We start from the raw sequence: 56134 nt of genomic DNA on the forward strand, positions 1-56134 counted from the left end.
TTCCCTCTTCCGCCGCAACGGCTGGCTGTAGTTCCCCAAGTGGCGCCTGGTGAAAGCGCCTTCGGACCGGTACGCGCGGGAACGCACGAGAGACGGACCCAGCTCGCTTTGCCTTCAGCGGGTTCGTTCGCCCATGCGACCAGCGGGGTAGGAAGGCCCGCACGAAGCCGTCACCACGGCGGTGAAGGCGGCGCCGATGACGATGTAGACCGCCAGGTCGACCACGTTGCCGCGCAGGATGAAGCTGCGAAAGCCGTTCACCCGTTGTTCCTCCTTTTGTGTCGCTGCGAGATCGGCGGCGGACGCATGGGCACCGTGTCCCTCGCTGGTGCATCGCGCGACGCCTTACCGTTCACCGCCGACCCGTCGTCGCGAGCGGTGGGCGGAGGCGGTTGGAGGTCCGCTTTCATCTCCTCCAGGATGCGGACGGCCTCGGTGAGGGCGGTGCCGTAGACGGGCCATTGCCCCGGCGCGTCGAGATGACCGCGCTGGGCCGTAGCGGCCAGGTCCTGGTAGCGATGCCCCCGGGCCGGTCCCGTCCAGGACCGCCCCGGGGGCCTTCGTCGTCCCGCCCACCCCTCGAACTCGGGCGTCCGGATCAGGTGTTGCGCCGCTTACCCCCTGCCCCGCCACAGTCCGGCTCGCCAGCCGGGGGAGCGGTGACCGGTCCCCACCCCGGCCCGGCCCCCACAGCCGGGCTCCCGGCACCCCCCGATCCCCGCCAAGCAGCGGAGCCACCGATACCGCCCGGTCCCTTGTGCCGGGCCACGGCGCGGCCCTCGGGGCCGCCCACGTGCGAACGGAGAGAAGGACCCGTGAACCACACCCGCCAAATGATCACCACCCGCGTCTGCATCGACCACACGCTCGGCCCGTTCGACTGCAAGCTGGACCCAGCCAACCGGTGGAACGGCTGGCTGAGCCCCCATTTCACCCTCGACTCGGCGCACGAGCTGTCCGCTCAGACGCTTCGCCTCGCCGCCGTCACGCTGACCGCCACCGTCACCCGCCATCAAATCGATGACGCTCCTGGTAACGGTCGTGGCGATGTACAGCAGCGGCACCCGGTGACGCAGCCGCCGGCGCCGGTCCCTGAAGCGAGACCTGCCCGGCGAGGGCTGCCGTGAATCAACTGCTGGGCCGCGCATACGGTATGCGGGGTCCGGTCGTGTTTATGTCCCCGACTACACGAAGGACTTCGGGGACGGAACGGCGTACTCGCCTCCGATGGACCAGGACTTGGAAGGCATCAGGGACCGGTTCGTACACCTCACGTCCCTCGATGAGGTTGTGAAGATGTTCACGGTGCCGGCCGAGGTGAACGAGGAGCAGGTGCGCGGGATCCTCTCGGGATCGGAAAGCCTCAAGGCGATCAGCGCCGAGGCGGTCCGCTACATGCCACCGGACATTTGGAGTCGCCGCAGGTTCGATGGGTCGATGGCCTTCTTGGCAGAGGACCTCGGAACCGGCGAATTCGAGACGGTCACCACCGAGCCGGTGAAGGTGGTGGGCTGGGCCGAAGCGCCCACGGTCGCCTTCAACGACATCGGGGAAGCGAGCGCCTACCGCATCGGGGATCACGTCTGGTGTTCGGCGACGGTGCGGTGGATTCTCAGCGGTCCCGCCGTCCTGGACGACACGCACCGGGTGGAGGTAGTCGGGTGCGCGTGGGAGACACGCGTCCTCGCGAGCACTACGAACACGGACTCCCGGCTCACCATCCTGCGCAGCCAGGCCACCCGGGCTCTCAGCACCTCGGAGTTCGTCGCGTCCGCCCCGCCTGCTACTTCGCTGGCGAGACGAACCGAGAAGGCCAGGCAGAGGGGGCTGCCTTTGGATCTCAAGGGCCTCCTGCCCGAGACAGCCGGACAAGAGACTCTCACGAGGCTGGAGCGGACTCTGCACGCTGGCCTACAGAGCCCCTGGTTCGCCGCGCCGCCGGTGGGTCACGGCAGCTGGATTCAGTTCGCAGAGCCACAGGAGGACGACGACAACGGCCCTTGGTTCGCAGAGCCGAAGGAGGGCGAAGACCAGGAGTAGCGGGCGGCGCCCGTCGGGCCTGCCGAGCCTCCGCCCGTACGCCGACCCTGCGCTGCCCGTTGCCCGTCCGGCGGAGGGCTTGCGAGAGCGGTGTCGGCGGCGACCTCGTGTTCGCGTCGGTTCCTTGTCAACCAGAAGATCCAGGCCAAGGCCATCGCTCTGGAACTCGAGCATCGTAACGATCCCATCCGCCTCGACCCTCGAGGACTGACCCTCATTGCGGACACGCAGCGTGGGCCCGTCAAGATGTCGGAAATGGGCAGCGGGCACAACTACTTGGGCTATCACATCGCGACCATGCTGAGCCTGCACGAGTGGTTCCATGAGATCGGCAGCCCTGTCCCTCGGTTCCTCATTCTTGATCAGCCCTCGCAAGCAGGATTTCCCGATGAGACCCGCGGCGGCGGATTCGGATCCGCCCGAGCCACGCTCCTCGACATCTACAAGACGATCGCCTCGAGCATCGAGTCTCTCGATGGTTCCTTCCAGGTCATCGTCCTTGAGCACGCTGACCTGGACGCCGAGCCTTTCCGTAGTGCGGTGCGCGCCCGATGGAGGCGAAGCAACGGAGAAGCCCTCGTCCCTGAGCACTGGATTGCCGACGAGGCCGACGACGGCGCGGAGGAGTGAACATGGCAGCCGCGGCTTCGACGCGTCCCGCTCGCCCACCTGACTGCGACCCCTGCCGGGAAGGCGGCGATTCCCGCCGGTCCAGCTCGATCTCCGCGGCCTCCAACACCTCAGCCAACCTCGCGGCTTCCTCCCGCAGGCCCTCCACCCGCACCCGGGCAGCCGCCTCCCGCTCCTCCAGCATTCCCAGCACCGACGCCACCGCGCACGCCTCGACCATGAAGCGGACACAGACGCCGCATGCCTCCCTCACTGCGAGCAAAACCATGCCTGACCAGCAGAAATCAACGGATCACGTTCGATTGAGATACGGCTTCTCAGTGTCCAGTGGAGCTGGACGAAAGCCGCGGTCTCGTCAGGGAATTCAGCGTGGACGCCATAGCCGACCGAAGGGGCGCTTTCACGAGTCGAGTAGCGCTCCACGGTGGTGGCGCCGGCCACACGGGCGGCGTGGGCGAGGAGGAGTTCGAGGTCGCCGACCTGGACAGTTCCGGAGTCCGGCAGGGTGCCGCATGACCACAGCGCGACCGTGCCGTCCTGGTACGCCGACGCGGGATTCTTCTTCGGCCCGTCCGGGAGCCGATTTGGTCGCGTCGGGGTCAGAAGACTTGCGGCGCGATCCTCATCGCGGCGAACGAGTGGCTCGGGACATGGCTGCGGTTACACCCGATCGGCCTCCGAGGGCAGGCGCATGCCCCGGAGCACGTCCGGGTCGAACCGCAGCATCGCGTCGAGGCCGGCGAGCTTGTAGCCATAGGTGTAGGTCGGAGTGCTGTAGGCCATCCGAAGTACGTCCTCGATGGTGGCCGTACCGTGGATCATCGCCTGACCGGTACCGACCAGTTCGGAGGCGATCTGGCTGATCACATGCACGCCCAGCAAGGCCCCGTCTTCTCTCCGGAACACCAGCTTCAGCAGGCCCTCCTCCCCAGCGATGAGACCGCGCGGGGTGGAGCCGAGCTCGCAACGGCCGATCTCGTAGGCAATGGCCGCCGACTTGCAGTCCTGCTCGCTCATACCCGCCCGGGCGACCTCGGGCATCCCGTAGACGGCACTGGCCGGAAGTCGGTCGACGTGGACGGAAAAATTCAGGTCGAAGGCTCCACAGACCGCCTGCCGCCCCTGATCGGTAGCGATCGACGCCAGCGCCGGGCCGGTGACATCTCCCGCGGCGAAGACCGAGGGGCAGCTCGTCTGCCCACGCTCACCGATCACCACCCGACCCCGCTCGTCGATCTCGATACCGGCAGTGTCCAGACTCAACGCCGTGACATCGACGCTGCGCCCCGCGGCGAAGAGCAAGGCGTCCGGCCGCAGCTCCCGGCCGTCGGTCAAGATGGTGCGCAGTTGGTCGCCGTCTCGCTGCGTCGACGCCATCCCGGTGCCGGTGATGACCTCGGTACCGCGTCGTCGGAACACCTGTTCCAACCGTGCAGAGATCTCCTCGTCCATCATCGCCACCAATTGGGGAGCGGTGTCCACGATGGTTACCGGCACCCCGAGTGCCTGGAAGATCGTGGCGTATTCGACCCCGACTGGACCGCCACCCACGATCAGGATGTGCCGGGGCCGTCCACCGATCTCCATGATCTCTTCGGTGTCGAAGACCCATGGGTCGTCGAATGGCACACTGGCCGGACGCAGTGGTCGTGATCCGGTTGCGAGGATGATGCGCTCGCCGTGTAGCCGCGTCTCCTCGCCGGTTGTGGAGCGCACCAGCACCGTGTGGCCGTCCTCCAGCCGGGCCGAGCCGGCCACCAGGTGCACACCGAAGGTCTGCAGCCGGTCCAGTGTGGCCTGCTGCATGGCCGCGCTCACCTCGTGGGCCCGGGTGGTGAGCGGCCTAAACAGCACCTCGGGTGGGGCGGCCAGCGAGATCCCGTAGATGGCCTCCTTTTCGAACCCGTTCAGATACAGGGCGGCCTCCCGGAAGGTCTTCGTCGGTGCGCCGCCGCTCGTCACGACCGCCCCTCCGACGGTGTCGCGCTCGACCAACGCCACCGAATACCTCAGGTTCGCCGCCATCTGTGCTGCGGATTCCCCGGCTGGCCCGGCCCCGACCACGACAAGATCATAATGACTGGTCACGATTCTCACCCGCCTGACGACCTGATTCGGGGTCTATCGGTCCCTGCGCCTACCGAGCAGCAGCACATCCAGGTCACCCCGAATGAAGAATGTCCTCCAGTGCGCTCGAAACCGCAGGAAAGTACCTGTTCGCCAACCCCGTGCATCTGCATGTCGACCTCTCCGGTGGTGCCGGTGTACTGCCGCGCCACGCCGCCGAGCGAATCCCCTTCCTGATGAACCCGGTGTCGTCGACGACGAACACCCCCCGAGGATCCGGCCCCTACTGTCCGGCCGACGGCGCGCGCAAGCCGAACTGGGCCCCGAACGGGTCGACGACCACGCCGATCCGCCCGAACGGCGTGTCCTCGGGGGGCCTGAGTACCGCGCCGCCGCCGTCGCTGACCGCCTCCACCGCGGCGTCGATGTCCGCGACAGTGAAGTAGGCCCGCCAGTGCGACGGCGTGCCGGGGGGAACGTCCATCATCCCGCCGATGCCACCGGCCGGGCGGCCACCGACGTGGAACGTCTCGTAGTCGCCGGGGACCTCACCCGCCGCCGGGCCGATCGCCGCGTACTGGAAGCCGAACACGTCCGCGTAGAAGCGCTTGCCGGCGGCCGGATCCGTCAGGAGCATGTCGTCCCAGGCGAACGACCCCGGCTCGTCCTGGACCTCGAAGCCGATCATGCCGGTCTGCTGCCACACGCCGAACACACCGCCGGTGGGGTCCGTGGCGACGAGGACGCGGCCGCTCCCGGCGAAGTCCATCGGTCCGGCGAACACCGAGCCGCCGTGCTCGCCGATCAGCTTCGCGGCGGCGTCCGCGTCGTCACTCGCCAGGTACACCGTCCAGGCCGACGGCCGGCCCTCCTGCATGGCGGGGTCGACGCCCGCGGCGGCGTGGCCGTCGACCTGGGCGATGAGGTAGCCGCCGTACTCCGCGCCGGTGTCGACGAACGTCCAGCCGACGACGCTCGTGTAGAAGGCGACGGCGCCTTCGACGTCAGGGACGTTGAGGTCGACCCAGCAGGGCGTGCCGGCGGGCCAGGGATCCGTACGGGCGGACATCGGAGCTCCTCCGTGGGGTTGGGGGACGATCACGCGCAGCCAGCGCCTCATACCGCCCGCGGAGCTGCTTTCGCTCGCGGAGCTGCTTTTACGATGAGCCCATAGATGTTGACGATGAGAACCCAGATCGGGAATGCCAGTTCGAGCAGCGGTATCATGCCAGCTGCGATCAACAAGAGAAGACCGACCGCGGAGCCGATCAGCGCCAGCCATCGGGGGTATAGGCCGGTACGTAGGGCGAGCATCGACGTGGTGAGTACGAACACGCCAGCCATGCGCGTCGCGTATATGCTCATAAGGTTGTAGGCGGTCGCGCGTCCGAATATCCACACGTCCAGCAGCGGGCGGCCTTGATTTTCGGCGGCCAAGATGAGTAGTGCGCCAGTGAGCGCGGCCATCACGAACAGCATGCCGACGAACAGAAGGCCGCTGCCGAGGAAGAGCGTGGCGAAGAACTTGTCCTCCCTGACGCCCAGCTGATCACGAAGCGCGCCTATTGACCATAGGAAGAAGATTCCCGCGAATGGGACCAGGTTCAGCGCCAACACCACGGAGTCCCGCTGGGTTGAGCTGGTCAGCCACGTCCCCGCATCCGTCGGACTAAAGGGCACCGCCTGCAGGATCAATACGATGACGGCGCCGTACAGCACGGCGAACACGATGCCAGCGATGGCGGCAGCCCGCGGACTGCGAACTGCGCTAGGTGTGAGCTCGGCCTCTGCCATCACTGCCGCCTCCCAAGCTGGTAGTCGAGCCGATTCGGTCTGATGGCGATGCAGACCTGACCTGTTTGTGACCGTCAGCCGGGCCCCGGCGGCTTTGGCGTTGGGCTGCTGGTGCAGGTCCTGGATCGACGACCACCGATCGGGCCCAGGTATTCAGGTCAGGTGTCCGGGTCGCCGAGCCAACGCAGAGCCCGGATCCCGGGCTGGAAGCAGTACTCGCCGCCGCGGTTGACGACGAAAGTCGGCAGGCCCCGCAGGCGGCGGCGGATGGGCTTGCGTGGCAGTGTGAACTGGTCGTGCTCATCGTGGGCGGCGATGAGCGGGTCGTGCTCGTCGGGCGCACCGATGAATTTGCCGTCGTTGGCCCATTGGGCCTGCACGAATTCGTACTGGCGCGCGAGGTTGGCGTTGACCGCGGCGAACAGGAGGCCGCGGTCGGCACCGTCGTCGTCGAGGACGCCTTCGGGAAGCGGCGGTCCGTAGGTGGCGCCGCGGCGGAGCAGCCGGTGCAGTCGCACCTCGCCGGTGACCGCGGCGTCGCGGGGGTTCATCCGCCGCGCGTGGGAGCTGACCGGACACATCAGACCCTGAGGATCGTCGCCGTAGAGGAAGGCGTTGTTGCGGTCGGGGTCGGCACCCAGCTCGGGCTTGTCGTGGTCTGGAGCGAGGATCAGAGGGGCGCCGCTGGGCCAGCGTCCGAAAAGCTTGGCGGCGAGCAGCTCCTCCTCGGCCGGGCTCGTGGCCTGTTCGTGGAGATACCGCCGGAACGCGGCCACGTCGGTGTAGAGCTTGCGGAAGACGAGGTAGCTCCCGTTGCGGCCGAGCACTTCCGGCTGCGGCGTCGGTGACACATCCCCGGTCTCGTTCAGGTAGCCCAGGACGAACTCGCCCGGCTTGAGCAGAGCCTCATGCGGGTTACGGCCGGGAAGTCCGCTGCTCTCGATGCCAGGCTGGGAGATGCCGTCGTGGAAACCGAAAGAGTTCCGCCCGTCGAACGGGGAATAGACGTCCTGCCGCCAGACCCGCCCGATGCCGGGAAGTTTGTCCAGGGCGGTTCGGGCGGTCGCGCGAGTTGCCTCGAACCGTGCGACGTCTGGGGCGAGCAGCGTGAGCACCACGTGCACGTCGGAGGAGCCGAGTGGGTGTTCCCAGTGCGCGGGGGCATTCCGGTCGACGTCACCGAGTTTGTCCGCACGTGCTGCCATGCCCTGCTGGAACTCCGGTGCGAACGTGTCAAGGCTGTCCTGGGGCACGCCGAGGGCCCGAAGGCCGGCGAAGCTGAACGCGGCGCTGAGCGAGGCCTGGGCGAGAGGATCGAGGACGTCGGCGGCCGAACTCACCACCTCGGCCAGTCGGCGCACCAGTTCCTGGCCGTCGCGCCGGTCGTCGATGCGAAGTACCAGGTAGGCGCCGGCATACGGGTCGGGGCGAGGCCGGAGCGTGCCTGCCTGTATGTCGTCCAGTTCGAGTGCAGTCAGGTCGGCGCTGGTTGGCGCGGTCGTACTGGTCATGGTCGTGTCCCGTCCGTCACTGCCCCGCCGGGGGCTGGTTGGCCGGCGCCAGGTATGGGAAGTCGGTGCCTGCGGGGGTGGTCGCGGCGCGGACGCCGTCGCTGATCGGGGGACCCTGCCCCGCCGTGATGAGCAGCGTGTAGATCTTGTCCATCACGTCGTCGTTGAGTGAACGACCGCCGCAGGTGGCATGCGGGTGCCCGGCCAACATCGACTGCTCGATCTCGAAGAAACTGTTGTCCATATAGGGCTTCGAGATGTCGATGACGAGGTAGTCGCCGAGGATCAGCTCGGTCAACGGGTGGACGCCGTCTTCGGTGGTGGGCCAATCTACTTTGCCGTCGAGACTGTCGAAGACCGGAAGGTTCGCGTTGAGCCGTGTTCGGTAGGCGGCGCGGTAGTCCTTCCCCATGTGGAACGGATCCTCCAGATTGTACAAATCGCGCAGCTCTATGTCGCTGTTGACCGAGTCGTAGGTCTTCGGTGACAACATGACGTTCTTGACCTCAGGCCGGCCGGTACGTTCGAGCCTGATGGGCAGCGGACCCGAGACGACCGTCTCGGCGGCCACCGCGAACACCGGCCCATGCCCGCCGGTGAGCAGGGGTGCGTAGTCAGCCTCGACCACGATGCCCAGCACATCTGTTCCCATCAGGGAGTTCGTGCCGGGGTAGGAGAAGGCGAGTTGCCCGCTCATCATGGACCTCTGGAGGGCGGGTAGATCAATGAAGAAGGGGTCGGAACGCAGGCCGGCGTAGACGCTGAGGGCGTCGGTGTGCGCACCCGACGGGTCGTTAACCGTGACCGCGACGGGCTCACCGGAGATCGCGACACAGCGCCCGATCTGCCCCATCGCCGAGCCGTCACCGGGGGCCGGAGGGGCGAAGGAGAGGTCGAAGGCGATCTCCTCGGCTTCCGTGCCGACGGCGAGGTGCGTCACCTCGTCGGGGATCGTGACCGGGCGCATCCGGAAGCGAAAGGTGATGGCGTCGGAGAACGCCGTGTCCGGCTTCGCGTTCGGGTGCACGGTCATCACCAGGACGATCCACCCCGGCCGCGAAGGGCTGGGGAACACGTAGAAGTCGCAGATGTCACCGGCGGGACCGGCAATGGCCCGGGGCCCGGAGAAATGGTCTGACACGGTATCGACCCTTCCGAGTCGGAACGGCGGCTGGAGCCGTATTAGGCAGGCGGCGCAAGGGGCGCCGCCTGCCTAAACTGCGCACCGAGCTCGGCGTCAGTCGGCAGCCTCATCGAGCAGCGGCTTGAGGGCCGGTTGCGCGAGCGCCTCCTGGGCGGCGGGGTCATCGAGGACCTGCTGGAACGCCTTGTTCACCCGCAGCGCCTTGGTGACTTGCGGCTGCGTCACGTCGCCGAAGAAGTCGAAAAAACCCGCGGCTTGAATCTGGCCCGACTGGAGGAACGCCTTGATGTCGGCATTGGTGACCGCGTCCACATCCTCGATCGTAAACTCATTGGTGTGCTGCAGCCAATCGGCCCACACCGGCAGGCCGATGATGGCGAGGGCGTCATCGACGTAGGGGTCCCACTCGCTCTCGAACGAGGTCAACCACATCAGCCGACGGTCGTCGTCGAACAGGACGAACCGGAGGCTACGCAGGCCGATCCTCTCGAGGGACGACTGAGTGCGGGGGTCGCGCAGCCGGTCCTCAAACACCTGGATCGTTGCCTTCATGGGCTCCTTGTGGCCTTCCTTCACGCTCATGAGCGCGCTCAATTCCGAGACCACGCCGTGAACCCTGCCCTTTCCCGACTTCTTGCTGGTAGGTGTCGTCATGACTGCTCCTCCTAGATCCGGATCGTTCGCCTGTGTTGAGTTATTCGGCAGGCGGTCACCATGTCCTGGGATTCCCTATGTCCTCGGCCGGCTAGTAGTGCGGTGGCGACGCACCTCCCCGCGACGATCTCCTCGAGCGATTTGGGGCGACCACGCCCCGAAGTCGGTGTCCTCGACCTTGCACGATCGCCGTCAGTCGAGCGTTCTGCCGGCACGTCCGGGATCCGCTTGGCACCTCGGTCTGCTTCGCCGCATGGCCTGAGCGCCCGGCGAGCGGCAGTCACGCCGAAACGGCGGCCTGGTATCTGGCGGTCAGTCCCTGCCGGACGGCGAACATGGCGCCGGCAGCAACGGCCAGCGGGGCGGCGACGAGTCTCACGATCTTCATGGTAGCCTCTTCAGAAGGACTGAGCCTTCCCGCGAGCTGTAGTGTGCGCTGTATCCCGCGCCGACACCTCACCTGCAGCAGGTGACTCAACTCTCCGTTACCAGCCAGCTCGATCGGGTGACGGCTCGGCCGGTGACCGTTCACCCCGGCTCCTAGCGTCGCGACGTACTTGGCTGCCGAGGTGGCCTGGGGCGAACACCCCCGGCAGGCCCGCGTCGCGCTGGTCGTCCTTGGCTGTGCCGGGGCGCGGCGGGTTCGTGTGGACGCCGGCGGTGACCCCGCCACGGTTCGTCCGCGCAGCCTTGTGTAGATCATCCCAGCTAGACCGAAGGCCGCTGTGTGATCGGGTCGACTGACCGAGTGCGCCGGCGCCGGGGTCTCGGGCAGCGCGCTTACCTCGGTCGGAGGACTCGTCGGCAGGCCCAGTACCGCCCAACGGCATCTTCCACCTCGGGGCGTCGCGCCGGATAACCGCCGAGCGCCGCCACGAGCGGTGCGAGCCTGGCGTCGGCGACGTAACCGCCAACCCGAGCTCGCGACAGACCGACGCCATCTCGGAACCAGTGAACCCGACGCCATTGACCAGCACCTGGCCCGCCGGGCGGCCAGCAGCTGCTGCAGCCGGTCAGCGTCGTCGCGGGTGCGCAGCACGCACATCCTTCAGCGCCGCCTCTGCCGGCTTCGGCCATGGCCGGGCGCGTATTCCGGTCGTGATCAGTGGGCGGTCGAACCCGACTCTCTCGCCACCGGCCAAGTGCAGATGCTGGCCCGCCAGGTCCAGTTCCGTGGCGGGCACGCCGAGCCGCCACTCCGCTTCGACGTCATCGCGTCGCGGCGGCCCGGTGTGGCCCGCCGCTACCCACCCCTCGATCACCTGCTTGGACAGCGGCGGCCGGTCGTACGGCTCGTGGGTTCCTCCCCGATCAGAGTCAGCGAGCCGGCGGCGGCGGCTCCGAACAGGGTGGCGACGAAGACCAGTCCGCTGCCAAGGAACACGGTGGTAACGAATCTGTCCCCGGCTCCGCCGACCTGTGCGCGCAGGGCTCCCATGAACCAAAGGAAGAAGATTCCCGCGAACGGGACGATCTCCAGTGCCACGCGCACTGCCCAGAGCTGGTCCGGATCGACGGCCGCGTCGGCGGCGTTCCCGGAGGGGATGGCGATCCGCATCAGCACCATTGCCGCCGCCAGCAGCACCGCGAACACGGCCCCTGCCATCCGGCGGCCCGAGGCGTCCGCAGCCGCTCGCTCTTCGCCTCCATGCAAGCTCGCCTTCTTTCTCGGTTCCCCTTTCGGTCCAGCAAGCAGTCACTGGTGCGCCCGCGCCACCGGGGACACCCGTGTGGGGGATACGGAGACACCCGTGTGCGGGGACACTCGCGTGCATGCCTCGCGTGCGGTCTCACGGCGGGTGCGCGTCCGGAGAAGCACGGTGCCTGCGATCAGCAGCACAGCTCCCGCCGCAGAGGGCCACAGCTGGGCGCCAGTAGCGTCAAGCCCGCCCGATCCGGCCTGTTGCTCGCCGCTGCCGTCAGCCAGTTGGCGCCCTCACCGAGTCACACGTCCGTACCGTAAGCACCCGACGGGTGGGCCAGGCGGACCACGGCCCGCCCGTCCGTGCTCCGGTCGAGGTCGCTGAAGGGGGTGTCCAGCTGGCGTGCTCCGACAGCCTGCGGCGCACGCAAGTCGTACGCCGTCCCGGCGACCGGCTCGTCTGCCGTTGGCAGGCCGCGCTCGCAGCCGCGTCCGTGCAGGGGCAGTCAGCATCTGGCCGCGGTCCCCGGTGATCTGGTCCTGTGCGGCGAATCCGTCGACCACGGCGCGTTCACCGACCGTGTACGATCGGAGCGCCGCACCCAGCTCAACCTCGACGGCACTGTTCGCGCCCTGGCGAAGGATCAGTTGCCGTCCGGTACAGGTCTCTTCCACACGTGGCCTCCTTGGTCCACGGGCCCGGCGCTCTCAGACTCGAGCGACGGCCTGCAGTAGCGGCCTCGGTCGGGAGCATGTAGCCCCCCAACAGTCCGGTCAAGCGCAATACGATCCTGCGGGCGGAGTCGCTCGGCGCTATAGCCCGCTGGAACCACGGCTGGCGGGCGACAGGCTCAGCCCCGCTCCGCCGGGAGTTCCCGATCGCCGTAGCGATGCCGGACACGACCGGTATCCCTGCGCGGATACGACGTGCCCAGGCCGACCCCAGCCAGTAACGTCCGCCGCGGCCCGGTCGGCATCGAAGAGGGTGCACGGCTCCGGCGCCTACCGTCGCCTCGGCGTTCCTGATACCGCCCGAACTGCGGCGGGGTCTGCGGCCGGGGCCATTACGCCGTAAAGGTGCTGCCGGCGCGGGGTGGCCGTTGCCTGCGGCCGTGGGCGAGCGGTCGTCGACTGCTGCGACGTGGCAAGGACGACCGAGGAGAGGGATGGTGGATGGCGGGGCATTCTCCGAGACTCCGGAGCAACCATGGACCGCTACCCACCCATCGCAGAGCACGGCCTGGTGGGCGACCTGCAGACCGCCGCGCTCGTGTCGTCGCAGGGCGTCGTGGACTGGTTTGCCGCTCCAAGGTTCGACTCTCCCAGCATCTTCGCCGCCCTGCTCGACCACGACCGTGGCGGGTACTTTCGCCTGGCCCCCGAGGACCCCGACGCGGCCTGCAAACAGCTCTACTACCCCGACACGGCCATCCTGGTGACCCGGTTCATGTCGCCGGACGGCGTGGGCGAGGTGGTCGACTTCATGCCCCCGGACCAAACCCGCACCGCCACGGACCGGCACACCCTGATCCGCGTGCTACGCGCCGTGCGGGGGACCGTCGACTTCTCGCTCGAGTGCCGGCCGCGCTTCGACTACGGCCGGGCCGAGCATCAGCTCGAACTCGACGGCAACGGCGCCCTCTTCCGCGCTCCGGGAAACGATGCGCACCTGCAGACCACCTTCCCGCTGGAGCGGGACGGTCAGGACGTGCGCGGCAACGTGACACTGAGCGCCGGTGAGGCCCACGGTGCGGTCTTCACCGTCTGCGCGTCCGGCGGCAAGGCGCCAGTTTCCCCCACCGCCGACGGGCTGACCGAACAGTTCCAGGAAGTCGTCCGCTTCTGGCAGCAGTGGCTGAGCCAGTCCCGCTACCGGGGCCGCTGGCCCGAGCTGGTGCACCGCTCGGTCATCACCCTCAAGCTCCTCACCTATGCGCCCACCGGCGCGTTGATCGCGGCGGCCACGATGGGCTTGCCCGAGCAGGTCGGCGGAGAGCGCAACTGGGACTACCGGTTCACCTGGGTACGTGACAGCGCTCTGTCCGTGCGCGCCATGCTGGACCTCGGCTTCGCCGAGGAGGCCACCGCATTCGTCCACTGGCTGGTGGACAGGCTGCGCGAGCGCGAGGGCAGGGACGGAGAGCCGCTGCAGACCATGTACCGGGTCGACGGTGACCCCGACCTGCCGGAGGAGACACTCGATCACTTCGAGGGCTACCGCGGTTCCTCCCCCGTACGTATCGGCAACGGTGCTGCCGACCAGCTTCAGCTCGATATCTACGGCGAGGCGGTATACGCGCTGGCGCAAGGGGGCGAGAGCGAGCGGCAGGCCAGCTTCCGGGGGTGGAAGGCACTGGCCAGAACGCTGGACTGGTTCGCCGACAACTGGGACAGGCCGGACGAGGGCATCTGGGAGACCCGCGGGGGCCGAAAGAACTTCACCTACAGCCGGGTGATGTCCTGGGTCGCCTTCGACCACGGGCTGCGCCTGGCCGAGGCCTTCCGCAAACCCGCCGACCAGGAAAAATGGCGCAAGGCCAGAGACGCCGTCCTCGAACAGGTCATGCAACGCGGCTGGAGTGAGAAGGAGCGCGCCTTCATCCAGCACTACGACAGCGAGGTCCTGGACGCCTCCCTCCTGCTCATGCCCAGAGTCGAATTCATCGCCCCCAGGGACCCCGCCTGGCTGTCCACGCTCGACGCGATGGACCGCAAACTCGTCTCCGACAGCCTTGTCTACCGCTACGACCCGGCAGAATCCCCGGACGGGCTGCGCGGCTCGGAAGGCACCTTCAGCCTGTGCACTTTCCTCTACGTGGACGCGCTCGCCCGGGCGGGCCGGCTGCCCCAGGCCCGCTACACCTTCGAAAAGATGCAGACCTACGCCAACCACGTCGGACTCTTCGCCGAGGAGGTCGGTCCAAGCGGTGAGCAACTCGGAAACTTCCCACAGGCATTCACCCACCTGTCACTGATCATGGCCGCCACCACCCTCGACAAGGCACTCGACCAGGAACAGAGACGCTGATTATGGTCACGCCGGCCACTCCGGCGGGACCACCGCAGCTGAGCGCCGCCGAATTCGCCGAACTCTACGCCCGCGGCCACCGCACGGCCGATGCCGTCCCCGGCGCCCACCACCGCGGAGCCCTCGACGACCTCATCGCGGTCGCGACGCCCAGCACGTCCGGGTGACCGGGGCGTCCGAGCGTCCGCCAAACGACGGGTCGCCGGACCCACGGGCCATTTCATGCCCGCCCGACTGGGGTGGAATCCCAGTACGCCGCCCTCGAACCGCTGCGGCCCAACGAGCCCGGTCCGACCGTGGACTTGGCGGCCGACCCGCAGAGATCGTCAACGAGGCGTTGTTGCCGTACGGACGAGCCTCAACTGCACGATCCGAACGGTGCCGTGCCGTTGCGGGAGCCGGGCAGACGGCGGACGTTTTCCAGCGGCTTCGGCTTGCTCGCGCAGACGCGTGATCTCGTCGTGCTGGGCGGCCAGCCGGGAGACCGCCAGCGTCTTGAACGCGGCGAGTTCGGCCAGCTCTGCATCACGGCGTGCGACCCGTTCCTTCAGCTCGGCGACCTGTTGCTTGAGCCGTTCGATCTGGGCGGTCCGCGGGTCGACGACCTCACCGGCCTCCTGGAGAGCTCGGAGCCGTCGCTCGAACTCCTCGGCGAGGTGCTGGTAGGGGCCGGGCGGATCCGTCGCGGTCCCTCTTCGGATAGAACGCGGTCCGGCTCACCCGGCCTCGGCGGCCAGGGTCTTGAGGTCGGCCTTGCCGCCCGGCGGTAGGTCGCCCGCCAGCAGCCGGTCCATGGCCGCCCGGATCGCCGCCTCGTTGCGGCTTTTGGTGTGTTCGCTGATGCGTGGCATCGTCGCGTCGGCATGGCCGCCAACCGGCCGCGCAAGGGACTCAACGACTCCTTCGGCGAGTTGCAGCGCCGCCACAAGGCCGCAGCCGCCGAGCGCCGTGCCCGGGCACAGACCAAGGCCCGCGCCCGCGACTGACCCGCCCGCCCTCCGGGCCCGCCTGTGCCGTCTCCGCGGCGGGCGGGCCCGCCCGCGTTCCCCCTGACCGTCGTGCGGCCTACTCCCTCGCGGGCCCTGCGCGTTTGGCCCTTCGGTTGCCCGCTTGCGGGGCTTACCCCATGCCTGGCCATGGTGGGGTTCCCCGGGCCGCGCGGTGCGTGCTGTTGCTGTCAATCAGCGAGTTCTGAGCCGGCCCGGCCGCCCCGGCGCGCGGCCCGGCCCGCGCATGCCACACCCTGTTTGCTCAAGGAGACTTGTCATGCTCGCAACAATCATGCTCCCTGTGCCCGTCCCTGCCGTCTACGACGGGCCGCGGGCAGCGGCTGCGGACTTCTTCACACAGGCTCGCACCGCTCACGCGTTGACCATGCTGCCCCGGTTCACGGTGACTGCGTCAGCTGCCCGGATGGTTTCCTGTGGCTGCGATGCCACGGCACGTGGGTGGTGCCCGGCCATGCCGACGGCGTGTGTCTGACCGACGGCATGGTGAGGGTTTGGTGGCACCGGCGTTCCCCGGGCAGCCGCTTCGCTCTGGTTCACCGGCTCGGCCCGAGCGAGATTCACCGCATCGGGGCCTCCGGCTACACCAGCCACTTCCACGGCCTGAGCACCATTCAGGGGGAGTTCACCTACCAGGAGCAGGTAGCCGGCGGCCAGCTGCGCGACTGGGCAGCCCAGGCCGTGCGGCGCCGCACGATCAGTGTCCATCTGGAGCTGCCCAGCGGCATCGTGACCCTCCACTCCCGCATCGTGGGCGATGTCTTCTACCGGCCTGCCGACTGGCCCACCGCCATCGCCCACAACTGAGCGCCGCACCACCCCAGCAACCTTCTCTGGGCCCGCCCCTGGCCGGGAGTCCTCACCGGCCAGGGGCGGCCCGTGCCTTATCCCCTCTCAGCAGCGTGCGGCTGGCGAGTAGTTGCGCGGCTGCATCGGCCGTCCGCACGCCGCAGCACGCCTGACCCGCCTCCCGCCCCTGCATGGGGCCGCTCCTGCCGTCACCGGTCCGGTGAGGGGTGGGCCTGGTGCGGTTGGTGCCGTTCGGGATACTGCCCGGCATGGACACCCGAGCGGTCACCCGCGCCCATGTGCTGATCACTGCGCAACTGGCGATGGGCGCCGCCGCGCTCGGGGCATGCGGCGGCTACCTCGTGGCCGGGCCTGCGGCCGCGGTCCTCTCCGGTGTCGTGACCGGCGTCGGGGCATGCGGCGGATCGCTTCTGGTACGCCGTCGCGTCTTCGCCCAACTCGGGCAGGCGGAACGGGACGCGAACGTCCAGGGTTACGCAGAAGGACTGTCCCAAGGCGTGCTGTTGGGCATCGCTACGTACGAGGCCGCCGTCTTCCCGCTCACCGGCCCGGTCGGCGTCTCCGGCGAGGAGCGGCTCGCGCGCCGCACCATTGCGTACCGGATTTCCGCCGACGACGGGCTACCGCACAGCGTGCGCACCGCGGCAGCCGCCGCTCTCGAGGCGATCGACCACGGCCAAGACCGGCAAGGTGCCCAGGAGGCCATGCAGGCCCTCCACCAGGCGGTCTACGAACAGCGCCGCTCCTGACGTCACCCCTGCCTTTGGTGGCGCCGCGACGTCAGCAACACCGCTGACTACGCCACCGACGCGGCCGCCCCATCGACTGGTTCACCTGGCTAGCCGACCGGCACGGCACCTCCGTCAGCCCGGAGGACGGAGAAGCGGTCACTCAAGGACAACGGCATCGACGTCTGACCACCACACCTCGCCCCCGTCTCCCAGTACGGCCCGCGCCCTTCAAGAGCGCGGGCCGTGCGGTTGCGCGGCTAGGCCGTTTCGTTTGGATCTAGACTTTGCAGCTCGCTGCCGTCTCCGGCTCTGACGGCGGTGGAGTCCTGGATCGCTGGAGGGGGAGGTGGCGGTGCACACCGTGCCCTGGGTGCACGTCGTTCCGGAGCAAGGCGCCCTGCCTGTCGATCTGTTGCTTCCCATGACCGGGCAGGACTTACGTAGCGCGTCTCGACGGCCGGGAGATGCGCGACACGGACGCCGTCTTCCAGCAGTTCTACGACGGACTGAGGCTGCCTGATTACTTCGGGTGGAACTGGGATGCCCTCTCCGACTGTCTGCGCGATCTGGAGTGGCTGCCCGCGGACCACTACGTACTGATCGTCGAGGCCGCGGATAAGGCACTGTCGGGCGATGCCGCCGGACAGCGGCTGCTCTTCAGGACCCTTCTGCGGGCAGGACAGCAATGGTCCTACACAGCGTTCCTGACCGCCGTACGGCGCGCGATCCCGTACGCGGCCCTGTACGAGACCCGGCGCGCCCTGGTGGAGGCCGCCCGCACCTACGGGATCTCCGTGATCGGGATGCGTCAGCCCATGCCGCCCGGCGGCCGGTGGGAGTGGGCCCGCCGCATCGGGGACGCGACCTACCTCTTCGAGATCGAGCCCCCGTTGATGGGCGGTGACCCGTACGGGGCCGTCGCCGTCCGGCGCACCGCCGCAGACGGCACGGCAGCCCCGGTGCGCTACTTCCCCCTCGGAGCCGACCAGGAGCGCGGCCGCGCCGTCTCCGAAGCCCGCTACCGCATCTGACCCGCATCCACCCCCAGGCCGTGCCCCACCGCGCGCACTGACCCGGGCTCAGCTCACCAGCCCCCGACCCGCACACGTGCGGGCCGGGGGCCGACCCGCACCCCGGCCGCCGCTTGCCGCGCTAACCCGCTCGGCCCCGACCGTGACACCCCGGCGCCCCAGCCGGGCCCGCCCCACGAAAAGGGACCGCCCCATGACCACCCTCAGCACTCACATGCGCGCCTGGGAAGCCCAGCGCAACGCCTTCCGCGTCACCACTGCATGCCTGCTGATGACGTACCTCCCCAGCCTGCGCCCCGCCTTCAGCATGAACACGATCGACTACCAACGTCTCAGCGCGGAGCTCCCCGACGGTGGAAGCATCGCCATCCGGACCGAGGGAGAGACGGCCCACGTCAAGCTGGCCGACATCCCCGCGCCGACCGCTCTCAGCTTCTGCAGCGCGACGCAAATCTGGCTCAGCACGCAACTCGGTAGCCGCAACGGGCAGATCACGCCGGGGCGGTACAGCGGCCGCTTCCACCGGCAAAAGCAGAAGATCAACGTCAGCGACCAGCACACGGTGCGCGCCGACTTCACGCTCCCCATAATCCACCTCCGATACGGCCTCACATCCCTGCACCGCCCCTCCGACGCCAACTGACACCGCTGCGCCGGCCGGACCGGCGGCGGATCCTCCCGCGCCCGGCACCCGGGTCCGGCTCCGACTCGACCAGGAGGCACCCATTTCAGGTCGCGCTGCGAAGCGGATCCCGGCGAGTGCCGACCGGAGATTCGCGTCCGGCATCATCTGCGGATCTTTGTGGGAGGCGGGATCACTGGGCCGCGAGGATCTCTTTCGCGATCTGGAACTCTGAGACCGCTCCCGGCGGTGTGGCCACGCGGAAGGGCTTACCGAAGTCGCTGAACGACTCATGGAGGTCCTTGGCCGGGTGCGTGATCCGCAGGAGGAACGGAGTGCCCTCAGCGGCGATGTGGAACTCCAGAGTTCCCCCCTCACGCTTATACGTGATCTTGGTGGTGGGTTGCCCCTGCACCACCCCAGGCCGCTGCGTTGGGGTTGCCTCGGCGAGTTCGTCCAGGGGAGGCATACGTTTCTCCAGCCAGGTCCGCCGGGTTTTCGACTCACACATGTCACGCATGATCTTGAAGACGGTGGCATTGCGCTTCACCCACCGGTCAGCCATCACCTCCACGCGTACCGGGTCCGTCTTGGCTTCGGGCGACATCCTGAGCGCTTCCTTGCTGCCTCGCGAGTAGAACGCGGATGCGGTGACGACGAAGTCAAGGGACGACGTGCCCCTTCGGGCGTGTGTCTCGCATTCCGCTCTGCCACCGCGCACGGCACTGTGCAGGACAGCGGTCCCCTCGGTCTTCATCCGCCGGGTCGAGCTCAGGTAATTTTGATCGAACGTCACGTCGAGGGCTTGGTTGATGAGTCTGGCGGCCCGGGCGCCGCGCGACCCGCCGCTGTCTGATGACGTGCTGGCTGCTGGCCGCTTCGGACTGCCTGCCCTGCCGCTCTCCTCCGCGTCGTCGGCGCCAAAGCCGCATCCGGCCAGTGCGATGAGTGCGACGGTAGCGGCCGCGGTGACCGTCGTCGATCTTCGGGCACGCCGGTCCGGCGTGCCGGTGATGCTTGGCATCAAGTTCCCCCGTGGGAGCACAACAGAGGGTGGATCCATGATCCACCCTCGGCACCTACACCAACGTGCACGTGGCCACCGCCGACACCCCGAGCAGGCCGACCGGCGCTGTGCCGACTTTACCCGCGCCCAGGACGAGCTGAACGCACAGGTCGCCGCGGGCAGCCTCCCGGCGGGCAGCCGGGCCATCTCCGACACCACCACCGCATAGACCGCGTACAACCTCTGGGCCCGCTCCGCCGCTCCGGCCGGGGCCGGCCCGCCGCCTTCTGCACGGGCAGACGGTGCGGGTGGTCGCCGTTCACCCCGGGGGCCCGCGCTTGTGGCACTAGGCCGTTTCGTTCGGATCATCTGATCGTTGGTCTGGGTGTGCCATTGACTGATGCGCAGTGGGCGCGGATTGAGCCGTTGCTTCCGGACCGGACGCCGAAGCGGGGTGGCAGGTGGCGGGACCACCGTGAGGTGATCGATGCGATCGCGTGGAAGTTCCAGACCGGATCGCAGTGGGTCCATTTACCCGAGAAGTACGGCAACTGGCGGGGCGTTTACAACCGGCTTCGCATGTGGGCCGTCGACGGGACCTGGGAGCGGGTGTTCACCGCGCTGATGGCGCAGGCTGACGCCGAGAAGGACCTGAACTGGGCCGTCTCGGTGGACTCCACGATCGTGCGCGCTCACCAACACGCGGCCGGGGCCCGCAAAAAGGGGCCCCGGCCGGCGAGCCGGACGACCATGCCATCGGCCGGTCCCGCGGCGGACTGACCACGAAGATCCATCTCGCAGCCGACGCCCACTGCCAGCCCCTCGCCTTCGTTCTCACCGCCGGACAGGCCGGTGACGCGCCCGCCTTCGCGCACGTGATGGCCCGTTTGCGCGTTCCCCGCCGACGTGGACGGCCCCGAACCCGGCCAGACGTAGTCCTGGCCGACAAGGCGTACTCCTCACGCGCCATCCGCGAGCACCTGCGCAAGCGCGGTATCCGGGCGGTGATCCCCGTTCCGGCGGATCAGCGGGGCCACCGACTGCGTCGAGGCAGCCGTGGCGGCAGGCCACCCGCCTTCGACCGCGAGGCCTACAAACAGCGCAACACCGTCGAGCGGTGCATCAACCGCTTGAAACAGTGGCGCGGCATCGCCACCCGCTACGAGAAGACCGCGACCATCTACCTGGCCGGACTGCACGTCGCGGGCATCTTCCTCTGGTCGGCAAGGTGATCCAAACGAAACCTCCTAGCCCTTGGGGTCGCCATGGTCAGCCGGTCAGCGCTACCGGTCCGCCACCCCGGCGGGCCCCGCCTCACACTCTTAGGGAGCCCCATGCCCAACCCGGACCTTGCCGCCTGGATTCTGCAGACGATCACCGAGCACCCCGAGCACCACGACCAGCGCGCCTGGATGAAAGGCTCTGACCATCTGCTTCCGGAACAGCCCTTGGCCTGCGGCACCACGCTATGCGTCGCAGGACATGCCGCCCACCTGAGCGGATACGCCCTGCACCGCACGGGCCCCGGCACCGGGCCCGTGGTGGCCATCGCAGAAGACGGCGCTCACCTCTCCATCAAGAAGGTGGCCGAGCGGGAACTTGGTCTGTCGGGCTGGGACGCCCTGCGCCTGTTCGGCACCGCGCTCCGTGCGGAGCACGCCCGCGCCGCACTCGCGCAACTCGCTGCGGGCGCCGGGCACGGCGGGGGTCACGCGGCGGCCCCCATCCGGGTGCTGGCCAAGATCTGCGGCGAGCTCGTCCACCGCCGCCCGGCGGTCGCACTGCGCGGCCGGCTGCCCTGTCCGGGCCGGCCGGGTGGACGGTCGTACGGCAGCGGCCCGCGCCTCGCGCAGTGCGCGGGGGGCGGGCCGCTGCTGCCGACGGGTTCGGCCCCCACAGGGCTACTGGTTGCTGACCATCTCCCAGTCGATCTGTCGTCGCCGGGCCGGCGCTCGCCATCGCGATGGCGAGTTGGTGGTCCCCGTCCGCAGCCCTTGCTCTGGCGGCCGCCGCCACCCTGGCCGGGTCCCTCGCCTTCGCCACCGCCCGGCCCGCGCGCACCTGGCGGGCCGGGCGGTGGCGCCGCGACCGGCTCGGCGCGCTGCGCCCGCCGGCCATGCGACCCCTGCTGGCCGCCCTGATCTTCTTCGGGGCCACCGTCGGTGCCCTCGACGTCGCCGGGAACGCCGCGGCCGACCGCCACGATGCATCCTGGCTGGCGGGTGCCCTGCCCGCGACGTTCGCCGCCGCCGGACTCCTCGGCGGCATACTGTTCGTCCGCTTCCAGCCCTCAACCGCGCCCCGGCCGCGTCACCTCCTGCTGCTGGCCGCGCTGTACGCAGCATGCTGGCTCCCACTGCTCGCCCCGGCACCGGCTCCGGTGATCCTTGCCCTGGCTGTACTGCCCGGTGCCCTGTTCGTTCCCGTGCTGAGTGTGGCAAGCCTGACCCTCACCTCACTGGCTCCACCGGGAACCACCACCGAGGCCATCGGCTGGCTGTCCAGCGCCATGCGCCTGGGCCTGGCCGCAAGCACCGCACTGGCCGGACCGCTCGGCGGGCACTTCGCACTCCCGCTGCTGGCCGCCGCCGGGTGCGCGCTGCTCTTCGGGACCCGCACCACACCCACACCTACACCTACACCTACACCCTCGCCCGCAACCGCGTGAGGCGCACGGGCGCACCTCACCGAAGACCGGACACGCCGTTGAGAAAGCACTGTTCATCGGCGTGAGCGTCAGCACTACCCGCTCGGGTATGCGGGTCGTGGGCTTGAACGCCTGTTGGGCAATGCTGTTGCCCAGCCACCGTCAGCGCTCGGCCCCTCCCGGTGAGCGCCCGCCGCAGCACGAGGGTGCGCACCGGGCCTAGGCTTCCGCCGGAACCTTCGCGGCCTTGTTGTCCGCCGGAGCCGGGGCAGCATCTGTCTCAGCGGCCGCGGACGTGGGCTTGGTGTACATCACCGGACCCTGCTGGCGTCCCTTCTCGATGATGCCCTTGTTGGCGAGGTTCTCCAGGGTGTTGCGTACGACCTGCGCGGACGTCGTGCGCCCGGGGTACTTCTCCTCGAGCTCGGTGCGGACCTCGCTGACCATGCGGGGCTCGCCGACGTGGTTGCTCAAGATGCGCTCCACGAGCTCGCGCAGCGAAGGGTCGGCGGCCGGCTTCTCAGAGAACGGGCCGAGCAGCTGCGCGAACGGCTGCGGGAGCAGGCCGAAGCCCGCTCCGCGCCGCAACGGCAGCAGCGGGATCCGCACGCTCACGCACAAGAGCAGTCCGCCGCCCACCATCGGCCAGACCAGCAGGGGATGAGCCGCAACTAGCGTTCCGGCAACGGTCGGCCGCGCGCGACTGGAAGCCGTGCTGGGCTGACTGCTGCACCCGGGAAACGGGCATGCCCCACCAGACAGTGCGCCGACTACGGTGATCAAATGAGCATGGGGGAGTGGCTGGGCGACAACGGGCCCCGCATCGTCGTGACGGTCGTGATGGCCGGCGAGACGATCTCCACGGCGCTGAACGGCCCCCAGGCCGCCGTAGCCCTCTACGGAGCGCTGCTCGCCGCAGGAGTCTGGGCCTGGCACGGCCGCTACACGTTCGACCGTGCGGTCTCCGGCGGCCATTTGGCGAAGTTGGCGACCTGGGACCTCTACATCCACCACCGAACGCCGCCCGAAGACGACGACGGCCTCTACACGGCCATGGCGCAGCGCATGCGGCAGACCGACCAGCACGTCCGCGCCTTCGCCGCCCAGCACAGCCTGGAACTGATCTCCATTGCCCTTCCCACCAAACGCGAAGCCTTCGGCGACGCCCGCTCCACACGCCACGGCAACCGCGGCCACCTGTGGCTCGGGACGCGCTGGTTCCACCCGCGACACGCCCACCACCTGCCCGCGGTCCGCGAACACGAATTGGCGCACCTGCGCCGCCGCGACACCCGAAAACGCCTGGTCGCGGAGACCACCGCCGTGGCGGCCGCCGCTCTCGCCGCTGGCCTGCTGACCCTGCCTGCCCTCGCCCTGACCGCCCTGACTGCGTGGTTGGGGATCGGCGCCGTCCACTGGTGGAGCGAACTCGCCTGCGACGCCGCAGCCGTTCGCGCCTGCGGACGTTCTCCCGTAGCCGCCATGTGGAGCGCCGACCTCGCCGAGGAACGCACCATGCCCTGGCCCTCCCGGACTCGGCACACGCTGCGCGCCCTGCACCGGCACCCGCCGCTGCGCCTGCGCCGCTGGTTCGCCCGCCGCGCACCGCTGCCGCTACCCGACGCCAGTCACCCGCTGACCATCACACCCGGAACCATGCGCGCTCAGGCCACCCCGGAGCAGTAGGTCCACCGGCTGCACGCCGCCTCATCGGAGCGGACGAGCTGCGCCCGGGTGCCGCGCCTCGTCACTCTCCTGCGCCACTGGGCGTGCGCGCTCCAGCGCAGCATCCGTACGGTCCCATTGCCCGGCTCGACAGGATGGCGGGGCTTGGCGCTCCCGCGCTCCGGTCGCACGCCGCGCGGGACCGCTCCCTGTAGACGAAAGCCGGACTGCGCCCGGGCGGATGGTCGGCTTCAGCTCCCACGGGGCGATCTGGTTTCACACGCCGATGCTAGGCGGTCCCCGCGCGCCCCATATCCTTACGCGGCGCTCCGCAGATCACTCAAGGTGGCATCGCCCAAAACGACGGGGCGAGCGTGCCACGCTGGCGGACGAAGGGGTGGTGGACATGGGGAGCTCGCTGGACGGAGTACAGCTCGGACTGCGGTTCGAGGGCAGGCGCGCAGCACGGTGGAGGCCTCTGGCCGATGTCGTTCTCCAGGAAGTGGCCCAGGCCGAACCCTGGCGTCGGCACGTCACCCACCAAGGAGAGCAACCGCGCTTCGGCCAGTTCGCCGCAATCAGCAGGGCGTGGTGACCACGGACGGAATGTGGGACCGGCTGGAGCCGGCCGACTCGACCCGACCGTGCGGTCCATGATCGGCCAGCCGTTCAAGATCCGCGCCGAGGAGGGACCCGGCAAAGCCGGCTACATTCCCGACCTTATGTTGCTCAAAGCCGATGGTGCGGTCACCATAGCCAACGGCTCGCCCACGGCCGGCGAACTGTGCCCGTCAGAACACGTACTGGACTGGGCAGAGGGCATCATCCACGCTCTGGGCTGGTCCTACGAATGGTGGTCGGGCCCGGACGACGAGCAGTTCTTCACCAACGTCAACGCCCTGGGCGGCTTCAACTGGCCCATGCACCAGTCCCAGCAGGCCCTGATCGAACCGGTCCTTGCCCTGTGCGCCGACTCTGAACTGCCCATCGACCAGGTCGAGGAGCACTTCTCACAACAGACCTCCCGGCCGCTGGTGCGCGGAATCATCCAGCGCCTGCTGTGGTGGGGAGACCTGACAACCGACCTATGCCGCCCGATCGGCACCGGCACCCGCGTGCGCACGGACGCCGCCGCACGCCGACCGGCCCCGGCCCAGTGGGACGTCGTAGCGGTCATCGCCAACCGCTTCCGCGCCGGAACCAGACCCTGGTCCAGGATCACGCTCCACTGCTCCGTACCCGCCAGCTGGTGCGCCTCGTCCTCGGTGATCAGATCCCAGGCCGGCAGCGCCGGGACGGACCTCAGCCTCAGCGCGTGGGCCTCGGCCGCCAATCGGGTCTTGCCGGCACCACAAGCCCACCGGATCTGCGCCCGCAGACATCCCTCCCCAAGGTCCGAACCGGGCGGCACCTCCCACTCCGTCAGAAGCGCGGCGATGCCCGTCCGCTGATGTCGCATCAGGTCCTGCACGGGAGGTCTTGTCCGGGAGAACTTTCATCGGCATGCTCGCCCCGCCTGGGCCCGGTATGAGTCAGCCGCTGCGACTTACGAGCAGCGAAGCGACGACCTGTCCTCGGACTGGTACTTCTGCCCTTCGTGCGCGCGTATCAGGCACGTGTAGAGCTGTTGCGCCTCGACTTCGGACAAAGCGCGGCCTGACTGAAGGGCCCTGTGCACTGCCGTTTGCATGGTCTGGGTGTACGAGGCGTAGTAAGGGGTGGTCGGCCGCTGCATGGCATGCTTCACTGCCTCGCGGACCTCGGCCCGGAACTCGTTCAGCTGCTTGCCGTCCGGAATCGGTTGCCCCTCCCTCTGGATGAACGCCTCCTCGGCGATCCCGTCCGGGCAGCGTGGCGGATCACCCTGGTACGCGGACTCCCGGGTGGCAGCGAAGCCCACTGCCATCAGGCAGCGCTCGCTCTCCTTGCTCGTCAGGTAATTGATCAAGTTGCGGGCCAGGTCGGGGTTCTTCGAGCTCCTGGCCACGGCAAGGTTCTGGCCACCGAGGATGGTGCGTGGCGCCCCCTCGTCCTCGGCGCTGTAGCCAGGCAACTGGGTCACGCCCAAGTCATTCTGCCAGTTCGGCATGTGACGGGTGAGCGCGCGGAAGGCGTAGGGCCAGTTGCGCATGACCTGAACCTTCCCCTCTTGGAAGGCGAGCGCGCTCTCTCGTTCCGTGTATACGGTCGACGACCCGAAGATGTACTTCCGCGGGCCGTGCAGTCCCTGGACCATCCCGTTGACCGCGCCGCGTAAGGCGTCTGCATCCGGCGTGCGACTTTCGCCCCAGTTCCCCTGCCCCTTGCCCAACGCGGCCTCGAGCACGTTGACAGTCAGCCCCTCGTAATCCTTCAGCTGGGTCGCGTGGAACACCTGCTTTTCCTGGACGGCCTTGGTCAGGCCTTCCCACGTCTTCCACGAACGGTCCTCGCGGAGCTTATCCTTGTTGTAGTACAGGAGTCCGGCGTCGGTGTTGAACGGAACGCCCCACACCTGCTTGTCGTGCGTGACGGTCGCCTCGGCCTCGTCGAGGAAGTCATCGTCCAGCGGATCGGGCCACGGCTGGATGAGCCCGTCTGCGGCAAACTCGGCGGTCCAGGTGACATCCAGATTGACGACGTCATAGCGGGCAGTCCCGGACTGCAAGGCGCCTATCATCTGGCTGCGCTGGAGGTCGGCGGTCTCGTGCAACTGCACCACATCGACGTCGACGTCGTTCTTGTCGGCCCACCTGTCGATGAGGTCGCGGCGCACTTCGCTGTCGGTCAGGTCGGTACCCGTGGCGAAAACGATCCGCTTGTCCGGGGGGACAGGTACCGGGTCGTCATAGCCGGTCGAGCAACCGGCCAGCAGGATCAGCAAAGCCAGGGTGCAGCTGCCGCTGTGCAGTCGCATGCTCACAGCCCACCGCCGGGGATGCCGCCCGCAAGGAGGTCGGCCAGACCCGCGTGGTCCCCGATTCCCACGCAGGCACCGCCGGTGCCGCCGAGTCCGTCGCGTTCCTCCTCCGTGCAGCCCAGGGGGGTAAGTGAAATCGTCAGCACCGGCACGTCGACCTTTTGAAGGGCGTTTTCGGTTGCCGACTTCGCATCCTTCTCAGCAACCCCCTTGCAGTTCGACTTGCCGCGGTCGTCCCCGTCGGTCACGAGCAGCACGACCTGATTGCCCTTCCTGTGCTGCTTGTCCTGCAGAGTCGCCGCGGCTGCGGCCAGGGCCTCATAACGCATCGCGCAATAATTGCGTTTGATCGTCCGTTCGGCGCTGTCACTGAGTTGTTCAAGACGCTTGTCCAGCTCTTTTGCATCAGCCGGATCCGACCAGTAAGGGACATCTCCGATATCGGTGTAGGCGGGCGGCTCTCCCTTGACGGGACTCTGGGCGAAAGTGCGGATGCGGAACCCATCCCTGCCGTCCTCCTGATTCGGCAGCGCCCGTAGCACCTCACCGACTGCGGCCACGGCGCCCTGATAGCGTTCGCCGTCACCCATCGATCCGGAGGCGTCGAAAAGGATGAGCACCCGTCCCGCCGCGCTCGCTTCCCGGTATTCCTCCAGCGCCCTCTCGATCTGTTGAGCGGTGAATGGCCTTCGCTCGACCGGAGAATTCCGCACGGCCTCCAGCGGGCTGTCCGTCGAAGGCGGCGGATCGGCGGGATCGCCCTTGCTGTCAGCGGGCCGGTATCCGTCTTCCCACAGCGTCCTCTGTCCCTCCGCTCCGACCAGATGTCGCCGGAACCCCTCGGCCGCCACGCCCCTCAACTCCCGCTGCTCCTTGGGCATCGCCAACCAGGTGACGGGGACGAACGGATGGTCGAGCGCGGGCACACCCCGCGGGGAGTACTGGGTGAACTCAAGCCACTGGGTGGCCGTCTCGCACTGGTCGACCTGCCGGTCCCTGTTGTACTGCTGCAGGTCGTGCTCGGAAACCAGCACTGCGGCGCGCCCCTGGGCCTGGCACAGCACCTCGTTGCTGTCTGACTGGCCGTCGGGCGTCGACAGCCGCTCCTCCGTATTCCCCTCGAAGGTGCGCACGTCGTTGCCGTCGGGGCGATGGTGCAGGCCTGCGGTGTGCAGCGTGCCGATGTTGGAGAACACGGGGGTAGGGCGTAGCAGGCGCACGCCCGGGCTCTTCCTGCTGAGCTCGTCGAGCAACTCGTTCCAGGAACTCTGCTTCTGCTCCAGCGAGTCGGGGAGTAGTCCGGTGGGGACTCCCAGCACGAGCGGCGAGAACGCGATCGGACGCGTGGTTTTGCTGAGCCTGATCACGTTCTGGTCCTTCAGGTGAGGTCGCGCCCGCATGACATCGGACGTGGAGTCCGGAATCCAGATGTCCGGCTGCGGTCCGATGGTCTGGACGGGTGCCGCTGTGCCGTGGTCGTTGCCGATCTGGGTCGGGTCCGCCCACGAACTGGGCTTGATCAGGGCGGATATAGCCTGTTCCGACGGTGCCGCGTACACCGTGGTGTGGATGCGGCGGCAATCACGGGGGAAATCGTCGTCATCATTGAGCGGCCCCGTCCGGGCGGCGTCGTGCGTCGCCGCCATCGAGACGACGGCACTGCGCAGTTCGGGTGTGGTGAGCACGCGCATCTCCAGCGGTGTCGGGCATGACGTCGGCTCCTTCACGATTGCGTGCACGCCGAAGGGGGCGGCGCCGACAGCCGCGAGGACCACAGCAGCGACCAGGGCTTTCCGCCGCGCCCTGCCACTGTTCTCCTTTTCTTCGGGTTCTTCCGGGGGGTCCTCCGGTCCACGGCTGCGAGAGAGAACAGTCGTCAGCACATTCCGGTCGCCTCTCTGCTCCGGTCCCCAGCGCTCGGTGTCTTTGCGGACCGGCCACCTGCAGGACCGGCGATCTAGCTCCTCGTACACGTCACGCAGTGTCACCGGGCCCTTTCCCTCGACGCCCTGTCGGAGTACATCGACAAGGGCGGCCGTGAAGTACGAGAGGTATTCGCCACCGTCCGGGTTGGGAACGCTCCACTGGCGCTGCGAGGCGGTCACGGCATACCACCGCTCGTCGGCCACCTTGGCGAAGACAACATTGCCCGAGTAGCAGCAGTCCAGGATGACCACCATGCGGCGGATCCGTGGATAGCGCTCCACCAAAGTGAGCAGCGACTCCACGTCCAAGGCGGTGGCCCAGGGCGAGGACTTGCGGGTGTCCTTGGCGCACAGACGCAGCTTGCTCTCCGCCGGGACCAGCCCGTGGCCGGAGTAGTAGATCAGCAGCAGATCCTCGCTGCTCGCCGCTGCGGCGTTCAGCGCGTCCTCGATCTCCCTGCGCTCCGCGTCCAGCAGAAGCTGCACGTGCTCGGCGTCGAAGACGCCTGATTCCTCGTGCGTGAGGGCGTGCCCGAGCGCCTCGGCGTCCCGCACAGCGGTGGGTACGCTTTCCAAGTGCTCGTCGTCGTACGTCGATACGCCGATGAGCAATGCGCGGGAGCGGTCCCTGGCGGGCGGTTCCGGCTCGTCAGTCGTTTCTTGCGCAGGTTGCGCGGGGAATCCGGCCACGGCCCTACTCCTCGCCGTCCCCGTCTGCCGGCGTTCGCTCCGGTGCCCTGACTTGGACGGTGACCTCAAGCATCGCCAGCAGGTGGCGCGGAGCTCCGTCGACCGTGATCCGCACACTGTGCGACCGCAGGAAGAGCCCCGGATGCCGCAACCGGCTGCGCCATGGATAATCGCGCCAACGCTGACGCGGGATAACCACTCGCACCGACTCCACCGAAGAGACGTCCCCGCCGCCGGCGTACTGGCTCAGCCAGTTCCTGATGGAACCGACCAGCTCGGTAGTGGTCTGCGTTGCAGCGGATGACGCCATGTTCACGAGGATGTCCTGAAGGACGCCCTTAGTGCCCTTTTCGGACTCGCCACTGGGTTGCACGATCCGGCCGAGCGTGCGTTCGCGGCGCAGCCACTTCCGTAAGTCCTCGCGGGCCGTGCCGTCCTGACCCGGTGGGAGAACCAGCCTGATCTCTCCCGCCTTCACGCTCCGTCTCGAGCGCGTCAGCCCCTTGCTCATGTGCCCCACCCCCAGGTTCATCCTGGCACAGGAGGTAACGCACCGTCACCTGAAGGTGCAACGAAAGCTTCTGTGAGGGGTGAAGGCTCGGCCACGCGCTGCTCGCTGTTGGCGCGCGCCCCCGATTACTTGGCGACAAAGGTGGCGTTCAGGGCTTTGGGCATGCCGCAGCAGACCGCGCAGTGCAGCAGCGCTTCGACGATCCCCTCGGTCCTGAGGCCGACGTCGAGAGCAGCGTTGGTGTGGACCTCAAGCGAGGGGCGAGGCCGGGACGGTCGTAGATGTCCCCGAAAACCCAGGCGACCACATGGTGGCCGAATACGGGAGAGATGTCGGCGAGCGAGCCGATGACATTCCGGCCAACCTCGCCGTCGATGCGGGTGAGTACCTCTTACGTGGTGGGCGACCTCGTGCCCGTCCGTGTCGGTCACCGGCTGCGCCCGTGGGGCCGTGACCCGTCGGAGCAGAGGCTGGCGTCCTCGTCCTCGTCATCGAAGTTGGGATTCCTCAGGAGCGTCGGTCCGAGGCGGCGCGGAAGTCCCGGGTGAGTCGGGCTGCTTCATTCAGATCCTGGATGTCGATCAGGCTTACGGTGCCGGAGGTGTAGGCGTCGGTCCATCCGCAGATCGCGGCTTCGCCGGTGGGCGTGTCGACGTGGCCACAGCCGAGGCGCCCCGGCAGGGGGCCGACGTCGAAGAAGGCGGTGTCACGGGCCTTGGCGCCGGCGAAGAAGTTGCGGAACTCCTGGGTGAAGGAGTCGCGCTTCTTCTCCGCAGCCAGCTCCGGGTCCTGCTCGACCGTGTTGATGGTCAGGACGGCTGTCAGCTCCTGAGTGTCCGTGCCGTAGTACCACCACTGACGGCCGGAACTCCGCTTCTTGTTGCTGCGCTCCTGCACTGCTGCGTAGACCGCCGCGTCTTCGCCGGTCAGGAGTCGATAGTGTCCTAGCTGGTTCGGCGGCTGGATGACCCGGCGTGGGACCTCGTCCGCGGCCTTGTCGGCCCCTGCCTGGGCGGCCCGTGGCTCGGGGTTGTGGACGGATACGGCCTTGACGCATCCTGCGGCGGCGACGGTCGCCAGCACACTCCACACGATTCTTCGACGTCTGGCGCGCAGAGTAGGCAGTGAAATCCCCGGCACGGACGAACCGGGTCGGTCGACGCGACGCCAGGAGTGCGTCATGCGCCAGACCGGGGCCATGACAGCACCCGCGACCAGAAAGGCGCCCAGCGACTGCCCGGCCGCGTAGTTGGTGGAGGTGGTGTCCAATGACAGTGTGATCATCGCAGGATCGTAGACGTGCTGGTGTTCGACGTTTCTTGCCGGGCCCGCGAGGCGGTCAGGGGGTAGGCGTCATATCCCGCTGAGTCTCAGTCATGGATGAGAGGCTCTCGCAGGTGTGTGAACGCATTTGGAGGCCGGTTCCTCGAGCTGTTCCTCCACCGCGAACGCCGCTGCCCCACGTCCGTGAGTCGATCACCGTCGACGGTCACAGCGTCAAGATCGGCCCCTGGTTCGCCAAGGTGCGCACCAAACGCCGCGTCGTCCAGCTCAGCACCGACCACGAATGCCTCGCCGCCGCCCTCTTCGACGGCGACTGGACCGAAGGCAACACTGTCCCGCCGTCACCTGCCCTGCCGCCCGCGTAGTCGTTGACCTGTCACGCCGATGGTCTTTCTCCGCGCCATAGCCCTACAGGTACCAACTAGGTACCATCGGGGGTATGCCGTCCTTGAACATCACCTTCACCGACGAGGAACTCGAAGCGGTCCGCGCCGCCGCGGCCGCCGAAGGCAAGTCCCTCAAGCAGTACGTCCACGACCTGCCCCTGCGTGAACAGCAGCGTCTGCAGTTCGTCCGCTACGCCGTCTCCTGGGGCGAGCAGCATCGCGCCGAGTTCGACGACGCCTTCCCCGACGAAGCCCCGTCGGCCACCCGCCACCAGGAGGCGGACGCGGCCTGATGATCCTCTACATTGACGTCCCCTGGCTGCTGGACGTCCAGGAACAAGCTGTCCCCGAAGATGTCAGCGTCGCCGACTACTCCGCCTTCGTCGCCGCCGCCGCCCGCCACAAGACCCGCATCCCACGACCCGCCACCGCCGACCCCGACCCCGCCTGGCGCGCCGCCGCCCTCCTGCACACCCTGGTCCGCCTCCAGCCACTGCCGTACCGCAACAGCCTGTACGCCTGCCAGGTCGCCGCCGCCTACATGCACGCCTCGGGCGAAGGCATCGACCCCCCGTACGGTGCCATGGTCGACCTCGTGCGCGACATCCAGGCCGGCAAGGTCAGCGTCTACCAAGCAGCCGATCGCATCCGCACCTGGCGCATCTGATCCGCCCCGCCGCGCGGTGGCAGTGTCCTTGAGTGCCGCAGCGCGTCAGGTCAGCGCCGGGAGTGCTGCTCGTACATGGTGACGGCCAGGCCCCGCATCGCCGCGCGGGCGCGCTCGGCGTCCCGCCCCTGGTCGATGGCTTCAAGCGCGGCGGCCGCCGTGGCGCGCACCGGGTGGGGCAGGGCGCCGCCTTGGCACTCGCGGTCGCCCGGGTGGACCCGGCAGCACCGATTCGCCCTTGAGCCCGTGTGGGCGCAGAGGGCCGGTTGCCGGGGGCGCTGCGCGGCCCGTGCCCCCGCCCTCGGCGCTGCGTGCCTTCGCCGATGGTCTGCGTCGCCCAGTTCAGGCGAGGCGGACCGGGCGGCCATGGCGCCTGGATCCCGGGCCAGGTTTCCGCCGGTGTGTGCCGCGGACACCTCGACGGCACCCTGTTCCCGGGTCGCGAGCGACCAGTCGTCGGGGCTTCCGGTCTTGCAGTGTGCTGGTTCAGGTAGGACCGGCCGAGGGCGGACCTCCACGTCGGACCGTTCCGCAAACTGTGCCGCAGGGGCCGCACGCGCCGTCACCGGCCACGCCGGCATCGTCCGGGTCCCTTTGCCGGGCGGTGGTCAGCCCGCCCGGGCGCCGGGGGTGAACGTGACGGGTAGCCGCATCGGGCCGCGCAGCCCGCCGGGCCGCCACCTCAGCTCGGTCGGCGGCACTGCCAGGGCCAGGTCGGGAAGGCGGCGCAGCACCGTCCCGATGGCGATCTGGCCCTCCAGCCGGGCCAGCGGCGCGCCAAGGCAGTAGTGGATTCCGTGCCCGAACGCCAGATGGCCGTTGTCACGCCGGGTGACGTCCAGTCGGTCGGGGTCGGGGAACCGTGCCGGATCGCGGTCGGCGATCGCGGACGCGATCAGCACGCTCGCGCCGCGCGGGACGGTCACGCCCGCGATCTCGACCTCCTCGCGCGCGAACCGGGCGATGCCGGGGCTGACCGGGCCGTCGTAGCGGAGGAACTCCTCGATCGCGCCTGGCAGGAGCTCGGGATCGCCCCGCAGCAGCTGCAGCTGGTCGGGGTGAGCGAGGAGCGCGGCGATGCCGCCGCCGATCAGGTTGACCGTCGTGACATACCCGGCCACGAGCAGCAGGAACGTCATGGCGATCAGCTCGTCCTCGTTCAGCCGCTGCTCCTCGTCGCGGGCGCTGATCAGCGCGCTGAGGAGATCGTCTCCGGGCCGGGCGCGCTTGGTCTCCAGGAGCTTCGTCACGTACGCACGCATCCGCTGCCACGCCTCGTTCACGACGGCCGGGTCCGGCATCTTCTCCCCGCGCATGAGCATGGCGTCGGTCCACCGCTGGAAGTCGTGCCGGTCGTCCGGCGGCACGCCGAGCAGCTCGCTGATCACGGTGACCGGGATGGGCAGCGCGAAGTCCGCGACGAGTTCCGCCCGGCCGACCGGCACGACCGCGTCGAGCAGCCGGTCGGTGATCTCCTGGATACGGGGCCGCAGCTCGGCGACCCTGCGCGCGGTGAACGCCTTCGAGACCAGGCGTCGTAGCCGGGTGTGGTCGGGCGGGTCGGAGCGCAGCATGTTGCTCATCATCGACTCGCGCTCGAACTCGGGCAGTTGCTCCATGAGGCGGGGGTCCGAGGCGTCACGGACGTCGCTGCTCAGCCTCGGGTCGGACAGGGCGGCGAGCCCGTCCTCGTAGCGTGTGACCAGCCAGGCGTCCAGACCGCCCGCGATGACGGCGCGCCGGACCGGGCCGTCCTCGCGTAGCTGTCGGTAGAGCGGGAAGGGATCCGCCACGAAGGCCGGGTCGGCGTAGGGGAGAAGGACCGGCTGCTGGCTCATCACGCCTCCTGGGACACGTAGCGACCATGTGCGACAGCTTGTTGTTACTTGAGGGAGTATGCCCAAGTGTGACCGATTCGTGGAGCTGGCCAAGGGAGGGGCGCGATGGACGCGAAGAACGACATGGAGGCGGGAGTGGCCCGGGCCGGGGTGGAGGTGACAGCGCAACGGCGACCCGCACGGGCTCGTGGGAGGCGTCGACGACCGGTTCCTCAGCGCCGTGATCGACCGCGGGGACCACTGGCAGTGCGGGCGCGCTGATCCCCAAGGACAGCGAGGCACGGCTCCGAGCGTTCGGCGGATGATCCGCTGGCTGTGTCCGGCCCCGTCCCGGGGGTTGACCTGGATGCGGTGGGGCTGCTGCCGCGCTCCTGGGAGAGTTCTGCCCCGGGAGCCTGTGGCGCGCGGTGTCGAGCGGATCCCTGACCGGCCGGTGATTCCGGCGCGGCACCCGGGCGGGCTCCGTGCAGCGTTTGCGGACGCGGTGCGCGAGCTGACCGGCGGCGCCGAGCGATCGGTGTCGCGGTCGCCGGCGATCTGGACCGCCTGGCCACCCTGATGCACGGGGGTGCGCTCGCCGAGGGCGGGGGGTGACCGCATTCACCGTGGACCTGAACCACGACATCGGGCGCGGCTGTGTGCGAGTCGGGTCAGCCCCGTCGAAAATGTGTCAGTCAGTTCGACGGACAGCCCAGTACGGTCATCGGGTGTGTCTCTATGCCATGACCTACTACAAACTGCACTACGCATGCGTGACGTGCCGTGTCAGCTTCAAGCAGCATGCTGAGCGGGAGCGTCCGTGCCCAAACTGCGCCAAGCCCCTTGTCTGCGCAGGTCCGACTTTGCCCCGCCACCGAGGCGTGACGTCCGAGGGTGGTCAGTGGTAGCTGCGGTCCTGGGCGAGGGACTGCGCTACGAGGGACGGTCGGCTTGCGGCTGCGGCAAGGAGCCGAAGTTCCGTCCGCGTACCCGCTCCGAACTGCGGGCGCGTCAGATTGCAGCGTCAAGAGCCGGACTACCGCTGGCCAAGACGTTGTCTCGCATTGAACCCTCCGAAAGCAGCGCCGGACTGACACACCATCCCTTCAGCTGGTGAGGCGGCGGTGGCCGATCAGGCCGTGGCAACGCCGACGAAGGCGAGGAAGTGCTCGGGCTGCCGTTCGTAGGCGGCGGAGCCGACGGCAGCCCGCATCTCGCTGTGGACGTTCCGCCAGTGGTTCAGGAGGCGCTCCGTGTCGAACGGCTCCGGCGTGCTTTCCAGCTTCCATGGGACCAGCGCCGTCAGCGAGCACTGGAGCCGGCTCGCGCGCCGACGACAAGCGCCGAGCACCGGCCGAACTCGGGCTGGGCTGAGCCGCGTGGTTGTGGCACCAGCAACACCACGACCGGCGCGATGGCCGCCTGATCGTCTGGCTGAGACGCGGAGCGGCCGGAGGGGTTGTGTTGCGGGGCTCCGCTCGCAGGTTCATAGTCCGAAACATGGACGCGCGCGAGGCAGCGCTGCAGCGGGCGCACGACCATGCCGTGCGCTGGCTGGCGAGCCTGTCCGATCGCCCGGTTCCGGCGCGTGCCTCGGTCGACGAGGTCGTGCGCGCGCTCGGCCCCGACCTGCCGGAGGGTCCCAGCTCGCCGGCGGACGTCGTGGACCTGCTGGCCACCGCCTGCGAGCCGGGTCTGACCGCGTTCCCCAGCGGCCGCTTCTACGGGTTCGTGATCGGTGGCGGCGTGCCGGCCGCCCTGGCCGTCGACTGGCTGGTGAGCGCATGGGATCAGAACTGCGTGATGCGCCGGGTCACGCCCGCGCACACCGCGGTGGAGGACATCGCCGGGGCGTGGCTGCTGGAACTGCTGGGGCTGCCCGAGCAGAGCGCTGTCGGCTTCACCACCGGCGCCACGACGGCGAACTTCACCTGTCTCGCCGCCGCGCGTGACACGGTCCTGCGGCGGGCCGGCTGGAACGCCGCCCGCGACGGGCTCACGGGCGGGCCCCGTGTCCGGGTCCTCGCCGGCGAGGGCCGCCACATGGCGATCGACCTGGCGCTGCGCTATCTCGGACTCGGCGAGCCCGAACTGGTGGCCGCGGACGATCAGTGGCGCATCAACCCCGGCGCGCTGCGACACGCCCTGACCACCGCAGGTGCACAACCGACGATCGTGGCCCTCCAGGCGGGAGAGATCCACTCCGGTGCCTTCGACTCCTTCGGCGACACCGTCGAGGCCGCCCACAACGCGGGCGCGTGGGTTCACGTCGACGGCGCGTTCGGTCTGTGGGCCGCCGCTTCCCCTGCGTATGCACATCTGACGGCAGCTTGCGGGCAGGCCGACTCCTGGGCAACCGACGCCCACAAGACCCTGAACGTCCCTTACGACTGCGGCCTCGCCGTCGTGCGGGACCCTTCGACGGTCCGGGCCTCGATGGGGCAGCGCGGCGACTACCTCATCCATGACGAACGGGGCGACCCCTTCGAGAAGGTCCCCGAGCTGTCCCGGCGCGGCCGGGCCTTCACCGTCTGGGCCGCGCTCAGGTCTCTCGGCCGGTCCGGAGTCGCCGCGCTCGTCGAGCGGCTGTGCCGGCACGCCTCGGCGTTCGCCGCCGGCATCGCTGACATCGACGGGGCGAAAGTGCTGAACGACGTGATCTTCACCCAGGTCTGTGCCGCGTTCGACGACGACGCGCGGACGGAACAGGTACTCGCCCGGCTGCTCGACGACGGCACGGCCTGGATCAGCGGCTCGATCTGGCACGATCGCCGCGTCATGCGGATCTCGGTCAGCAACTGGTCCACGACCGACGACGACGTGGGCCGCACACTGGACGCCATCCGCCGCGCGGCAGCGGCCGCCTGACTGGGACACGACACGCTCCGTGACCGCACCTGGAGAGTGATGTCGGCGCCGTCCAAGAGCTGCGTACACCTGTCCACGCGCGATTGAGGCAGGAGATGCGGGAAGCGCCGTTCGGGGGAACGGCGGGTGTTGCGGAGAGGGGCCCGAAGACGCGGCGCGTACGTTCGGTTGGCATGACGTACCCATCGGGTGATCGCGCATCCGGCCCCACTCGCCGCACCACGCTTGCCGGGCTCGTCGGTGGGGCCAGTGCTCTGGTGACCGCTGGGTGCACCCCGTCGGGTGCGTCTCCCGCGCATGCGCCGACCCCCAGTCCCACGGCGTCGGCCTCCGCCGCGGTCAGCGGTCCCACGCCCGGGGTGATGACACTCTTCAAAGACCCGGGCTTCAACTTCAACGGGCTCCTCGCCCTCGGCGCATCCGGCTACGGCGCCGCTGAGGTGGGCGAGGTGCTCACCGTCGTGAACACGATCAACAAGGCCGGCCTCTCCGCGCAGACGTACACCGAGACCTTCAAGAAACTCGGCGATCAGCTGATGGAGGCGCCCCGGGGCAGCAAGCCCGGGACGCAGACGACACGCTTCCGTGCGCTGCGGGCCGCTCAGTACTACGGCCAGGCACTGTTCTTCGTCCTCGGTTCCGACGACCCCGGCAGCGAGGAGCAGCTGTACAAGGCCGGGCGTGGTGCCTGGGACAAGTTCTGCGAGCTGTGCGACCCAGCGCCGGTGACGGCGAACATCCCGTACGGGAAAACCCCGCTGCCTGTGTGGTTCTTCCGGCCGGACGATTCACGCGAGCGGCGCCCCACCGTGATCCTCACGAACGGCAGCGACGGACCGAACGTCGACATGTGGACCTACGGCGTCGCGGCCGCTCTGGAACGCGGCTGGAACGCCCTTGTCTACGACGGGCCCGGCCAGGGGCAGCTGCTCTATGTGGACCGAGTGGTCTTCACGCCACGCTGGGAGACCGTCGTCACGCCGCTCGTCAACTGGCTGGCCGCCCGCTCGGACGTGGACACCGGCAAGATCGCCCTGACCGGGCTGAGCATGGCCGGGAACCTGGCCCCGCGGGCCGCCGCCTTCGAGAACAGGATCGCCGCTCTGGTGGCGATGCCCGGCGTACTCGCGCCCTGGCTGGGCTTTCCTCCGGAGGTCCGAAAGATCCTCACCCCAGACAAGGAGGAGACCAACAACATCTGGAACAAGGAGGTCGTACCCGAGCTGCCTCCGCCCGCGGCCGCGACGATGAAAAAGCGCATCGAGCCCTTCTCCGCACCGGCGATGCTCGACGCCCGCGAGGGCAAGATGTTCACCGACTTCTACACCCCCGCCAAACTCATCGAGTCGCTGGACATCACCAACGTCGTGGGCCGCATCAAGATGCCCACGCTGGTCCTTGACTACGACTACGAGCAGTTCTATCCCGGCCAGCCGCGCCAGATGTTCGACAAGCTGACGGCTCCCAAGGACTACGTGAAGCTCACCACGGCCACCGGCGCACAGCTGCACTGCTCCCCGATGGCCCCGCAGCAGCATTGCGAGGTGGTCTTCGACTGGCTGCAGGAGAAGCTGTCGGGCAGCTGACTTCTGCGGCGACCTCCTCGTCACAGGCCCGAAGTGTGGCACGCGGTGATTTTCTCCTGCGGCGACACGGGCCCGACCACCTGGCGGCCCATCCTGCGGTTGGCCGCATTCCGGCGTCCATCTCACCCGCCTGACAGCGGACTGCCGATCGATCGAGTTTTTCGGTGAATGAAGTCCTGGCCCCTATCGGCCATCCGCCCGCCTCTCGGGTAGGTGCACCCGGATGCGGCTCGTAGAGAGGCTGTCGGCAGTCAGGCGTTCACCTTGCGCCCGTCACTGGGCGGCAGGGCCGGATAGAATTCGGGTGTGGGTGAGCGGCCTGTCGGTTCGGCTGGGTCGGGGCTTGTCTTCGGGGCCGGTCCCGGTTCCGTGGTGATGGGTGCGAGTCGGTATCGCGGGGTGGGTCGTGGCCCGTGGGGCGGCATTGTTGCCGGTGAAGCGCGTGCTGAGTGGGGCGGCGGTCTCTGGGTCTGCGCTGTTGGGCACTGCGGGGTGGGTGTGTGGGGTGTCGGGCCGGAGAGCGTCGTCTGCTTCGTTGACCCGGCTGGTGGTCCGTATGTGTGTCTCGCGGCTGTCGGACGGTTGCGCGGTGGTGGCGTGTGATGGGTGCGGCGTCGGACGGGATGGGTGTGTATTCGGGTCGGGCTTCGGGTCTGATCGGGGCGCAGATCGCGGGTTACCGGGTGGAGCGTGAGATCGGTCGTGGGGGTATGGCCGTTGTGTACTGCGCAAGGGATCTGCGTCTGGACCGTACGGTTGCGCTGAAGCTGCTTGCCCCGGAGCTGGCCCGCAATGACACCTTCCGTCGCCGTTTCACGCACGAGTCGCGTGTGGCCGCGGCGATCGACCATCCCCATATCGTGCCGATCTTCGAGGCCGGCGAAATGGATGGTGTCTTGTATATCGCCATGCGTTATGTCTCGGGGCTGGATTTGCGGGCTTTGCTCGATCGGGACGGTCGGTTGCCGGTTGCGATGGCGCTGCGTATCGCCGCTCAGGTGGCGTCGGCACTCGATGCGGCCCATGAACATGACTTGGTGCACCGCGATGTGAAGCCCGGCAATGTTCTGGTTGCCCAGGGCACTGACAGCGATCACCCCGAGCATGTCTATCTCACGGATTTCGGGCTGACGAAGAAGTCGCTGTCGCTGACGGGGTTCACTGAGGTGGGAGAGTTCGTCGGAACGCTCGACTATGTGGCGCCGGAGCAGATTTCGGGCCGCCCGGTGGATGGCAGGTGCGATCTGTACAGCCTTGCCTGCGTCGTCTACGAAACCCTCGCGGGTGGGCCGCCTTTCCAGAGGGATGAGGATATGGCGCTGCTGTGGGCGCATCAGTACGATCAGCCGCCTGCCCTGAGCGAGAAACGGCCGGGGCTTCCGTCGGCGGTGGACGGCGTTCTGGTAAAGGCCCTGGCGAAGGTTCCCGAGGACCGTTACGGCTCGTGCCTGGAGTTCGTGGCGGCTCTGCGTGCCAGTGCGAGGGGTATCGGCGGCAAGGGTTCGCATCCGCCGACACAGGTGGACCCCGGGGTCGTCGGGGCCGCGCAGCACGTGGGGCCGGTCCCGGATCCGCCTGTCTGGGCCCGGCCGGTCTTTGGCCGTCCGCCGGGTTAGTGCTTCGGTGGTCCCGGTGCGCATGGTGCCTGCGTGTGCTGGGGACGGTCGGCGGGCTTGATGGTCTGCCTGGCGGCGGAGGTGGGATGGGTGCGGGGCGTGTCCCACGGCAGGCGCGGTGGGGCACGGATCGCACGGATCCAACTTCTCCACAAGCGTTGAGAAGAGAGCGGGGCGTTGTCGGACCCGTCTGTGATGGTGGTGCGTACGCGGCGATGGAGGAGTCGTCCGGATCTCTTTGGAGGGGGCATGGTGACGGGGCGGGATGACGGCTGGTCGGGCGTGAGCTGGGAGGGTTGGAAGGATCACGACGGCATCCGGCGGCGCCTCGATCAGGGTGCCGACCCAGAGGTATGGAGCGGAGGGCGGCCCCTTCACCGGGCGGCGGTCTTCGGCTCACCGGAGGTCGTCACGGAGCTGGCACGACGCGTTGCAGACGTCGACGCGCTCGAGAACGGGACGACCGCGCTGTGGGAAGCGGTCCTGTGCGACCGACCGGACAACGCGCGGGCCCTCGTCGATGCCGGAGCGGATCCCTGGCGGCCCTTGATCGGTGGCTGGTCACCGGGGCGGCTCAGCCTGGCCGGACCGACACCCGACCTGTTTGTGGTGCCCGAGCAAGAGCGCGGGCTGAGCGAAGCGGAGCGCACGGCGGCACAGGAGGGCAGACGGCTCGTCGCTGCGTTGGGCAGCATCCACTACGAGGGCACAGCTCTGGCGTGCGTGGCCGGGATCGACGCCGAGGAAGCGGTACGTCGCTTGGAGGCGACGCCGGCGGGAGGCGAGGAACTGGAAGAACTGCTGGAGGATCCGTACGCGTACGAATTGGACGAGAGCCTGCAGGTCGTCGGCGTGACGACCGTGCCGGGTGGTTGCGTCGTCACCCAGCCGTGGGGATACGCGCCGTCGATGCCGGGTGTACTGACCCGGCTGTCCGCCGGCACCGTCTGCTACGGCCTGTACGCCAACCCCAAAAGCGGCAACCAGGGCAGCATCGTCCGCAACGGGAGCGTCGAAGGCTGGGACCTCCACCCAGGCGGCGGACCGGACGCGGACGACACCTCGGAGGAAACCCTGACCTCGTACCTCTACCAGTACAACGCGGTGGCGTACTCGTGCGCGTTCGTAGGACTGCGGTTGACCGACGCGCGTGCCGTCGTGGGGCCACCCGACATGTGGGTCGAACTACCGCAGCGTGACTATTGGGAGCACTGACGCAAGGGCTGTCACGAGCAGTTCGTGCCACTGAACAGGGAACATTTTCTACTGGCGGAGCGCAGTTGTTCCGCGTCTGTCGTATTCCTGTCGGCGACGGGCGCTTGCTTCGTGGGATGAGCGTTGCCGGGGATCAGCCGAGTGTGGCGGCTCAGGCCGCCGCTGCACAGGTGGCGCTGCGAGACCTGTGGGACGGTGTGAGTCCGGGGGGTGGGCGTGGGCTCTCCACGAAAACCGTGCCAGGAGACCGGGCATGGGCGAAATGATCGAAACCGACGTCGGCCGGATCTGGGTCGAGCGCCGAGGCGAGGGACCCGACATCCTGCTCATCGCGGGACTCAGCGATCCCGCCGAGGCGTGGCAGGCACAGGTCGACGGGTTTGCCGACCGCTACCGTCTCACCGCCTACGACAATCGCGGCACTGGGCGCACGCCGCTGCCCGAGGGGCCTTTGTCGGTGCCCGGGATGGCGCAGGACGCGGCCGCGGTGCTGCGCGCACTGGAGATCCCGGCCGCGCATGTCGTGGGCTTCTCGGGAGGCAGCTGCATCGCGCAGGAGCTGGCGCTCAACCATCCCCGGCTCGTCCGCAGCCTCGTGCTCATGAGCACATGGGCCCGTCCCGACGCCTACTTCCGCTCGATGACGGGCTTTTGGCACTGGATGGCCGAGCGAGCGCCGGACGAGCGCGCGATGCTGTAGGCGTTTCTGCTGTGGATCTACACTCCGCGGGCGCACGCCGACGGCACGGTCGACCGGATCATCGAGGAGACGCTGGCCTTCCCGCATCCTCAGTCCGTCGAGGCTTTCCAGCGCCAGCTGGCACCGTTCAGGACGCATGACACGCTCGACCGCCTAGCGGAGATCATCGCGCCGACACTGGTGCTGGCCGGTGAACTGGACATCGTCGCGCCGCCGCGCCTGGGGCGTGCGGTCGCCGAGAGGATTCCGGGTGCGCTTTCGAGGTGCTGCCCGGCGAGGCTCATCAGCCCTTTCAAGAGGTCCCCGACACCTTCAACGCGCGGGTCGACGCCTTCTGGCGGGAAGTCCAGGCCCTGGGCTGAGGCGGCTGGGCCCTGCGGTCGGTCCAGCTGCCGGAGCCGCATCCTAACGGCCTGGTCCTGCCGGTGGGGTCGGCCCCTTGCGCCTACTCGCCACTGGACTGGTGAGGGTGGCGGGGCCGAGCGGCCTGTATTGCATCCGCGCCTCACCAGCGGGCAACCGCCCAGGCGAGTGCATAGCCGGCGCTGTTGAGGGCGCCGTGCAGCGCGATGGGCGGGATGAGGCTGCCGGAGCGGCGGCGGAGTTCGCAGAAAAGCACGCCGACGATGGCCGTGCCCAGGACTGCTGCTGCCACGGACAGGGTGACGCCAGTACGGCTGGTGCCGAAAATCGCCTCGGCGGCCGCGTTCGCGCGCGTGAGCCCCCGTGCGGGTTGCACGTGCCAGAGCCCGAAGAGCACCGAGGAGACGGCGGTGGCCCACGTGGGCCCCCACCGCCGCTCGACCATGGCCCACAGCACCCCCCGGAACGCGATCTCCTCGAGCAGCACAGTGCCGAGCGGTACGCGGACCAGCATGCGGAACACCAGCTGATCCGCAGTAAGCCCCGCGGCACGTTCGTCCAGGAAGGCCTCCCGGGTGAACGGCATGGCCAGACCCAGCAGATAGACGACCACGACGGCTGCGACCAGGACCACTCCCCAGCGCAGTCCCCGGCGGGCAAAGGCAGCGCCGAGTCCCAGGTCCGGCCAGGTGAGGCCATCCCACCGAGCGATCAGCAGGAGAACGGCGGAAGTGGCGGCGCAGAGGGGGACGTACCAGTCGGCCGACAGCCGGTTGACCCATACCTGCACGGCAGCGAGAACCGCGATGACCAGAGTGATCCGCATCGTTGTATCAGGATCGCCGAAACCCGGTGGCAGTTCCTCGCGCAACGCGCCGGGCAGCGGTCACAGTTGGGCATGTGAAGAGATGGGGCCCGGCGAAGGTCGGCTCGACACCACAGCGGGACTTGCCATGGCAAGAGCCATGCCTCTTTCCGCGGAGTGCGGTCTTCGGGGTGATGCCACGACTCCGGAGGATACGGCGGTACTTGTCGATGTCGTAGCCGCGGTCGGAGAACAGTCGGCAAGGCCGTCGCCGGGGGCGCCGCGCAGCATGCCGCCTGCTCTCCGGGCTGCGGATTCTTTGCGAGGCCGGTGGCTCCGGCCCTGCCGGAGCCGGGGGCTCGGCATCTCGCTGGGACGCGGCTGTCGGGGGCCGTTCGGCCGGGCCCACTCGAGGAAGGCCCCCGCAGGCCCCAGAACTGCTCAACCGGCTCACTTCGGTTCCCGCACACCGCAGTTGACCGCCGAATCCTCACCCCTTCCGCGCCTCATGCTGTGCCTCCGGCACAGGCCTGCAAGGGCAACCACCGAAGTGCCTGCCGCTGCCCCTTCGGGCGCCGTACGGCAACCTGGGCCTCTACGGCCCCGTATGCCGGGCGCCGCCCACGGATCGGGGCACGGCCGCGGCGGTGTCGGCCAAGGTGCGCAGAACGGTCGTGGTGGCGAGTACCAGCGCTGAGACCGGCAGACTGGCCCATCGCGTCAGGTCTCGCTGCAGGTCCGGGTCCACTTCGATAGTCATCCGGACGTATCTGCTGTTCAGCGTGATGCTTTTTGAGGATTTGGCAGCGACGTCCCCTCCGCGCTGCAACGCCGCGCGGTACCTGTCCTTGCGCTCCTTCATGCCTCTTCCTCACGCTTGATGAGTTCATCGGCGAGGTCCATGAACGCCGACCCCTTGGCCCGCACCGGACTTCCGAACGACTGGGCGTACAACTCGAGCCGCGCGATCTGGGTGTCCAGCACCACGAAACCCCACTCGGTGAGCGCCTCACGGGCGTCGGCATCGGGGCCGGTGCGTGTGGCGTCGGGGCGATTGGTTCGGTTCAGGAGGACTGCGGTGCGGGCCGGCTCGGCGCGCAGGGACTGCACGTCGTCCATCTCGGAGTGGATGGGTGCCATCCGGTCCAGTTCGATGGGAGCGGGCGTCACCGGGACGATCCACGCACTCGCGTACCTCATGATGCTGCGAGCGATGCGAGGATGGTCCTCCATCTGCGGCGCATCGAGCACCACAGCCTGCCGATTGCCCAGGAAGTCGTTCACGCGGCGGTGCACGTCACCCACCGGCAAGGCGATGACGGGAAACGGAAAGCCGTCGGCCAATTCGCTCCAGCGCAGTGCGGAGGACGCTGGGTCGCCGTCGACCAGAAGCGGCGAGTAGCCCGACTCGTGAAGCGCGTGGGCCAGCCATACGGCACTGGTCGTCTTGCCGACTCCAGGCTTGAGATTCACAAAGGCAAAGCTTAGCGGCATGGGAACCAACCATAAGGGGCATGATCGACCGGATGGCTTCGACGCGAGTGCGGGAGTTCCATCGTTCACTCGCAAGCAGTCAGGAACCGCTCTTCTGCCGGTGGTCGAGCCGCACGGGCTGATGACCATTCTGCTGTTGCCGCTCGCCCGGGGTGACGGGGCGAGCCAGCGGCGGGCGGTGGCGAGCCGGGTGCCAGCCGGTCGGCACTCGCACCGAGGAGTTACGGTCGGATCATGGCAGCCAAGAGGTCGATCGTCGTCGTAGGGGCAGGAGTCTGCGGGCTCACCACGGGGATCGAGCTTCTGCAAGCCGGACTGCCGGTACGCATCGTGGCCGAGGAGATTCCCGGCCGAACGTCGCTCGCGGCCGGGGCGATGTGGGGCGCGTACCACGCGGAGCCGTGGGACAAGGTATGGGCATGGAGCCTTGTCTCCCTCGAGGTCTTCCGTGGCCTCTCGGGCCTCAGCGACAGTGGCGTTCGCATGGTCAGCGGCATCGAAGCGTCCCGGCAGTCCATGGATCCCCCGCCATGGGGCGACCTCCTGCCCGACTGCCGCCCGTGTGGGGAAGACGAACTCCCACCCGGCTTCGTCTCCGGCTACCGCTTCACTGTCCCGCTCATCGACATGCCGATCTATCTCGACTATCTCCAGAGCCGAGTCATGGAGCTCGGCGGCCAAATCGAGACTGGCACCGTGGGCGACTGGAGCGAGATCAAGAACGCAGCCGCGATCGTCAACTGCACTGGCCTGGGCGCCTCCCGGCTAGCGGGCGACACCACAATGCGGGCGATTTGCGGAGAACACGTCGTCCTGAAGAACCCAGGCATCGATGAGTTCTTCTCCGAGGACACCGGCATGTCTCCCGACCTGGTGTGCTTCTATCCGCACGGCGACACCATCGTCCTCGGCGGTACGGCCATCGACAACAACGGCAGCGTCGTCGCCGACCATGCCACCGCAGAAAGAATCATTGAGCGCTGTTCCGCGATCGACTCCCGCCTCGCGAACGCACAACTCCTCGACCACCGGGTGGGGGGACGACCGACACGACCCCAGGTCAGAGTCGAACAGGAAGACCGCCAGGTCGGGCCCCCCCGTGGTCCACAACTACGGCCACGGCGGAGCCGGAGTGACTCTGTCCTGGGGCTGCGCGACGGAAGTCGTCCGGCTCGTGCGTGCAGCGTGTCTTGGGTAGAGGATCTTCACCCGGGGCGCCGAAGCAGTCGGTGACTTCTCGGGGTATGGCAAAGCTGGCGCTGATCTGGCCGCCCCGGCCGTGGACGACGACCTGATCGCCAAGAACCCATACGAGACGGGCTTGGTAAAACGGTGAAGCCGAGGCGTTCGAAGAAGGCCTTCCGCGTTGACCGCAGCGAACTGCAGGCTCACCCCTTCGCGGCACGGTGAGTACCTCCTTGCCTCGGGCGCCGACCCGAAGCCCACCGGTTGCGGCAGGGGTTTTCGTGCGTTTGGGGGTCAGTTGCGGCGTGCTCGAACTGCATCCGTGTACAGCTCCCGCGTCAGGTCGTCTTTACTGATGCCCAGCTCCTCGAGCACTGCACGCACGGCAGCGAGCGCGGCCTGCATGTCCGTCTCGTCGACCAGGGTCTCCAGTTCGAGGAAAGTGCCGTCGAGCTCCGGGCCGCGCTCACCGCGCTGCGTGACAGCTTCAGGCGCAGGCAGCCAGGTTGGGGCGTTTCAGCCTGCTGCCTCCGCAACTCCACAAAGTGAGCGGCAAGATGGGACACTCGTCTACGGAGGTGCGCGCGAGTGACGGTGGTGGAGTTCGCGGCCGGTCCCTGCCCTAACGTCGATGAATCACCCGGCACGCTGCCCCACACCAGCGGCTCCTCGGGATATCTCGAGGCTGCTGAGGCAGCGATTCTCTGTCGTGTGAATGAGATCCGGCAGGGGAAGGCGTCGGGCCGCTGAGCGTCAACCTCAAGCTCCGGACGGCTGCACGTGAGCATGCCCTCGCCGACAGCCGCTTCCTTGATCAAGTGGTGGGGGTCCGGACTCTCCTCCGTCTTGGGCGCACCAGGGCGCGGGTGCAGCCGTGTCGCGGTCCGACGAGCGTGGCGGCGTCGCGGGCCCTCGGCCTGATGCGCGACGGGACCGTGCGGCGATCGTCGAGCACCTCGCGCACCTCAGCGTGGGCGGGCCGGGAGCCCCGGCCCGCCCACCGCGGCATCAGGCCGCCAGCGCTTCGCGGAGTGTTGAGGGCTTGACTCCGAAGGTGTCGCGGATATCGCTGTCGTCTACGAGGAACGGACGCTCGGACATGTAGCTCATCTCGGCGAACTCCCGCCACAGTGGGTCGGTGAAGGACAGCAGCGCCGTATCCCGTTCGGTGAGCGGCTCCAACCGCGGTTCGGGCGCTCCGTGGAGTTCGGCGAGGTCGGTCGCGGCCTGGCGCAGGGTCGCGGTGATGACCGGGGCGTGCCAGCCCCGCCCCCAGGCCCGCTCGTCGCCGCCGACCGCCACCAGCGCCGCTGCGACGTCCTCGGTGTACGAAAACGAGTGTGCCGCATCGGGGTTGCCGTGGACGAGAGCCAGTTCTCCCTCTCGGACCCGGGGCGCGACCAGCAGCGTGAACGCTGAGACTGCGCCTGGGCCCAGGTACTGGCCGGCTCGCACTTCGGTGGCCCGCAGCCGCCCTTCGTCGTGGGCATCCTTGGCCTGCTGCCACAGCTGGGCCCTCACCCGGCCCTTTCGGGTATGCGGGGCCATCGGGGTGCGCTCGGTCACCGGCACGGTGGTCTGCTGATAGCCGTAGAGGTTGCCGAGCATCACGTAGTCGGCCCCGGCCCGCTCGGTCGCGGCGAGGATCGAGGCGAACAACGGCGGCATGGTCTCTGGCCAGGTCTGGTAGGCGGTCATGGCGGCGTTGAAGACCGTGGTCGCTCCGGCCAGTGCCTCGGCCAGCTCGCCGGTGTGGCCCGCGTCCAGGGCGATCCGTTCGATGCCGGGGTGGTCAGGGCCACTGCCGCTGCGGGTGATGAGGCGGACCCGCTTGCCGCTGTCGGCCAGTTGCCTGGCGGTCGCGACCCCGGTCGCGCCTGCACCGATGACGACTGATTCAGCCATGACGTTGTCTCCGTTTTCCTCAAGAATGGAACGCTTCCCTGAAGGGGGAAACGTGGTTCGCGGGGGCCCGACCGCTCGCCCAACTGTGCCGTGCGGACGCGGGGTAGGGTCAGTGGCCTGAAAGCCACGAGATCCAAGGATCTAGCCATGCATCGTGTCGCCGTCCTGGCCGTCCCTGCGGTCAAGCCCTTCGACTTGTCCATGCCGTCGACGCTGCTCGGCGCCGCCGAACTCGGCGGACGCCCCGGCTATGAGGTGACGGTGTGCACCGCCATGCCCGGTACGGTCGCCGCCTCCGGTGGTATCGAGGTGGTGATCCGGCACGGCCTTCAAGTGGTCGCGGCGGCGGACACGGTGATCGTTCCCTCGACTGCGAGCCGGCACGACGCCGAGCCGGCCGCGCTGGCCGCCTTGCGGGAGGCGGCCGCCGCGGGAAAGCGTGTTGCCTCGATCTGCAGCGGTGCCTTCGTCCTCGCCCAGGCCGGGCTCCTCGACGGCCGTGTCGCCACCACCCACTGGGCCCTGGCCGAGGAACTGCAGCGCGCCTTCCCTGCGGTGCGCGTGGACGCCGACCGGCTGTTCGCCGAGGACGGACGGATCGTCACCGGTGCGGGCTCGGCCGCCGGGATCGACCTGTGCCTGCACCTGATCAGCTCCGACTACGGCGCGGCCGTGGCCAATACGGCGGCCCGCGCCGCTGTCGTCACCCCGGTGCGCCACGGCGGGCAGGCGCAGTTCGTGCAGACCCCACTACCGGCCGAGACCGATTCCTCATTGGATGCGGCCCGCATCTGGGCACTGCAGCACCTTGACCAGCCAATCTCTTTGCACGACCTGGCCGGTCAGGCCAAGGTCAGTGTGCGGACCCTGACCCGCCGCTTCACGGCCGAGTCTGGTGTGACCCCGTTCCAATGGCTGCTCCAGCAGCGGCTGCTGCGGGCCCGCGAGCTGCTGGAGACCACCGATCTCACCGTCGACCATGTGGCCCGCCGCAGTGGCCTCGGCTCCGGCGAGTCGCTCCGACAGCACCTGAGCCGCCAGATCGGCATGACCCCGGCGACCTACCGGGGCGCCTTCACCCACCGCCCGAGCGTGAAGACTGGTCCGTGACCGCGCGCGACTCGGCCCGGACGCGGCGTTTCATAGGTGGTTGTCCTGTCTCAGGTAAGTCCGGGCATGACAGGTCCCTGAACTGCAGTGCCCGGACTCGGCTGAGACGCTGAGAGCCGATGAGTCTCACTCAAGTCCGGGCATTCGTGTCTCGGGATCGTCCTGGTGCGCATGCCGGCGGCCGGAGGACTCGCGCGCCATGGAAGAGATCTTCAGGCTCGGAGAGATCCGCTGCCCATCGGGTGCCCTGGTCATCGTTGACGGCGGTCATCTGGGGTTGTGGAGCGGAGAGCGGTCGCCGGCGGAGATCGATCCTGCTCTGCTTGGCGTTGACGACCCGGCGATGCCTGCCGAAGTGCACGGCGGATTCAAGCGTCGCCGACAGTACTGCCGTTGAGCGGCGGCAGCTTCCTGATGGACCGACGAGGTCCGGGCCCAGTTACTGCGCCTGCACACCGCTGCGCTCGGGGACGACGACGCCGAAGAGGACGGCGAAAAAGGCGACCGGCCTCGGCAGGGAGATGTGCATGAGCGGCATTCAAGGGGGCAGGTCCGATGATTCGGTAGCAGTGCATTGCTGCTGATTCAAGGCGAAGGTTGATGGTGAGGAAGACTCGATCTCTGCGGCTGACGACTTGACTCCAGCTCGACATCCGAGCTCCGGTACGACGCCGACCAGCCACGACGACCGTAGCCCGGGCCACGGTCAGGGGCAGAGCTCCGATGGAGGCCGGCTGGTCCACGATGACGAGCACGGTGCCGAACTTCGCGGCCAGTTTGTCGAACACATGCCCTTGTCCTGCCCATCGACCTCTTCTCACCTCCGCCGGAAGGCGGGAACAGCGAAGGAGACGACGACTTCTTCATGCCCATGATGGGTCGTAGGACGGCCTCGGGGTTGGGGAAGACCTGGACGACGTGGCTCGGTGTCGGCGGTGACGTAGACGGTGGCCATGCTCTCTTCGGAGAGGTAGCGGCGGGGAAAGGCGATCCATTCGTCGTGCATTTCGGCCAGCACTGCGGTGGCCAGTAGGAGACGAGATGGGCGGCGCTGGGGTCCCCTGCCGTGATGCAGGGGATCAGCCCTCAGTAATGCCGGGGAGGGGCTGCCGACGCTCGGCGGTCAGGCTCTCGCTTCCCCTTCTTCGCCCAGCACGAGCCTGCGGTGGGACGGACCAGCCGGACCGGGCGCCGGCGCCCTACCAGCGCACCCACGGGGCCTCGGCCTCGGGCGTCACCTACTCCCACGGCTGCTGGTAGCCGTTTTGCCTTCGTGGAGGCCGGGGCGGTGAGGGGCGTCGACGGGCGATGCCCGGGGCTGAGCGAGACGAGGGCGGCGTGGCCCCCACCACGACGGCCGGACAAGCCACTCGGCATCGCCGAAGAGCACTCGGGCCCAGTCGACGCGGATGTCACCCAGCAGCACGGATGACTCCGCTTCGGCTGCGCTCATGCGAACCGATATCTCAGACCGGCGCGGTCCGACACCGTCTCCAAAGTCGACCCGCGAGGCGAGCACCGGCAGATGATGATCGCTGGGCACCCCTCCCGCCACAACGACAGGCACCCCGAAACCGGAACTGGGCGAACCCGGCGAGGACGGTGTCCGCGGGTGGACCGGGCTGGCCGTGGCGGAGGCGATGGAGAAGGCTCTCGCTGTGGAGAGCTGGAAGGAGGAGACCGGGCGCCGCATGATGGTGGACTTCCGGCCTCATTCCCATCATTGGCAGGTCATGCGGCAGGTTCGCGCCTCTGAAGTCGAGGCCGGAACTGTGGTCGTGATCCCGTCCCTGGCCCGCTCCCTCGCGGCCGTCCACGAGGGGGCCCGGACTCGTCGAACGCGAAGGTGCGGTCCGGGCGGTGGGTGAGGGCGGGGCAGACGAGTGTGCTACCGGCCGGTAAGCTGCCGGCCGCCGAAGAGAGAAAGGCTACAGATGCGAAGCTGCTTACCGTCGGTGCGCTCGTTGCCGCTGTTCCCGCTGATCATGGCCGCCGTGCTCGTGCTGCCGACGCCGCAGAGTGCCTCCGCCGCACAGGTCCCGGACACGCCGTCCCGCACCGCACAGCAGGGCCAGGGGTGCGGGGAGTTACGCGTGACGGCCACACTGCCCGTGCCTCCGGCCGGGATGGCCGTCCGTCAGGAGGTCAGCGTCGGCGGTGACTGCAAGCCGGATCTGGGCCCCGTCCGGTTCGTGCCCGCCCCGGACGGGCGGCACACGGCCGCGGACCGCCGGGAGCTGCGCACATGGTCGGAGATGTACGACTGCTGCGGGATCCTGATGACCGCGTTGTACACCACCACGACCACCACCTCGGGGAATGTCAGCGGCGGGGTGAGCCAGGTCAACACCACCGTGCGACACGACTGGAACCGCGAGCCGTGGGACGGAGGCTGGTCCCTCACGGGCACGAGCCAGACCGGGGATTGCCTCGGCGCCTGCCCGGGCGCCCGCGCCGCCGCCCACGCGGAGTTCGGCTACCGCGGGTTCTTCGACCTTACGGGTGGCTGGTACTCCAACATCCACGACTCCACTGTGCAGCTGAACGGGGATGGCACCGCCTCATGCCGGCTCGACGTGACGTTGCGGCATACCTTCATCGGCTGGCGCTGGGTACGCGGCTGCGCTTGATGGCGATGCGCGGAGTCACGTGCGCGCCGGGCCTCGTCGAGTGCTGTGGCGGAGCGTTCCAGCATTGCCGTATGGGTGGTCTTCAGCTCGGTGAGGCGGGCCACGGGGCGGCGCCTTGTGCGAATCGTCCGCCGGGGCAAGCGGGTCGCCGGTGACCTGGCGGCGGGTCCAGATGGTGCTGCTGTCCGCGCAGGGCATGCCCGTCGCGACGATCGCCGAGGTGACGTTCACCAGCGTGGACTGCGTCCGGGACGTGGTCCACGGGCTTCAACGCGGACGACTTCGAGTCGCTTTACCCAAGCGCCGTATGCGAACTCCGAGTGCGTCAGTGGAACGGACGGGAGCGCTGGCGCTGATCAGGTGAGCCGAAGCTCAACCCGTTCTCGTCGAGGGCGTTGAAGACGTTTGCCCGCTTCTCCATGAAGACGAAGCTGACGTCAATGTTCCCCTGAGCCAGATCCCTGCCGGTCCACTCGAGCAGTTCGAGCTCCTTGAGTGACAGACACCGCAGAGCGTGCAGTCCCGGCAGAGGCTCGGGACCCCACTGCAAGCTCTTCGATGATCTCGTCGCCCCGGGGTGGGTGGTTGAGGGCGGGGGAGGCCGCCGACTTTGTGACGACGATCAACGTCCTGCGCTGCATCGTCGCGAGCCTTGGTGGCAACGGTGACCTGCCCTGAAGGGGTGCTCGCCCCGCCCCCGGGGTGCGCGCACCCCCGGAGCATCAGCTCGGACCGTGAGGACTCCGCCTGCCGAGCCCACGAGCCCACGCCTGGGGAGTGATCTGCCTCACATGCTGTCACAACGATCTATCACGCGGTGTCTTGAGGCCGAAACCCTGGAACCGAAGGAGACACCATGACTGAGAACACCGATGTGGTCGTGATCGGCGGCGGATACGCCGGCGTCATGGCCGCCAATCGCCTGACGCAGCGCGACGACGTGACAGTGACGCTGATCAACCCGCGCCCGACCTTCGTCGAGCGGATCCGCCTGCACCAACTGGTGGGAGGCTCCCACGACGCGGTCGTCGACTACCGAGAGATCCTGGCCGAGGGCATCCGGCTGGTGGTCGACACCGTGACACGGATTGACGGGGCCGAGCGCAGCGTGACGTTGGCGACCGGTGGCACGGTCGGCTACGACTACCTGATCTACGCCGTGGGCAGTGGCAGCGCCGACCCGCGCGTGCCCGGAGCGGCCGAGTTCGCCTACCCGATTGCCACTCTGGAGGAGGCGCGGCGGCTGCGGCCGGTCGTCGACACCGCGCCTGCAAGGGCCGCAGTGACGGTTGTCGGAGCCGGTCCGACCGGCATCGAGACCGCCGCCGAGCTGGCGGAGGAGGGCCGCACCGTGACCCTGGTCTGCGGCGAGGTGCTCGGCCCGTACTTGCATCCTCGGGGGCGACGCTCGGTTGCCAAGCGGCTGACCAAACTCGGTGTGACCGTGCTCGAAGGCCCCGACGCGAAGGTGACGGCTGTCACTCGCGACGTAGTGCAGCTCAGTGGCGGCCGCAAGCTGCCGAGCGAGGTGACCATCTGGACCGCTGGATTCGGCGTGCCGGACCTGGCCGGCCGCAGCGGGCTGAGCACCGACGCCTTGGGCCGCCTGCTCACGGACGAGACGTTGACGAGCGTGGACGACGTGCGCATCGTCGCGGCCGGGGATTCGGCGGCACCGTCGGACCTGCCGTTCCGGATGAGCTGTCAGGCCGCGGTTCAGCTGGGCCCGCAGGCCGCCGAGACAGTGCTCAGCCGGATCGCCGGTGAGCAACCCGCGCCCATCAACGTAGGATTCGTCAGCCAGTGCATCAGCCTGGGTCGGCGCGCCGGCATCCTTCAGTTCGCCGACAAGGATGACACCGCCAAGAGGTACTACCTCGGCGGCCGCCCGGGCGCGAAGCTCAAGGAGTTCATTTGCAAGGGCACCGTCTGGCAGCTGGCGTACGAGGCACGCAATCCCGGTTCGCGCACCTGGTGGGCCAAGGATGACAAGCGCCGGCAGCTGCTGCAGACCAAGGGCGGCGAGGCGCCGGCCACCGCTGAACAAGCAGCCTAGCCAGGCATTCGTGGCCGCTCCGGTCGACTATCAACGGATCTGGACTGCATGTCGTGCGGCGACGCCCTTATCGCGGGGCGCCGCCTCACGCATGCATTCATCGGCGATCCACGGTTCGAGGGGATCGACACATCTGAGCAACGGATCGTCGGCAGCAGCTTGGCGTGTCACAGCCGTGCGCCGGCTGGTGTCCTACTCTCGATCGCACCAAACAGGTGGGTCAGATCGAACGGCTGCCAACGAAAAGGACCTTGCTGTGGATGCACGCTTGAAGGCCTTCGGCAACCAGGGCCGGCCGCGAAGGACAGGGGTCGAGATATGAGCGACCACGCCACTGACCCGGCGACCGAGACTTTCGTCGCCCACCGCAACCTGCTCTTCACCGTCGCCTACGAGATGCTCGGATCGGCGGCCGACGCCGAAGACGTCCTCCAGGAAACCTGGCTGCGGTGGGTCAAGGTCGACTTGGCACAGGTGCGCGACCACCGCGCCTACCTGGTCCGGATCACGACCCGGCAGTCGCTCAACCGGCTGCGCACAATGAAGCGCCGCAAGGAGGCGTACGTCGGCCCCTGGCTGCCCGAGCCCCTGCTCACCGCGCCGGACGTGGCCCAGGACGTCGAGCTCGCCGAGAGTGTGTCGATGGCGATGATGCTCGTCCTCGAGACGCTGTCGCCGACCGAGCGCGCCGTCTTCGTGCTGCGCGAGGCCTTCGATGTCGGCTACGACGAGATCGCGGCCGCCGTAGACAAGAGCCCCGCGGCCGTCCGCCAGATCGCGCACCGCGCCCGCCGGCACGTCGATGCCCGCCGCCCTCGCCAGGTGGTCTCCCCGAGCGTGACCTGTGCGGCTCTGGAGTCGTTCCAGCGCGCGCTCGAAACCGGTGACCCGCAGGCCCTCCTTGACGTGCTCGCCCCTGAGGTCGTCCTTGTGAGCGACGGCGGCGGCATCAAGCAGGCCGCGCTGCGGCCGATCACCGGCGCCGAGAAGGTGGCCCGCTTCATGGTCGGTGGTCTCGGCAAGAACGAACGCCCGATCACCGTCGCTCCCACCGTGGTCAACGGCAACCCGGCGCTCCTCGTACACCTGGACGGCGAGATCGACGGCGTCATGGCGATCCGTGTCGAGGACGCCCGCATCACCGGCCTCTACTACGTCCGAAACCCCGAGAAGCTGTCCCGCGTCGAATCCGAGACCCCGCTCACCCTGCGCTGAATACCGGTGGCGGAACAGCCACCCGGGAATCAGGTGCAACGCCGAGGTAGCCTGCGGCCGCTGGTGACGTGACAGAGCACCCAACTCAGGGGAGTGGTTGGACTTCTGCTTGAGTTGCGCGGCGAGCAGGGCAGGGGTGAGCTCAGGGTGCTTGCACTCCCCGTCGGTCCTGAGGATCCAGCGCCGGACAACTCAATGACGCGAAGGCCCCGCCGGCGGCGGGGCCTTCGCACGTGGGGATCCCGCGAGCTGCCGTAGCGGCATCTCGGTTCGTGTCCTACGTCCCGGTGCCGGTGTCATGGACCGAGCCCGTGCTGGTGCCGGAGGTGTCGCCCAGGAAGCAGGTGATCTCGCGGTCACCGAGGATCCAGCTGGCGGACTGCGGGTGGTAGTAGTACACGTCCAGGCTCTCCAGGAGCTTCGGAGAGTCCCCCACATAGTCGGTGAGCAGGGTGCCGCCGCACTTCTCCTCAGCGATCGAGGTTACTTTCTCCGTACCCGGGAACGGCCCGTCCTCCAGGTCGAAGACGGCGTACGCCTCACCCTCGTGAGGCTCGCCGCAGGGCACGACGCGTACGGAGAGGGCGGCCTGGCCGCCGTGTTCGCTGTCGTACTCCGCCAGATCGTCGTCGGTGTTGAAGCAGTCTCCCTCGCGGATGTCCTGCACGTCGCTGGAGCCAGGGCTGGTGACCTGTCCGCCGGTGTCGCGCCTCGGCTCGGGGCCGTCGTCGAGCGCGCCGGAGAGCCCGAGAATGAGAACGAGGGAGTAGAAGGCGAGGGTCACGCCGTGGATGGCGATCGCGGCGACGGCGAAGCCCTTGCCCTTCTCGCCGCGGTTGCGGATCTGAGAGAGGGCGATGACGCCGAGGATCAGGGGGACCAGCGGCAGCGCGCAGACGATCGACATGACGAACGCGACGATGGCCAGCGCGTTGGTCTTCTGCGGCGGGGGGTACCAGCCCTGCGGGCCGCCGTACGGCCCGGGTTGCCCCGGCTGCGCGTATGCCCCCTGCTGCGGGAAGGGCCCTGGAGGCGGCAGTTGTTGCGGTGGTATGGACATGTGCGTGGCACTCGCTTCTTGTACTGAGGGTGAGCCCGCAACCTATAGCCCGGCGGTGACACCGCGGCCGCCGGGTGGGGGTCGTCACCGGATCCCCCACGCTGCCGCCGCTGTCACG

At 68.6% G+C, this 56134-nt stretch carries 53 protein-coding genes and 3 pseudogenes; 32 read left to right on the plus strand and 24 right to left on the minus strand.

The genetic code is table 11. From position 1 onward, the window contains the following. Positions 1 to 114 precede the first annotated feature (114 nt). On the minus strand, positions 115 to 261 hold the full coding sequence (locus ACFYWI_RS34560; RefSeq protein ID WP_389239744.1) for an MscL family protein: 147 nt from the start codon (positions 259 to 261) through the stop codon (positions 115 to 117). 572 nt (positions 262 to 833) lie between these two features. Between ACFYWI_RS34560 and ACFYWI_RS34565 the strand changes: the two genes are divergently transcribed. From ACFYWI_RS34565 to ACFYWI_RS34580, 4 genes are all read left to right on the plus strand, one after another. Beyond that, a complete protein-coding gene (locus tag ACFYWI_RS34565) occupies positions 834 to 1127 on the plus strand; it encodes a hypothetical protein (RefSeq protein ID WP_389239745.1) in 294 nt (97 codons plus the stop codon). A 100-nt stretch (positions 1128 to 1227) separates the two neighbouring features. Next, entirely contained in the window at positions 1228 to 2040 is an 813-nt protein-coding gene (locus ACFYWI_RS34570) for a hypothetical protein (protein ID WP_389239746.1), read from the plus strand. A gap of 90 nt (positions 2041 to 2130) precedes the next feature. Further along, the gene (locus ACFYWI_RS34575; protein WP_389239747.1) at positions 2131 to 2670 is read left to right on the plus strand and encodes a DUF3732 domain-containing protein; all 540 of its coding nucleotides are present in this window, start codon (positions 2131 to 2133) and stop codon (positions 2668 to 2670) included. 369 nt (positions 2671 to 3039) lie between these two features. Continuing rightward, positions 3040 to 3186, plus strand: coding sequence for a hypothetical protein (locus ACFYWI_RS34580; RefSeq protein ID WP_389239748.1), 147 nt, complete (start codon positions 3040 to 3042; stop codon positions 3184 to 3186). 144 nt (positions 3187 to 3330) lie between these two features. Here the strand turns inward: ACFYWI_RS34580 and ACFYWI_RS34585 are convergent, their stop codons facing one another. The 7 genes from ACFYWI_RS34585 to ACFYWI_RS34615 all read right to left on the minus strand — a co-directional run bounded on the left by ACFYWI_RS34585 (position 3331) and on the right by ACFYWI_RS34615 (position 11494). Further along, entirely contained in the window at positions 3331 to 4758 is a 1428-nt protein-coding gene (locus ACFYWI_RS34585; RefSeq protein ID WP_389239749.1) for an FAD-dependent oxidoreductase, read from the minus strand. Between the two features lie 262 nt (positions 4759 to 5020). Next, entirely contained in the window at positions 5021 to 5806 is a 786-nt protein-coding gene (locus ACFYWI_RS34590) for a VOC family protein (RefSeq protein WP_389239750.1), read from the minus strand. A 47-nt stretch (positions 5807 to 5853) separates the two neighbouring features. Beyond that, positions 5854 to 6531: a hypothetical protein gene (locus ACFYWI_RS34595; RefSeq protein ID WP_389239751.1), complete on the minus strand. Its 678-nt coding sequence runs from the start codon at positions 6529 to 6531 to the stop codon at positions 5854 to 5856. A 158-nt stretch (positions 6532 to 6689) separates the two neighbouring features. Beyond that, positions 6690 to 8042, minus strand: coding sequence for a Dyp-type peroxidase (locus ACFYWI_RS34600; protein ID WP_389239752.1), 1353 nt, complete (start codon positions 8040 to 8042; stop codon positions 6690 to 6692). Between the two features lie 16 nt (positions 8043 to 8058). Continuing rightward, complete coding sequence (locus ACFYWI_RS34605; protein WP_389239753.1) at positions 8059 to 9183, minus strand: DUF4331 family protein; 1125 nt, start codon at positions 9181 to 9183, stop codon at positions 8059 to 8061. Positions 9184 to 9279: 96 nt separating this feature from the next. After that, entirely contained in the window at positions 9280 to 9840 is a 561-nt protein-coding gene (locus tag ACFYWI_RS34610) for a hypothetical protein (protein ID WP_389239754.1), read from the minus strand. Between the two features lie 1258 nt (positions 9841 to 11098). Then, positions 11099 to 11494 carry a hypothetical protein gene (locus tag ACFYWI_RS34615; RefSeq protein ID WP_389239755.1) on the minus strand — a complete coding sequence of 132 codons (396 nt, stop codon included), beginning with the start codon at positions 11492 to 11494 and terminating at the stop codon, positions 11099 to 11101. A gap of 1195 nt (positions 11495 to 12689) precedes the next feature. Here ACFYWI_RS34615 and ACFYWI_RS34620 point away from each other — a divergent pair. From ACFYWI_RS34620 to ACFYWI_RS34655, 8 genes and pseudogenes are all read left to right on the plus strand, one after another. Continuing rightward, positions 12690 to 14510, plus strand: a complete 1821-nt coding sequence (locus tag ACFYWI_RS34620; protein ID WP_389239756.1) for a glycoside hydrolase family 15 protein — start codon at positions 12690 to 12692, stop codon at positions 14508 to 14510. 2 nt (positions 14511 to 14512) lie between these two features. Next, entirely contained in the window at positions 14513 to 14677 is a 165-nt protein-coding gene (locus tag ACFYWI_RS34625; protein WP_389239757.1) for a hypothetical protein, read from the plus strand. A gap of 216 nt (positions 14678 to 14893) precedes the next feature. After that, positions 14894 to 15280 carry a hypothetical protein gene (locus tag ACFYWI_RS34630; protein ID WP_389239758.1) on the plus strand — a complete coding sequence of 129 codons (387 nt, stop codon included), beginning with the start codon at positions 14894 to 14896 and terminating at the stop codon, positions 15278 to 15280. 93 nt (positions 15281 to 15373) lie between these two features. After that, the gene (locus ACFYWI_RS34635) at positions 15374 to 15496 is read left to right on the plus strand and encodes a hypothetical protein (protein WP_389239759.1); all 123 of its coding nucleotides are present in this window, start codon (positions 15374 to 15376) and stop codon (positions 15494 to 15496) included. Between the two features lie 462 nt (positions 15497 to 15958). Continuing rightward, positions 15959 to 16324, plus strand: a complete 366-nt coding sequence (locus ACFYWI_RS34640) for a hypothetical protein (protein ID WP_389239760.1) — start codon at positions 15959 to 15961, stop codon at positions 16322 to 16324. A 251-nt stretch (positions 16325 to 16575) separates the two neighbouring features. After that, positions 16576 to 17076 (plus strand): hypothetical protein, encoded by a 501-nt coding sequence (locus tag ACFYWI_RS34645; RefSeq protein WP_389239761.1) that lies wholly within the window; start codon positions 16576 to 16578, stop codon positions 17074 to 17076. 440 nt (positions 17077 to 17516) lie between these two features. After that, a pseudogene (locus tag ACFYWI_RS34650) lies at positions 17517 to 18089 on the plus strand (barstar family protein); the annotation flags it as partial. Between the two features lie 193 nt (positions 18090 to 18282). Further along, on the plus strand, positions 18283 to 18732 hold the full coding sequence (locus ACFYWI_RS34655) for a hypothetical protein (RefSeq protein ID WP_389239762.1): 450 nt from the start codon (positions 18283 to 18285) through the stop codon (positions 18730 to 18732). Between the two features lie 172 nt (positions 18733 to 18904). Here the strand turns inward: ACFYWI_RS34655 and ACFYWI_RS34660 are convergent, their stop codons facing one another. Next, positions 18905 to 19735, minus strand: coding sequence for a hypothetical protein (locus tag ACFYWI_RS34660; protein WP_389239763.1), 831 nt, complete (start codon positions 19733 to 19735; stop codon positions 18905 to 18907). A 354-nt stretch (positions 19736 to 20089) separates the two neighbouring features. On the opposite strand from ACFYWI_RS34660, the gene ACFYWI_RS34665 reads away from it, so the two are divergent. Then, positions 20090 to 20949, plus strand: a protein-coding gene (locus tag ACFYWI_RS34665) for an IS5 family transposase (protein WP_389239820.1) whose coding sequence is annotated in 2 segments (ribosomal slippage) — positions 20090 to 20461 and positions 20464 to 20949 — 858 coding nt in all. Because the reading frame shifts where the segments join, the coding sequence is not laid out codon by codon here. Between the two features lie 234 nt (positions 20950 to 21183). On the opposite strand, the gene ACFYWI_RS34670 is transcribed toward ACFYWI_RS34665, so the two are convergent. Next, a complete protein-coding gene (locus ACFYWI_RS34670) occupies positions 21184 to 21429 on the minus strand; it encodes a hypothetical protein (protein ID WP_389239764.1) in 246 nt (81 codons plus the stop codon). 251 nt (positions 21430 to 21680) lie between these two features. On the opposite strand from ACFYWI_RS34670, the gene ACFYWI_RS34675 reads away from it, so the two are divergent. Next, positions 21681 to 22385: a hypothetical protein gene (locus ACFYWI_RS34675; RefSeq protein WP_389239765.1), complete on the plus strand. Its 705-nt coding sequence runs from the start codon at positions 21681 to 21683 to the stop codon at positions 22383 to 22385. Between the two features lie 198 nt (positions 22386 to 22583). Here ACFYWI_RS34675 and ACFYWI_RS34680 read toward each other — a convergent pair whose 3' ends face one another. Then, positions 22584 to 22979 (minus strand): hypothetical protein, encoded by a 396-nt coding sequence (locus ACFYWI_RS34680; protein WP_389239766.1) that lies wholly within the window; start codon positions 22977 to 22979, stop codon positions 22584 to 22586. Positions 22980 to 23147: 168 nt separating this feature from the next. Between ACFYWI_RS34680 and ACFYWI_RS34685 the strand changes: the two genes are divergently transcribed. The 3 genes from ACFYWI_RS34685 to ACFYWI_RS34695 all read left to right on the plus strand — a co-directional run bounded on the left by ACFYWI_RS34685 (position 23148) and on the right by ACFYWI_RS34695 (position 25480). After that, on the plus strand, positions 23148 to 24050 hold the full coding sequence (locus tag ACFYWI_RS34685; protein ID WP_389239767.1) for a hypothetical protein: 903 nt from the start codon (positions 23148 to 23150) through the stop codon (positions 24048 to 24050). 385 nt (positions 24051 to 24435) lie between these two features. Next, on the plus strand, positions 24436 to 24624 hold the full coding sequence (locus ACFYWI_RS34690; RefSeq protein WP_389239768.1) for a hypothetical protein: 189 nt from the start codon (positions 24436 to 24438) through the stop codon (positions 24622 to 24624). A 58-nt stretch (positions 24625 to 24682) separates the two neighbouring features. Continuing rightward, a complete protein-coding gene (locus tag ACFYWI_RS34695) occupies positions 24683 to 25480 on the plus strand; it encodes a hypothetical protein (protein ID WP_389239769.1) in 798 nt (265 codons plus the stop codon). Positions 25481 to 25575: 95 nt separating this feature from the next. Here ACFYWI_RS34695 and ACFYWI_RS34700 read toward each other — a convergent pair whose 3' ends face one another. From ACFYWI_RS34700 to ACFYWI_RS34720, 5 genes and pseudogenes are all read right to left on the minus strand, one after another. Next, a complete protein-coding gene (locus ACFYWI_RS34700) occupies positions 25576 to 26925 on the minus strand; it encodes an extracellular solute-binding protein (RefSeq protein ID WP_389239770.1) in 1350 nt (449 codons plus the stop codon). Between the two features lie 2 nt (positions 26926 to 26927). Next, entirely contained in the window at positions 26928 to 29543 is a 2616-nt protein-coding gene (locus tag ACFYWI_RS34705; protein ID WP_389239771.1) for a caspase family protein, read from the minus strand. Between the two features lie 4 nt (positions 29544 to 29547). Beyond that, positions 29548 to 30054, minus strand: coding sequence for a hypothetical protein (locus ACFYWI_RS34710; protein ID WP_389239772.1), 507 nt, complete (start codon positions 30052 to 30054; stop codon positions 29548 to 29550). A gap of 125 nt (positions 30055 to 30179) precedes the next feature. Continuing rightward, positions 30180 to 30430 (minus strand): annotated as a pseudogene (locus ACFYWI_RS34715) (carboxymuconolactone decarboxylase family protein). Between the two features lie 131 nt (positions 30431 to 30561). Next, positions 30562 to 31338, minus strand: coding sequence for a hypothetical protein (locus ACFYWI_RS34720; protein WP_389239773.1), 777 nt, complete (start codon positions 31336 to 31338; stop codon positions 30562 to 30564). 113 nt (positions 31339 to 31451) lie between these two features. On the opposite strand from ACFYWI_RS34720, the gene ACFYWI_RS34725 reads away from it, so the two are divergent. The 3 genes from ACFYWI_RS34725 to ACFYWI_RS34735 all read left to right on the plus strand — a co-directional run bounded on the left by ACFYWI_RS34725 (position 31452) and on the right by ACFYWI_RS34735 (position 32391). After that, entirely contained in the window at positions 31452 to 31703 is a 252-nt protein-coding gene (locus ACFYWI_RS34725) for a hypothetical protein (protein WP_389239774.1), read from the plus strand. 74 nt (positions 31704 to 31777) lie between these two features. Then, positions 31778 to 32017 (plus strand): hypothetical protein, encoded by a 240-nt coding sequence (locus ACFYWI_RS34730; RefSeq protein ID WP_389239775.1) that lies wholly within the window; start codon positions 31778 to 31780, stop codon positions 32015 to 32017. Continuing rightward, complete coding sequence (locus tag ACFYWI_RS34735; RefSeq protein WP_389239776.1) at positions 32017 to 32391, plus strand: toxin Doc; 375 nt, start codon at positions 32017 to 32019, stop codon at positions 32389 to 32391. The genes ACFYWI_RS34730 and ACFYWI_RS34735 overlap by 1 nt, the downstream gene beginning before the upstream one ends. A gap of 608 nt (positions 32392 to 32999) precedes the next feature. On the opposite strand, the gene ACFYWI_RS34740 is transcribed toward ACFYWI_RS34735, so the two are convergent. Together ACFYWI_RS34740 and ACFYWI_RS34745 are read right to left on the minus strand one after the other, a co-directional pair. Then, complete coding sequence (locus ACFYWI_RS34740; protein WP_389239777.1) at positions 33000 to 34229, minus strand: cytochrome P450; 1230 nt, start codon at positions 34227 to 34229, stop codon at positions 33000 to 33002. Between the two features lie 1111 nt (positions 34230 to 35340). Further along, complete coding sequence (locus ACFYWI_RS34745) at positions 35341 to 35559, minus strand: hypothetical protein (RefSeq protein WP_389239778.1); 219 nt, start codon at positions 35557 to 35559, stop codon at positions 35341 to 35343. A gap of 149 nt (positions 35560 to 35708) precedes the next feature. On the opposite strand from ACFYWI_RS34745, the gene ACFYWI_RS34750 reads away from it, so the two are divergent. The 5 genes from ACFYWI_RS34750 to ACFYWI_RS34770 all read left to right on the plus strand — a co-directional run bounded on the left by ACFYWI_RS34750 (position 35709) and on the right by ACFYWI_RS34770 (position 42193). Continuing rightward, positions 35709 to 37076, plus strand: a complete 1368-nt coding sequence (locus ACFYWI_RS34750; RefSeq protein WP_389239779.1) for a pyridoxal phosphate-dependent decarboxylase family protein — start codon at positions 35709 to 35711, stop codon at positions 37074 to 37076. A gap of 362 nt (positions 37077 to 37438) precedes the next feature. Beyond that, entirely contained in the window at positions 37439 to 38662 is a 1224-nt protein-coding gene (locus ACFYWI_RS34755; RefSeq protein WP_389239780.1) for an alpha/beta hydrolase family protein, read from the plus strand. A gap of 602 nt (positions 38663 to 39264) precedes the next feature. Continuing rightward, entirely contained in the window at positions 39265 to 40278 is a 1014-nt protein-coding gene (locus ACFYWI_RS34760) for a serine/threonine-protein kinase (protein ID WP_389239781.1), read from the plus strand. A 249-nt stretch (positions 40279 to 40527) separates the two neighbouring features. Continuing rightward, on the plus strand, positions 40528 to 41493 hold the full coding sequence (locus ACFYWI_RS34765; protein ID WP_389239782.1) for an ankyrin repeat domain-containing protein: 966 nt from the start codon (positions 40528 to 40530) through the stop codon (positions 41491 to 41493). Between the two features lie 253 nt (positions 41494 to 41746). Further along, positions 41747 to 42193 (plus strand): alpha/beta fold hydrolase, encoded by a 447-nt coding sequence (locus tag ACFYWI_RS34770; protein WP_389239783.1) that lies wholly within the window; start codon positions 41747 to 41749, stop codon positions 42191 to 42193. A 505-nt stretch (positions 42194 to 42698) separates the two neighbouring features. Here ACFYWI_RS34770 and ACFYWI_RS34775 read toward each other — a convergent pair. The 3 genes from ACFYWI_RS34775 to ACFYWI_RS34785 form a co-directional block, all read right to left on the minus strand. Then, positions 42699 to 43382, minus strand: coding sequence for a CPBP family intramembrane glutamic endopeptidase (locus ACFYWI_RS34775; RefSeq protein WP_389239784.1), 684 nt, complete (start codon positions 43380 to 43382; stop codon positions 42699 to 42701). Positions 43383 to 43956: 574 nt separating this feature from the next. Continuing rightward, on the minus strand, positions 43957 to 44223 hold the full coding sequence (locus ACFYWI_RS34780) for a hypothetical protein (protein ID WP_389239785.1): 267 nt from the start codon (positions 44221 to 44223) through the stop codon (positions 43957 to 43959). Beyond that, a complete protein-coding gene (locus tag ACFYWI_RS34785) occupies positions 44220 to 44834 on the minus strand; it encodes a hypothetical protein (protein WP_389239786.1) in 615 nt (204 codons plus the stop codon). The genes ACFYWI_RS34780 and ACFYWI_RS34785 overlap by 4 nt, the downstream gene beginning before the upstream one ends. Positions 44835 to 45089: 255 nt before the next feature. Between ACFYWI_RS34785 and ACFYWI_RS34790 the strand changes: the two genes are divergently transcribed. Further along, on the plus strand, positions 45090 to 46088 hold the full coding sequence (locus ACFYWI_RS34790; RefSeq protein WP_389239787.1) for an FAD-dependent oxidoreductase: 999 nt from the start codon (positions 45090 to 45092) through the stop codon (positions 46086 to 46088). A 960-nt stretch (positions 46089 to 47048) separates the two neighbouring features. On the opposite strand, the gene ACFYWI_RS34795 is transcribed toward ACFYWI_RS34790, so the two are convergent. Next, positions 47049 to 47945, minus strand: a complete 897-nt coding sequence (locus ACFYWI_RS34795) for an NAD-dependent epimerase/dehydratase family protein (RefSeq protein ID WP_389239788.1) — start codon at positions 47943 to 47945, stop codon at positions 47049 to 47051. 147 nt (positions 47946 to 48092) lie between these two features. On the opposite strand from ACFYWI_RS34795, the gene ACFYWI_RS34800 reads away from it, so the two are divergent. From ACFYWI_RS34800 to ACFYWI_RS34815, 4 genes and pseudogenes are all read left to right on the plus strand, one after another. After that, entirely contained in the window at positions 48093 to 49055 is a 963-nt protein-coding gene (locus ACFYWI_RS34800; protein ID WP_389239789.1) for a GlxA family transcriptional regulator, read from the plus strand. 199 nt (positions 49056 to 49254) lie between these two features. Further along, positions 49255 to 49452: a hypothetical protein gene (locus tag ACFYWI_RS34805; RefSeq protein WP_389239790.1), complete on the plus strand. Its 198-nt coding sequence runs from the start codon at positions 49255 to 49257 to the stop codon at positions 49450 to 49452. A gap of 1537 nt (positions 49453 to 50989) precedes the next feature. Further along, a complete protein-coding gene (locus ACFYWI_RS34810; protein WP_389239791.1) occupies positions 50990 to 51685 on the plus strand; it encodes a hypothetical protein in 696 nt (231 codons plus the stop codon). A gap of 63 nt (positions 51686 to 51748) precedes the next feature. Next, positions 51749 to 51984, plus strand: a pseudogene (locus tag ACFYWI_RS34815) (helix-turn-helix domain-containing protein); the annotation flags it as partial. 26 nt (positions 51985 to 52010) lie between these two features. Here ACFYWI_RS34815 and ACFYWI_RS34820 read toward each other — a convergent pair. Then, positions 52011 to 52235 (minus strand): hypothetical protein, encoded by a 225-nt coding sequence (locus ACFYWI_RS34820; protein ID WP_389239792.1) that lies wholly within the window; start codon positions 52233 to 52235, stop codon positions 52011 to 52013. Between the two features lie 306 nt (positions 52236 to 52541). Between ACFYWI_RS34820 and ACFYWI_RS34825 the strand changes: the two genes are divergently transcribed. Continuing rightward, complete coding sequence (locus ACFYWI_RS34825; protein ID WP_389239793.1) at positions 52542 to 53741, plus strand: NAD(P)/FAD-dependent oxidoreductase; 1200 nt, start codon at positions 52542 to 52544, stop codon at positions 53739 to 53741. 318 nt (positions 53742 to 54059) lie between these two features. Next, a complete protein-coding gene (locus tag ACFYWI_RS34830; RefSeq protein WP_389239794.1) occupies positions 54060 to 54956 on the plus strand; it encodes an RNA polymerase sigma-70 factor in 897 nt (298 codons plus the stop codon). Positions 54957 to 55233: 277 nt separating this feature from the next. Here the strand turns inward: ACFYWI_RS34830 and ACFYWI_RS34835 are convergent, their stop codons facing one another. Beyond that, entirely contained in the window at positions 55234 to 56016 is a 783-nt protein-coding gene (locus tag ACFYWI_RS34835) for a DUF4190 domain-containing protein (RefSeq protein WP_389239796.1), read from the minus strand. Positions 56017 to 56134: the final 118 nt, after the last annotated feature.

This window comes from Streptomyces sp. NPDC002889 (genome assembly GCF_042888425.1).
Classification (GTDB): Bacteria; Actinomycetota; Actinomycetes; order Streptomycetales; family Streptomycetaceae; genus Streptomyces.

Coding starts and splice junctions, on each gene's coding strand:
- ACFYWI_RS34765 (WP_389239782.1), top strand. CDS start 40,528: ATGGTGACGGGGCGGGATGACGGCTGGTCGGGCGTGAGCTGGGAGGGT.
- ACFYWI_RS34685 (WP_389239767.1), top strand. CDS start 23,148: ATGAGCATGGGGGAGTGGCTGGGCGACAACGGGCCCCGCATCGTCGTG.
- ACFYWI_RS34760 (WP_389239781.1), top strand. CDS start 39,265: ATGGGTGCGGCGTCGGACGGGATGGGTGTGTATTCGGGTCGGGCTTCG.
- ACFYWI_RS34710 (WP_389239772.1), bottom strand. CDS start 30,054: ATGAGCAAGGGGCTGACGCGCTCGAGACGGAGCGTGAAGGCGGGAGAG.
- ACFYWI_RS34675 (WP_389239765.1), top strand. CDS start 21,681: ATGGCGAGTTGGTGGTCCCCGTCCGCAGCCCTTGCTCTGGCGGCCGCC.
- ACFYWI_RS34660 (WP_389239763.1), bottom strand. CDS start 19,735: ATGCCAAGCATCACCGGCACGCCGGACCGGCGTGCCCGAAGATCGACG.
- ACFYWI_RS34780 (WP_389239785.1), bottom strand. CDS start 44,223: ATGAAGGAGCGCAAGGACAGGTACCGCGCGGCGTTGCAGCGCGGAGGG.
- ACFYWI_RS34695 (WP_389239769.1), top strand. CDS start 24,683: ATGATCGGCCAGCCGTTCAAGATCCGCGCCGAGGAGGGACCCGGCAAA.
- ACFYWI_RS34755 (WP_389239780.1), top strand. CDS start 37,439: ATGACACTCTTCAAAGACCCGGGCTTCAACTTCAACGGGCTCCTCGCC.
- ACFYWI_RS34805 (WP_389239790.1), top strand. CDS start 49,255: ATGGAAGAGATCTTCAGGCTCGGAGAGATCCGCTGCCCATCGGGTGCC.
- ACFYWI_RS34570 (WP_389239746.1), top strand. CDS start 1,228: ATGGACCAGGACTTGGAAGGCATCAGGGACCGGTTCGTACACCTCACG.
- ACFYWI_RS34795 (WP_389239788.1), bottom strand. CDS start 47,945: ATGGCTGAATCAGTCGTCATCGGTGCAGGCGCGACCGGGGTCGCGACC.
- ACFYWI_RS34750 (WP_389239779.1), top strand. CDS start 35,709: ATGGACGCGCGCGAGGCAGCGCTGCAGCGGGCGCACGACCATGCCGTG.
- ACFYWI_RS34655 (WP_389239762.1), top strand. CDS start 18,283: ATGACCACCCTCAGCACTCACATGCGCGCCTGGGAAGCCCAGCGCAAC.
- ACFYWI_RS34600 (WP_389239752.1), bottom strand. CDS start 8,042: ATGACCAGTACGACCGCGCCAACCAGCGCCGACCTGACTGCACTCGAA.
- ACFYWI_RS34790 (WP_389239787.1), top strand. CDS start 45,090: ATGGCAGCCAAGAGGTCGATCGTCGTCGTAGGGGCAGGAGTCTGCGGG.
- ACFYWI_RS34690 (WP_389239768.1), top strand. CDS start 24,436: ATGGGGAGCTCGCTGGACGGAGTACAGCTCGGACTGCGGTTCGAGGGC.
- ACFYWI_RS34625 (WP_389239757.1), top strand. CDS start 14,513: ATGGTCACGCCGGCCACTCCGGCGGGACCACCGCAGCTGAGCGCCGCC.
- ACFYWI_RS34835 (WP_389239796.1), bottom strand. CDS start 56,016: ATGTCCATACCACCGCAACAACTGCCGCCTCCAGGGCCCTTCCCGCAG.
- ACFYWI_RS34700 (WP_389239770.1), bottom strand. CDS start 26,925: ATGCGACTGCACAGCGGCAGCTGCACCCTGGCTTTGCTGATCCTGCTG.
- ACFYWI_RS34770 (WP_389239783.1), top strand. CDS start 41,747: ATGGGCGAAATGATCGAAACCGACGTCGGCCGGATCTGGGTCGAGCGC.
- ACFYWI_RS34610 (WP_389239754.1), bottom strand. CDS start 9,840: ATGACGACACCTACCAGCAAGAAGTCGGGAAAGGGCAGGGTTCACGGC.
- ACFYWI_RS34620 (WP_389239756.1), top strand. CDS start 12,690: ATGGACCGCTACCCACCCATCGCAGAGCACGGCCTGGTGGGCGACCTG.
- ACFYWI_RS34735 (WP_389239776.1), top strand. CDS start 32,017: ATGATCCTCTACATTGACGTCCCCTGGCTGCTGGACGTCCAGGAACAA.
- ACFYWI_RS34825 (WP_389239793.1), top strand. CDS start 52,542: ATGACTGAGAACACCGATGTGGTCGTGATCGGCGGCGGATACGCCGGC.
- ACFYWI_RS34590 (WP_389239750.1), bottom strand. CDS start 5,806: ATGTCCGCCCGTACGGATCCCTGGCCCGCCGGCACGCCCTGCTGGGTC.
- ACFYWI_RS34775 (WP_389239784.1), bottom strand. CDS start 43,382: ATGCGGATCACTCTGGTCATCGCGGTTCTCGCTGCCGTGCAGGTATGG.
- ACFYWI_RS34830 (WP_389239794.1), top strand. CDS start 54,060: ATGAGCGACCACGCCACTGACCCGGCGACCGAGACTTTCGTCGCCCAC.
- ACFYWI_RS34810 (WP_389239791.1), top strand. CDS start 50,990: ATGCGAAGCTGCTTACCGTCGGTGCGCTCGTTGCCGCTGTTCCCGCTG.
- ACFYWI_RS34720 (WP_389239773.1), bottom strand. CDS start 31,338: ATGATCACACTGTCATTGGACACCACCTCCACCAACTACGCGGCCGGG.
- ACFYWI_RS34800 (WP_389239789.1), top strand. CDS start 48,093: ATGCATCGTGTCGCCGTCCTGGCCGTCCCTGCGGTCAAGCCCTTCGAC.
- ACFYWI_RS34730 (WP_389239775.1), top strand. CDS start 31,778: ATGCCGTCCTTGAACATCACCTTCACCGACGAGGAACTCGAAGCGGTC.
- ACFYWI_RS34635 (WP_389239759.1), top strand. CDS start 15,374: ATGGCCGCCAACCGGCCGCGCAAGGGACTCAACGACTCCTTCGGCGAG.
- ACFYWI_RS34645 (WP_389239761.1), top strand. CDS start 16,576: ATGGACACCCGAGCGGTCACCCGCGCCCATGTGCTGATCACTGCGCAA.
- ACFYWI_RS34740 (WP_389239777.1), bottom strand. CDS start 34,229: ATGAGCCAGCAGCCGGTCCTTCTCCCCTACGCCGACCCGGCCTTCGTG.
- ACFYWI_RS34565 (WP_389239745.1), top strand. CDS start 834: ATGATCACCACCCGCGTCTGCATCGACCACACGCTCGGCCCGTTCGAC.
- ACFYWI_RS34595 (WP_389239751.1), bottom strand. CDS start 6,531: ATGGCAGAGGCCGAGCTCACACCTAGCGCAGTTCGCAGTCCGCGGGCT.